The organism is Alteromonas sp. ABE4_545, assembly GCF_056161325.1.
The window spans coordinates 173015-217190 of record NZ_JBSWYY010000006.1 but is presented as its reverse complement, the minus strand read 5'-3'; the positions used below and the strand labels follow the sequence as shown (position 1 = coordinate 217190).

The following is a 44176-nucleotide window of genomic DNA, read 5'->3' as shown; positions in this document are numbered from 1 at the left end:
ACCATGTGATGAGACTCGTACTTCCATCTTCGTAGCATACAGGCCTCGGACTCATTCATCCACGGGTAAACCCGTGGTGTTCTGTCGCTTCGCGACCGGTCACATAAAAAAACGCGATGCCAACTAAGTCATCGCGTTTTCAAAATTACATGTTAATCATTCAACAGTTACAAATGCTCACGATAGACAAACTTCGCCAGTGGGTGCCCTTGTTTCTTTAAATCTCGAATGAAAAACTGAGCCACACGACTCGCCCCCTGAACAGTCAAATGCGTGTTGTCTGTTTTTCCATCGGGATGCTTTTCGTAAAGATCCGCAGGTACTTGTATAAAATACGGTTGTGCGGCGTCTTTGCCGAGTTCTTCAATATAATTGCACGTCATGGCCTGCATATCGAAATAAGCCACATTGGCTTCTTTAGCGACTTTTTCTGCCGCATCAGCATACGCTTGCAAATCTCGCTTTAAGTTGCCTTTGTCATCAAAGTTTCGACGACAAATGGAACTCGCTATCATGGGGATCCCACCTTTCGCTCGCACCTCGTCAATAAATTGATGCAAATACGCGGGATAATCTTTGTCTGGTGACGCATAGCGCGCTGGATCAGATTTTTTCTGATCGTTGTGACCAAACTGAATTAATACGTACTCGCCTTCTTTCAATGAAGTGATCAGCGACTGCCAACGCCCCTCATTGACGAAGCGACGGGTACTTCTCCCGTTTTTCGCATGATTAACCACTTCTAACTTAGGCAATAAAAACTCGGGCAACAACTGTCCCCAGCCCCGCTCAGGGTAAGACAAATTAGGCTTGTCAGACATGGTTGAATCGCCAACCAGATGTAACCTTGCTTCAGGTTTGTCTTGTGCCGCTTGAGCGCTAACGCTCAGCGACACTGCGACACACAACCCACTGATGAGCCGGGTGAATGAATGCATGAAAACTCCTTAATCAATATACTCAATGCGAAGATTGTCGAGTACCACGGTGCCACCGCTTTCGGTACGCAACTGAATGAAAGAATTGGCGGTTGCGAGCGGCCCTTCTACTTCCAGCGTGCCCAAAGTGAGTTCACCAATCAACACTTGGTGGAACTTAGAGCTCCCCCCTAAATGAGATTGGCTACTGCTGCTGGTATTGTTATCAACATAAATCTGGAAGTTGTTGTCGCCCGCAGGGTCATCAGTACTGATCACATCAACCACAACTTTGTAAGCACGGCTCAGATCAAATACCCCTTTTCCGGTTGTATCGGTATCACTGGTATCCACATCAGGTGACGCGTCGCCAATCGAAAAGCGCGCACTTGCCATCGTAATTTGGCCGTCGGCCACAGTGATACCACTGCCGCCGCCGGTTACGTTGTACAAGGGTGATGAAGCGCTTGCAGGCAGCGATTTATACGCCGCACTGAAAAACGTTGATGCATCACTTGCGCTGAAATCTTCACTGTAAGGCAGATCGGTGCTAGTTGGTTCTCCAGTATTACCCGAATCATCACTGCCGGCATCCACCTCAGGAATATCCAATCCACTCTGGTCGATTTTACCCACACCCGCATGGTTAATCACTTTCGCTTTTACCACACTCGCGTCATCAAGAGTAAATTCATAAGGCACTTCATAACTGCTGGTAGGTGTCGCTTCACTGCCTGCTGATACATCTGTGCCAGAGGGGGTAGTCCAAGTAACGCCTTCGCCAAATAAATTGCCGGATGTATTCCAGTAACCAATAACATCTGAGTAGAAAGAGACAATTGGGTTTTGCGTATTTTCAAATACGTTGTTTTGAATCTGTAGCTCAGCACCAATCCGCGAGTTAATCGCCGTTGAGTGAATGTCGTTAAAGTAGTTGTTATACAAGTGACCATAGCCATAACGGAACAAGGGTAAGCGCGACTCAATGCTCTCGAAACGGTTGTGATGGAAGGTGATAAAGCGGTCGGTATTATCAGCGGTATCATCTTCGGTATGGCCGTGTAACGACGCTTTCCAGTGATCGTGCAGATAGTTATACGAGATCGTGATATAACGCGCACCCGACTTACTGTCAATCAAGCCATCGTAATAGTCTTTGTCTACCGACATAGTGCTATACAACTCATTGTGATCTATCCAGATGCGCTCTGTAGTAGAACCATCGTCGTCACCTTCAATCGAAATTGCATCTTTGCCACCCGTTAATACGTGATGGATTTTCAGGTTCTGAATAATCACATTGTTTGCACGACGAATTGAGATACCGATACCATCGAACTCACCGCGGTCAGCCACACCGATAATCGATACATTGTCCATATCTTTTATCTCGATAGAGCGACCTGAGCCATCGTTGTTTTCATCAGTAATTACACCATCAACGTACACAGTCACAGGTGTATTGGTTGCTGCCGCATCATCCAATGCTTGTTGCAACGCAGCACCGGTGCTAACTGTAACGGTAGTACCACCAGCGCCGCCAGTTACGTCAAAGTTATAGCCAGCGAATCCTTTGTCGATCACTTCGTCTTGAATAACAGGGGCATCCAAAGCAACAGGAGACCAGCCTGCACCGTCATTAAAGCCAGCGAATACCGCATCACGAGAACTGTAAGCTGCTATTTCATCATCAGTGAGTATATAGCCCCCCACGCGACCGCTGAGATCCAACGCATTGCCGTCGAGATCCATGCTGCCATATTCACGCCAGCCTGCACCCGCTGTGGCTGGGTTTGGCGTAGGCGCTGGTTGACCGTTCACACCTTCACTCGCCCAACCTACAGTAGCAATGTGGGTGTCAAAGCGGTTGTTAATCAGCGTAATGTTGTCGAAGTAATTTGTGTTACCACCACTGCGCGCAATGTAAGTTGAATCGTCGAGTACATCATTACCCAAGGGGCCAGGGCCATGGGTAAAGCGACTGTTCAAGAAGACAAAGCCTGGGTCATCTTGATTCTGCACTCGTGCTTGCAGTACATAACCACCAGGGCTGTCTGTATCTGCACCGTACTTAGAATCGCCGATAGTACGAATTTCACTGTCTTCAAACAACGCCGCGGTTGCGTAACCCCAAATAAAGTCAACGTTACCCGCTACCAATGTGTTGTAGAACCAGCTGTAGCCTTTCAATAGCAGCGTATCTTGCTCACTGATGAAGTTCATATTATTCGCAGTCAAACGATAACTACTATTGAAGTAAATAGTTTCAGCTTGGTTAGAATCTACGTTATTGCGTTCATGGCTGTTCTTCAATGTGAAATTGTTGAACACGAGGTTATCGGCACCTTCAATCAAGAAAACACTGCGACCACCGCCAGGCGTTCCTGAACCCATCGGCTCACTTCCGCCTGTACCACCGTTATAAGACTCGTAGTTATCGTAATAAATCACGGTGTTATCACGATCTTCACCCTGAATGGTTAAGTTGTTTTTGTTGCGTAAGAACAATAGCTCGTTGTACATACCCGATTTAACAGTAATAGTCGCTGCGGTATCTTTACCAACACTTTCCATCACGTAGTTCAGCGCTCCCTGAACCGTACGGAAATCGGCGTTGCCATCGTCATCTACCGTAACTGCACTACCCGATGGCGCAATTTCTTTAGTGGTGAATGACCAACCGCTATTCGCGCCCATACCGGCAAATTCCACACCGTTTAAGGTTGCGCCTGTCACAACTGACTCGCCAATTGCCACATAATAGGTTTTGTCATAATCAAGAGCATTGTTATGAGGCTTGATGGTAAGTGTATTACCCTCGATGCTGAATGGACGATAGCTCACTCTGCGTACACGGTCTTGCCCCGTGTAGCCCAGTGCATCAACTTCACCGCCAAGCGCAATCACATCGGCAATGGTGTCGTTGCTCGCATCATAAATACGCACTTCACCGGCTTCGCCAAGAGAAGGCTCATTATCAAATGTAATGCTTAAACTCGCGTCGATGTAGCCGTTAGTGCTGTTCATCGCTGGCGTAAGTTTACCGGTTAAGTCTCCGTATTCTGAGCTAGGCATAACAAAGCCTTCAGCCACAGTCACATCAATGGTTTTAACCAAAGTGCTATCCGAACCTGAAGCAAAGTATACGGTTGCTGTGCCCTCGCCTACTGGCGTAACAACAACATTAGTACCATCAACATCAACGGTTACTACGGCGCTGTCTGAACTTGTTACGGTAAACGTATCGTCAGTGATGCCATCGTTTTGAATAGCAGTTACATAAACGTACAATGCATCGCTGGTAGTAGTGGTATCCCACGACGTTTCTTTGTAATCCAACGAAAGCTGAACAGGTTTCACCGTTGGGTCGCCCACTTTGAAATCGTCGATTTCAAAAGAGCGGTTGTTGGTGAACATACCAATTAGGCCTTTCGCGGTGTAGTTGGAATCTGTGGTCGATCCCATCTCTTCACCGTCGAGGTAAACGGTCAGTGTGTCTCCCACTAAGTCAAAGCGTACGCGATACCACACACCATCTTCAGTGCCATCTTTTTCACCCAGTAACAGTGGCGTTGAAGCCTGTACCGGACGAGCGATGGAGCCATCAGTGCTGATCGACACTTCAACGCGGGTACTACTGGATGAGTTTTGAAGGTTCAAACCACCACCGTACCAGTTTCCTTCGCTGTCATAACGCCCTAACAGATAAAGCTGTTTATTAGCGGTTGTGCTGTTTTGTCTCGGACGAATACGCGCTTCAATAAAGTAATCAGCGGTATCAGGGAGCGTTGCCATCACGTCTTCTTTCAACTTAAGAATTTCGCCACCTGCACTACCTGCGGTGTAACGCATAGCAATGTTGCCATCTACATCTAATGTGTCCCAGGTACCCACAGCACCTTCGGCATTATCAGGTTGAGCAATTAAATCCCAGTTAGACAAATCACCATTGGCAAAGTCATCACAGAAATACAAGCTGGGTTCATCGTCACAGCTGAAGGTCTGCGGCCCTAAATCTGCTTCGCCCACATAGTTAATTGACAGGTTATCAATCACAACCGTGCCACCGCTTTCGGTACGCAATTGTAGGAATGAGGAGTTAGTCGCAACCAATCCATCAACAGTGACACGCTGACCTACTGGCAACTCGTTGATCAAGGCACTGTAAAATTTAGAGCCAGAGCCGTGAATAGATTTACCACTGCTGCTGGTGTTGTTATCTACGTAAAGCTGGAAGTTATTATCACCATCTGGGTCATCTACGCTGATCACATCGAAGCTCACGGTATATGGACGCGTTAAGTCAAATACACCGGTTGTGGATGTGTCTTCGGCCGCAGTTTCCGTGTCAGGTGTGGTATTTCCCCAAGTAAACCGAGCACTTGCCATCGACAATTGGCCATCGGTAATGGTTAATCCACTGCCGCCGCCCGTTACGCTATACATAGCAACTGAATCACTACCGGGAATGGTTTTATAATCAGTGGTAAAGAATGCTTCAGACGTGGTTTCAAAATCTTCATTTGCAACGGTTGCTGCATCAAGATATTCAATACGCAGGTTATTAATAACAACCGTACCACCGCTTTCCGTACGTATTTGTAGGAAGGAGTTCTGAGTCGCTACCAAACCTTCCACTTCAAGTGTCGTGCCCGGCTCAAGGGTAGAAATTAACTCGTTGTAGAAACGCGAGTCACCACCGTGGATCGATTTGCTACTGCTACTACTGTTGTTGTCGACATAGATCTGAAATTTATTGTCCCCTTCAGGATCACTTGCAGACACAATGTCCATCACCACCTTATATGGGCGACTTAAATCTAATACCCCAGAGGTGGTGGTATCATCGGCAGTTGTTTCTACTCCAGGTTCGCTGTCACCAATAGTGAAGCGGCCGGAGTCAATTTGTAGACCAGTATCGATCACTAACACGCTACCACCTGTACGGGTGTACATTGGCAGGGTTTCGCCCGCCGCATTGGTTAGCGTATCGAAAGCTGTAGAGAAAATATCCTCTGTAACGCCCACATAATTATAAGTGAGAGGTAGATCTGTACGGGGGATCTCAGGCTGTTCTACTGGCTCTTCTGGTTCTTCCGGCTCTTCGGGGATCACCACATCAACGGCATCTGCCACTGTCTCAATACGCAAGTTATCGATAGTAATACGACCACTTGAGTCTGTGCGCAGTTGGAAGAAAGAATTTGTGACTTCAGGATTCAAAATGCGTGCATCAGGATCATCAGCAGCCAATCCTGTCACATCAGTACCCGGTACATAGGTGTAGGTAAAGCGCTGGCCTTGAGGGAAGTTCTCGTCATTCAACGACATGCCGATGAATTTAGACGCAGCACCTTGCACTGAATTACCTTGGCTAGCCGTGTTGTTATCAACATAAGCGTTGAATGAACCGGCACCGTTGTGGGAAATCACATCAAAGCTAATAGTGAAACCTTCACTAATGTTGTAGATACCAGTACCTACCGTATCGTTTGATGAAGTGTCTTTACCTGGATCTGTTGCCGCATTACCAATTGAGAAACGAGCGCCCTCAAGAGTAATTTGGCCTAACTCAGGGTCAAGCGCTGGGCTACCACCGGTTTTAAAGTACAGTGGCCCACTATCTGGGTCGTCACTTAGACGCTTATAACCAGAAGAGAAGAAAGTGGCTGTGTCGGTGTCAAACTCCTCCAACAACGCTGGCTCAATCATAGAGGCTAGTTCTTCCAACGCGGCGCGCTCTATTTCGGCTTGTTCTTCAGAGAACACTAATAGGTTGTCTTTAGCATCTTCGTTGGCATCACAACTTGCTACAGCCGTGGCTAAGGCATCTTCCCCGCCATCAACAGCACACAAGCTATAAACCTGGTTCACCGTATTGAATGAACGGGCAACAAAGAAAGTAGAGGTTTCTCCGCTGACTAATTTTAGTGCTCTGCGACCGAAGGCAAAGGAATAAGTCCCCGTTAACTCACCTTCCGCATCCGTGTAAGTAAAGCTTCCCGTTAACTGATTTTCGTCGTCTGGGGTAAAGTTAAACGTGGCAGTAGACGCGGTATCACCATCTAAATAGGTGTGATACACATTGCCGGTAAACAAACTCACATCCATAGCGTTAGTGAGTAAGGTGCCATATTCAGTTTCGAGGAAGTCGACAAAGTGGCTCACCGCCTCGTCAAATGGCTTAAGTGTCGCACTACCGCCAGCAGCAGGTAGCCAAGTTTCAACGTCGGCAGCAAAATCCGCCGCACTTTGACTGAAGAAAGCCTCAACGGTTTCACCATCAGCTAATAGCATTTCAGCTGCAGCAGCAGCATTGTCACTAATAGTGATACCGTTACTTGCATCACCGTCAGAATCTAGGGCTTGTAACAAGCGCAAGGTATTCGCTACTGACTGGTTAAAGGGATTGTCCGTACCGAACATATCCAATGGCGTTAAAATAGCCGATGCCGGTACGGCTGGAAACTCTAGATCACCGACGAAAAAAGTAATTTGATCGCCACGGAAATAGGAGAAGTCACCATCGGTTCCGGTGGCGCCATCTGGGAATGATTCAGAACGATATCCCAAACCAATAACAGGGCTATCGACAAAATAGCCAGTGAGCGCCGGATCGGGCGCTTCTTTTACGTTAATTGTTTGCTCAAAGCCACAACCTGTGACAATGACAGCGCTACCTAAAATGGCAGCAATACGATTGACAAGATTCATATTCACCCTCCTGGGATGAGCTTGTAGGGCAAACTGGCTTATGTTTCCCACACTGCTAACACTGGCCAGTTACACACCTTGTTTTCTTTCTTTTATTTGTAGTGAGTGCTTACGTAATTACAGGAACTTAATAGTCACACCTAGCTGATAGCTACGGCCGTATTTTTCTTTTTGGTAAAGAATGTTGCCGCCGCTGTACTCATTGCCAACAAAGTAGCGCAAGTCTTCTGCCTCGGTGATGTTGAGGGCATCAAAGTACATTTGAATATCGTCGGTAATGTCGTATTTGATTTTAAAGTCCACGCTTGTAAAGCCAGCTTGGTATTGATCCGCCCAGGTTTTACACTGCTTCACATTCGACAGCTCAACGCTATCTGGGCAGGCACCAATTTGCTCCAATACTTCAGAACGATAGTTACCAATTAAACGGGCAGAAAAGGTTTCGTTTTCCCAACCTACGGTGAGGTTAAAGGTTTCATCGGCTTGGTCTGGCAATGCAACTTTGTCTTGGCGAATCGAACCATCTAAGGTGGCTTCACTGTCGAGCAAGGTTAAGTTCGACTGCACAAACAAGCCGTTCTCGAAGTATTGGCTATAGCTCAATTCAATTCCGTAAACCACCGCCTTCTCACCGTTGAGGGTGATGTTGACTTCGTTAAGCACGAGGTCTTGAGGAATAACGAACTCTGTCACTTGGTTAACGGGCAATTTCACTGGCAAGTCAGCAAGAGACATAGTTACGCCATTAACATCAACAATGAATTTATCGATGTCTTTATAGAAGATCGCGGCTTCCATAAATAGATCTTCACTGGGGTACCAGCCAATTGATGCATCGTAGTTAATGGAAGTCATTGCAGTTAAGTTGGGGTTACCCACATCCAATGCGTTATCAGACGACAAGACATAATCTTGCAACTGACGAACCGACGCGCCACCTTGGTCGTCATCACAGTCATCACTGCCCGGTGGACACAACTCGATATCCGCATCGAAAATGCCATAAGCACGAGCCTGCTTAAACGATGGGCGCGTAAAGCTCGTCCAAATCGCTCCGCGAACGAGAATATCTTCTGTTGGCTCGTATTTAATATGCGCACTCGGGAAGAATTGAGAGTATTTAATCGACGCCTCTGGTAACGGAATGGCAATATCAAGCGCGCCTGCGCCTGCGCCGTTAAATTCAAAGTCGTCATTCTCCAACGACATGAAACCCGTTGAAGCAAAATCGGTTTCTACCCAACGTACACCCGTAATCAAGTTAGCATCGTAACCCAATGGGGTTTCAGCCATAATGTATAGCGCTTTTGTGTCTTCCGTTATGGTGTAGTCACCCTTAGTACTCTCAATAGACACTTCGCCATTTGTTGCGCTATCTACCGTTTGACGTGTAACGGCAACCATCTCGTTCACTGTCATGGTCGATTCAAACGGATATTGGAAGCTACTGTTTGCAGGAATACTACTTTCGTAATCCGCCAACGTAGAATTGACCACTGCAATACAGTCTGGATCGTCATTACAATCGTCTGCTGATGGGGCAAAACTCCAACGGTTCTTATCACGCTCGTGATCACGGGTAGTAAATAGGCCGCCAAATTTCACGTAATTCACTAGAGGAAGATAAAGGTCTTTCTTAATGTTAAACGCCGCACTTTTTAAGTCGTCGGTACGCACACCACCTTCAAGGAACAAGTTATCGAATTGCCAGTTATTGAGATCAGTCACATCACCTGAACCCGAGCTTCCGAAAATACTGTCATCAGGATCGTAGGTGAGACCTGCAATCTCTGCGGCTTCATCTGGTGTTAATACGCGCGCATCAATATTGTTTCGCGTGCCACGACCATAAACGATCAAATCACGCTCGCGGAACTGTACGCGGCGATCCGCTTGAGAATCTTCTTCTGATTTAGAGCGCGCGACTTCGTAATCAACCGTCCATGATTCACCAATCATGTTTCGGCCACCTAAGCTGTAGGTTAATTTAGTATTGGTACTTTCTTGAAGGAAGTGCTGATGAAATACGTCGATGTCACTTAAAATGAATTCTTTAGTGTCGTCGTTAACATAAACAATTTCACCACTACCAACTGAACCTGCGTCTTGGAAGTCATAAAACTCTCGTAAGGCTAAATCACCATCGGTGTATTTTGTGTAGGTACCTTTTACGTAGTAATAAGCGGTATCTGAGGGTTTATATTCAATGTTTAGTGCGCCCGCTGTACGTGTTCTGTCAGCAATTTCGCGACGATTCTCTAACTGTGATGGGCCTAAAATTTCGGGACCGGCAGCTATTTCCTCATCGGTTTTGCCCAAATCAGCCTGATAAAACTTCATTTCATTTGTGCTGTGGTGGCGAGTTTCATCCACCATGGTTTTTCTGTCTTCCCACGACAGCGCAAAGCCAATCCCGACCTTTTCGTCGAATAAGAACTTAGTGCCATCTAAGCTGATACGTGGTGAATGCTCTTCTCGCATTTCGTTGTACGCATCTTGCACCTTCATTTTTAAGGTGTCTTTACCACGGTCATAGGCTGAAATTGCATTAACGTTCACCGTACCGCCAATGGAGTTTAGGTTTTGATCTGGCGTGAGTGTTTTTAATACTTCAATCGTACCGAGCAAATCAGCAGGTAAGGCATCAAGGCCAACTTTACGGTCTTCGCCAGCACCCGCCATTTCCGAACCATTCATGTTCACCGATACGAAGCCTGGGCCTAGACCACGTACGGTAACAAACTTACCTTCGCCTTCGCTGCGCTGCAGTGTGACACCGGGTAAACGACGCAGTGATTCAGCGACATTTTGGTCAACAAAATTGCCTAAATCATCGGTGGCAATCACGGAGCTAAAGCCGTTTTTCATACGCTCTAAATCACGTGCTTTTAAATCTGCCTGCTTTACCCCTTTTACCTCAATAATCTCAAGGTCGTCTTGGGCATTTGTATCTGTGGGTTGTGTGTTCTGCCCAGCTTGTTGTGCTTGAGCGTCAGTGGTGGTTTGCGCGGTTTGTAGGGTTGACGACTCTTGTGCCATTACAGGCAAGGCCATCGCAACAGCAGCAACCAATGTGTTTATTTGAAAGCGTTTCATGCGGAGTTTCTCCTGGCTTTTTATTGTATCCCGAACCACTGATGCATCTTTATCACTGCTTTTATGCAAAGTGGTGAGCGACATTGACGCTTTTCTTACTCGTTCATTTCAATGCCACCGGTGGCAATAGTAGTCAGTTGCCCAAAAACTTGTCAATAAAAGGTAAACAAAATATGAAAAATATTAAATAGTGAATAATTTTATGAAATAGCAATAAAGCATAGTAAAAACATAATATTTGCGTTTACTTAGCCCAATTACGTTCAACAAACATACAGGGCACAAAGAAAGGCAATTAACATCTTGTGAACATTTTATTGAGGGTGCGAATAAGAGAATTCGCCAAGAGAAAAACCGGAAGGGAATGTGGGGCAAATCACGTCGATTTATAATGCCCCACTATTGGTCGTAAAACTAGAACTGACCGAGTTTATCCAGCCATTGTTCAATGTGAGATTGCTCCGGTAGCGCGACCGAAGGAAACGCCTTAAATTGCGCTTCATAGTCTGACCAAGAACTGATCACTTCTAACTCACTATCAATAATACCGTCTTTAATGTGAACAGTGCCTGTGGCAATTTCATGCAACAGACGAGCATCAACTGAATCTACAAACAGTCCGTTAGCATTTCGGTTTGCTCCCACCTCTCGTTGATTTATCGCAATATCATATGCTTGTTCGGCTGATAGGCGCGGTTGGCTGGGAACGATGTCGCCAATACCAAATGGCGTTGGATACAAACTGGACGCGAGTACTGCATTGTGCTCTTCTCGCGTTAATTTTTTATCATTCTTAATTTCTATACCAGCGAGGTTATCTTCAGACATCTCGCTCTTACCTGCCATAACATTATTCGCAATGTAAGCTTCGGTTGGTGGTAACTTTTCGTCACTCCATAACTGGAAAAACCGCATCGGCTTTGTTGACGGGCCGGGTTTGTAGTAATTCGCCACTAAATTAAACCGCCCACCTTCACCGCCGTAGCCGCTGTTATCACGCCAGTTATAAAAAACATTGTTGCGAATATCGGTTAGCTCATCAATTTGTTGATACGGAGCATTTAAGCGGTAACCATTCACTCTGGGGTTACGGCTGTGATGATGTGCCACTACGTTGTGAATAAAGCTGGCTTTACTCCCTCCCCAAATACCACCATAACCGTGACTGCCTTTGTGATGGCCGGCGTTATTTAAACTTTCGGTGATCATTGAGTATTGCAGCGTAAAGTTTTGATTGTTGTAAAAAGATGCCACTTCGTCATTGGCCCAGCTCAATGAACAGTGATCAATGATAATATTACTGCGGCGTCTGGCGGTTAGTGCATCGCCTTCACCTTGATCTTTACCGGGTCGAAAGTGCACGTAGCGAATAATGACGTTATCCGCTTCAATGTCGGTTTGTGCTCCTGCAACTACAATCCCTCCTGGAGAAGATTGTCCAGCAATAGTGAGATCACCCTGTTTTATTTCTAATGGTTTAGAAAGATGAATCACACCACTCACGCTAAAGACGATAATACGTGGGCCTTCTTGCTTTAAACCATGGCGTAGGGTACCCGGCTGAGGATCTTTTCCGTCATCTTCTAAACTATTGACGACGTAAATAGTACCGCCTCTACCACCTTGCGTATATTTACCAAAGCCTTGTGCACCGTCAAAAGCTAAAGGCACTTGAGATTCGGTTGCAGTGCAGGCGGCAACAAACACCAAAAGCACGAGGGTGGCGACTTTATTTATTTTATTTTTCACGCGTAATATCGTACTCATTGCGGTATTCCTAAGCTATTTTTCTGTGGTGATGGCTAAACACATCTTTTGGTACAATTGCACCTCGATATCCAAGCACAAAAGCAGCCGTTCTCGCGCCCAATTGCGCGGCATCGGCAGGCGACTGCCCAGCGAATCTCGCCGCTAAATAACCACCGTTAAAAGCATCGCCCGCGGCTGTTGTGTCGACGACATTATCCACTTGGAATGTGGGCACAATACAGTGATTACCTGGTGTCACCACTTGCACACCGTCGGCGCCATTTTTAAAGATAATTTCATTTACCCCTAATGCCTGAACATGGCTGATAATTTCGGCACTCGTTTTATGACCATATAAAACCGCATGATCATCACCGCCAGGAAATGCCATATCAGCAACAGCATATGCTTTATCTGTCCATTGTTTTGCGTGTTCTGCTGAGTCCCAAAGCAATGGGCGATAATTCGGGTCAAAAATAATTTCGGTACCTTTCGCTTTTAATTCGCTAATTAAAGCAAACAACTTTTCTTTGTCTTCGTCACTTAAGATCCCAAGCGAAATACCAGAAAAGAAAAAACTAGCGCAACCGTGTAAACATTCAACGCCACCACATTGGCTCAATAATGGTAAGGTTTCACGCGCAGCCGATTGACTGCGCCAATAAGTAAAACTGCGTTCTCCGGTGTGATCCGTCGCTACCATATAAAGCCCTAACGTACGACTTGATGACGTAAACACCAACTCAGTACCCAGACCTTCTTCTCGCATAAACTGTGTTAGCTTTTCACTGAGGTCGTCTTTGCCAACCGCAGTAAGATAACTCACCGTTTCAGTTTGATTTAAGCGATTAAGATAGATAGCGGTGTTAAAGGTATCACCGGCAAAAGTTTGCTGGTAAATGCCGGTTTCTCGCAATGCGAGTTCAACCATACATTCACCGAAGAACACACGTTTTTTCATGCTACTTTCTCTTCTTGCATGCGAGTAATAACACTCACTGCTTGTTCACATAACCGTTGAATAACTTCCCAATCCTTTGTCTTTACTGCACTCGCAGGGCTTAACCAACTCCCTCCTGCGGCAAAGACATTAGAAAGACTTAGGAAGTCCAATAAATTGTCGCCACTTACGCCACCTGTAGGGCAAAAGCGAACATCTTGAAAGACTGCGCCCATAGACTTCAGCATTGGTACTCCTCCCAGCTGTCCCGCTGGGAAAAACTTCATCTCGCGCACTCCTTTTTCCCATGCAGTGAGCACTTCAGAAGGGCCGCCTACGCCAGGAACAAAAGGCACACCGCTGTCGATCAATGCATCGAGTAACTTTGGTGTTGCTGCGGGTGTCACAATAAATTGCGCACCTGCCGCTACTGAACGAGCAATATGCTCTTGTGTCATTACCGTACCGACACCAACTTGCACATCAACCTCGTTGCGAATTGCTCGAATACAATCCAGCGCCTGAGGCGTACGCAACACAACTTCTACGCTTGTCACTCCGCCCCGCTGCATAGCTTTTGCGATCTGCACGGCTTCAGTAGGTTGATCCGATTGAATAATGGGCAACAGGGGTACGCCATTAAGGGCATGAGATAGCCCAGTCACAGTTTTGCTCATAAATAGTCCTTGAGAAGTTGCGCACCTTGGGTTTCCAAGTCTGCGAGTTGCACGTACGCCTGAGTCAGCGCTTTAACGAAAACAGGGTTGTCGGGAAGATCGCGCGCAAAAACATCGCTGATCGCCAAGAATCTATGCACATCCTCAGCTGAACCATCGCTTTGTTTCGCAACGTCAAGAAGCACAGATGCCATTGGGTCCACCAGTTCTGTACCAACACGCGCTTTGTAATTAAGAAAACGGAACCAAGCGGCTACACCTACACAGAGTTTACGAACAGACACACCTTGCTCAAGGTTGTCTCGTACTGTACCGAGTAATCTGAACGGCAATTTTTGAGAGCCATCCCATGCGATCTGAGCCAACATATGACGGATATGCGGGTTGTGATAACGCTTCAACACCGCTTGCATGTATGCTTCAATTTGCATTTCTGCTGGTGCGTTTAATGAAGGCACCACTTCTTCGGCCAACATACTCTCAACAAAGGCAGCGAGAGCGTCATCACTCACCCCTTCGTAAACTGTTTCGTGACCACACAAAATACCTAGATAAGCTAACGTAGAATGACTGCCATTCAGTAAGCGTAGTTTCGCTTTTTCATAGTTATTCACGTTAGAAGTTAAGGTTACCCCCACTTTATCCCATGCGGGACGCGGGCCTGTGAAATGATCTTCGATCACCCATTGAGTAAAAGCTTCACGCTGGATGGGCCAATTGTCAGTTACGCCCAACTGTTCAGACACTTGCGCTTTTAACGCGTCATCGGTGGCCGGAGTAATGCTGTCTACCATTGAACAAGGAAACGCCACTTCTCGACGGATTTGATTCGCTAAGTCAGGATCAATCTGAGTTGCAAATTCGCAAACCGCAGTAGCAAGCTTGTCGCCATTATCAGCCAAATTGTCACAGCTCATTACCGTGATTTCGCCAATCCCAGCAGCAAAACGCTGCCGCAAAACTTGTACGATCAAACCGATAGCGCTATTTGGTGAATCGAGATGTGCAAGGTCGTGTTGAATATCTGGGTGATTGACATCAAGACCACCTTGGGTGTTCAGGCAATAGCCCTTTTCAGTGATAGTCAAACTAATAATATGCGTGGTGGGTGCGGTCATGCGCGCGACAATGGCTTCGCGATCATCAGCAAGCACAAGTACTTCTTTAAGCGCACCAATCACTTGCGAACGACTGTCGTTATCGATAATCGCCAAGGTATATAAGTTGTCTTGCGTTGCGAGGTTTTCTTTTACCCCACGGCTACGCATCGACACACCGCAAATCCCCCAGTCACCACCAAACGGCATTGCGTCTTCAGTAAACACGGCTTGGTGAGCACGGTGAAATGCGCCTGGCCCTAAGTGCACAATGCCAATATTCTTCTCTGTGCGATCGTACTGTGGCGTGCCCACTGAATCAGGCAGTGAACCCAAGGTAGATTGGTTTAATTGCGACATTTGAATTCCTTAGTCGAAAGCACGCCGGCTGTGCTATTGCATTAACCGGCGAATAAAGTCTTAGCCCAGCTTGTAGGCTTGTTTAGCTAACTTGTATGTTAAGTCATAAGCGAGCTCATGGGCTTCGTCCATTTCCAAGCGATGCTGGGCTACCAGCTCGGCTAAGAAGCGGCAATCTATACGACGTGCAACATCGTGGCGCGCTGGGATAGACAAGAAAGCACGCGTATCGTCATTAAAACCAACTGTGTTGTAGAAACCTGCGGTTTCCGTAGTCTGATGACGGAAGCGCAACATGCCTTCAGGGCTGTCGTGGAACCACCACGCTGGCCCCAACTTCAAACACGGATAATGTCCCGCTAATGGCGCTAGCTCACGGGCATAAACGGTTTCATCAAGGGTAAATAAAATGATGTTTAAGCGCGGATCATTACCGAATTTATCCAGTAACGGCTTCATCGCATTGACATACTCGGTTTGGGAAGGCATATCTGCGCCTTTGTCACGACCGAAGCGCTCAAAAATCACAGGGTTGTGGTTGCGTGATGCTCCTGGGTGAATTTGCATAACCATGCCGTCTTCAACACTCATTCCGGCCAATTCTGTAAGCATTTGTGCGCGGAAAGTTTCTTGCTCAGCTTCGGTTGATTGACCACTGATACAACGAGCATAAAGAGATTCGCATTCGTCAGTGGTTAAATTAGCGGTTTGCGCTGTTGGGTGACCATGGTCAGTCGCTGTCGCGCCATATTGACGGAAATAAGCACGACGTTGCTTTAGTGCCGCCAAATACCCCTGCCACGTTGCAGTATTTTCACCCGTTATTTTGCCTAATTGTGTGATGTTCTCTACGAAGTCTTCGCGAGATGCATCGACAACATCATCAGGGCGGAACGTCGTAATGACGCGCTTGTCCCATCCAGTTCCAGCTATCGCTTTGTGATGTGGCAATTGATCTAATGCGCCTTCTGTGGTCGCGATCAATTCAATATTAAAACGATCCATTAACGCACGAGGCTTGTACGCTTCTGTAGCAAGGGCTTCGGTAATAGTATCGTAGTAATAGTCTGCCGACTGAGGCGTTAACGCAACATCGATTCCAAATACATTAGAAAACACAGAATCGAGCCACATACGCGACGGCGTTGCTCTGAATAAGTAATAATGGTCGGCAAACAGTTTCCAAATTTTGCGCGGGTCTTGTTCTACTTCTGCGCCGTCATAACGAGGAATACCCAACGACTCCAACGCCACACCTTGGCTGTAAAGCATCCGAAACACATAGTGATCAGGGCGAATAAATAACTCGGCTGCATTACCAAAGTTCTGGTTTTCATTAAACCAACTAGGATCGGTGTGCCCGTGCGGGCTAATAATAGGTAAATCTTTAATTTCGTTATAAAGTGAACGCGCCATATCTCTAACGGCAGGATCACTCGGGAACAGACGGTCAGGATGCAAGTTCAGCGCTTTACCAGTCGGTTTCATAATCTAAGCTCCAGCTTTTTCATCAGAGAGTAACGCCGCGTTTCCATATAGCGATTTCTCTGGTTTGGTTAATTTCGTTTCTGGTTTGATGGCCTGAGGCAATCGCCAGTAAATGATTAAAAAATTCTTTTGCACACTCTTCTGCGTCCATTCCTTCTAGAATGCGACCTGCATTAAAGTCGATCCAATGGGGTTTGCGCTCTGCCAAACCTGGATTCGACGCAATTTTCACTGTGGGAACGGGAAAGCCCAACGGCGTGCCTCGGCCAGTGGTGAATAGCACCATATGTGCACCACTTGCCGCCAACGCAGTAGAAGACACCGCGTCATTACCCGGCGCTTGTAACATCACCAAACCTTTCTGTGTAACAGGCTGCCCGTAGTCTAGTACCTGCTGAACAATCGCCTGCCCGCCTTTTTGAATTGCGCCTAGAGACTTTTCTTCCAACGTGGTTAAGCCACCAGCTTTGTTACCGGGCGAGGGGTTTTCATAGATGGGTTGGTTGTGAGCAATAAAATACTCTTTGAACTCTTGTACCAACGATACAATTTGCTCATAGGTGCGCTCGTCTTTTGCGCGGTTCATCAATATTTGCTCGGCGCCAAAGACTTCGGGTGTTTCAGTAAGTAATGCGGTACCACCAACTTCGGTGATCATGTCAGACATTCGTCCGACAAGCGGGTTAGCGGTAATACCGCTGAATGCGTCTGAGCCACCACACTTCATGCCGAGAACTAATTCGCTCGCTGGAATAGGCTCACGTTCATCTGTGGCGATCGCGGGTAACATTTCAGCCACCGCTTTAACCCCTTCTTCGACTTCGTCGCCCACTTGTTGTGAGTTGTAATATCGAATTCGTTCAGGGTCGATATCTCCTGCCGCTTTCAATAAGGCATCAAGTTGGTTGTTTTCACAGCCTAAACCAACGATCAGTACCGCTCCGGCGTTAGGATGCCCGGCCAGTGCGGCTAGAATCTTTTGCGTATCGTCGAGGTCGTCACCAAGCTGTGAGCATCCGAATGGATGAGTAAATGACAAAAAGGCATCAGCCTGCCCGAAATAACGCTGGCTACACAGTGAAGCAATACGCTCAGCTGTACGGTTTACACAGCCAACCGTGTTGATGATCCACACTTCGTTGCGGATCCCGACTTTGCCATTTTTACGGCGATATCCCATGAAAGTAGGCACTGCTTTTGCTGCTTTAGGAGGCGCGCTTACCGGTTCATATTGATATTCAATTTGCCCCGACAACTGCGTTTTCAAATTGTGACTATGGATATGCTGGCCTTGCTTTACCGCCTCAGTTAAACCACCGATAGCAAAGCCATACTTCACGATAGTTTCACCTTTATCCATGTCGTGAAGTGCCACCTTGTGGCCCGCTGGAATCGTGTCTAATGCTGTGAGATCCAAGCTTTCAATGTGCTCGCCAGCTGCGATTTCACGAGTCGCTACTGCGACATTATCAAGCGTGTGAATACGAATTAGTGCCTGCTGTGTCATACGTTCACCACCTGTTCAACCGAAAGTGGCTTACCCGCAAGGGTCACTTTGTCAAATACCAATCCATCAACAAATTCAACTGTACTGGGTTTATCAACTTGGTGGAAATGACAGTCTTTTAATACAAAATCCTGAACTGGTGCACGCTCGAACCCTCGTATCACCATCGCGTGTCGAGCTTGCTGAACATTGAGGTTTTCAATAACAACATTCTTAACCGTAGGATCGAACTGACCTGCATCGCCTTCTTCATAGTGGAAATTCACAACGATGGCGTCTTTCACTTGACCAACATCGACGTTGCGTACGCGAATATGGTCAACAACTCCACCACGCATAGAGTTTGTTTTGATACGGATTGCACGGTCGAGATTAGGGCTACTCATTCGACAATTTTCAAGGAAAATGTTGCGTGCACCGCCTGAGATCTCGCTGCCCATGACGAGCCCGCCATGACCATCTTTCATATCGCAATTACGAATCACGACATTTTCAACCGGCTTATTAATACGACGCCCATCGGCATTACGACCTGATTTAAGCGCAATACAGTCGTCGCCGGTATCAAACAAACAATCTTCAATCAAAACCCGATTACAAGATTCTGGGTCACACCCATCTGAATTAGGCCCGTGACTGCGACACTCGACACCGCGAATAGTTACGTCTTCACACAACACTGGGTTGAGTAACCAAAACGGTGAATTAATTATTGTAACGCCTTCAATAAGCACTTTTTGACAGCGATAAGGCTGCACAAAAGGCGGTCGTAAATAAGCCCCTTCTGCGTAAATCCGTTGCTCAGGTGGAACCCCGGCTTCGGCATCATCAAACAACTTGGTTCGACCGGGTTTTTGGGTAATTTCTACTGGGTCTTGACGCCAATGGGCGTCTTTGCGAGGCCCTTTCCACGGCCACCAGGTTTCATTGTCCGCTTGACCGTCAAGCGTACCACCGCCGGTAACCGCGATGTTTTCTTGTTCAAAGGCGTAGATCAAAGGCGAATAACCCATTAATTCAACACCTTCCCAACGTGTTAGCACTTCTGGCAAATAACGCGAAGGGTCGGTAACGAACGCGAGGGTTGCGTCTTTCTCTACATGTAGATTGACATTGGATTTGAGGTGTATAGGACCAGTTAAATAACGCCCAGCAGGCACTACCACTCGACCACCACCTTCACTGTGACACGCTTGAATCGCTTGCGCGATAGCGTTTGTATCATCGGTTTGCCCATCACCTTTGGCCTCAAAATCCTTCACGTTCCAGTCGCGATCAGGAAATTCAGGAACAGCAATTGAAGCAACGATCTTATTGGCTAGGGTCCAATCAGTGGAGTGCGATACAGCGCTGTCCTGCCTTGAACAACCTGGCAGAGCAGCGCCGACCGCCAGGGCCAGAACGCTTTTTAGTAGGGTACGTCGGTGCATGAAATCCGGCTCCTGTTTTACTTGTTACGCCATGTTTAGCGAAAAACGTTAATACTTTTTACATTTATGCCACCGGTGGCATTGTAGCTAAAATAAACACTTCCCGTCAAACATATCAGCGCAAATGGTACATTTTATTAACATGTAAACTTTTTGTTCAGAATTTATCTTGTAACTCTAAGCTAGCGAGAATAAAGGGGCCTGTTGCTTTAGGGTCGTTATCGCGCTTCTTCTCGTTAATATAGTAATCAAAACTACCGTCACGATAAGGGTTGCCGCCTAGTCCAGCCACAGCACATACTTGCGTAATTGAAATTTCACTTCCCTGTTGAACAATCAACTTGTCCAACAAACCTTGATAACCTTTCTCAGCGACAGCCTGGTATTTCTCGTCTAACACGCCTAAACGCACACCTTTAGCAAGCGCATAAACCAGCATACTGGAGGCTGAACCTTCGAGGTAGTTCCCCTCGCGGTTAGGTAAGTCTGCCACTTGATACCACAACCCAGACTTGTCTTGTACCTTGCTGACTGCTTCAGCGAAGTCGTTGAAATAGCCTTCCAACTCACCGCGTCGGGCGTGACCTTTAGGGAAGTATTCTAAAACATCGGCAAATGCCATCGCGTACCAACCTAATGAACGGCCCCAAAAGTGTGGTGATACACCGGTTTCTGGGTTAGACCACTGTTGTTGACGACTCTCGTCCCAGCCGTGATATAACAGCCCAGTTTTTTCGTCTTTTGCATGACGCTGCAAAATGGCAAATTGATTCGCGATATCATCAAATGTGTCACTGCTTTCACTAAACCAAACTGCGTATTGGGTGTAAAAAGGTGTACCCATGTACAGACCATCCAACCACATTTGGAATGGATAGATCTTCTTATGCCAAAATCCACCTTCACTGGTACGTGGTTGATCAGCTAGCTGTTTACGCATCACATGCATCGCTTTGATGTAACGTGGATCATGAGTGTGCTCGTACAAAAAGAACAATATCTTGCCCGCATTGATCATATCGATATTGTATTTGTCCAAGCGGTAGCCTTTGATTTCACCTCTTTCGTCGATCAAGGTATCGGCATAGTCTTTGATATAAGCAAAGATTTTGTCATCGGGTTGGCGCTCGTACACTTTCGACATAGCGAGTAACACCAAACCTTGGGTGTAATTCCATTTAGGTTTTTCGTAGCCCTCAATTTGCCACGCCTTTGGGTTCCGCGTTATTTCTGATTGCGTCATCTGCATGGCCCAATCCGTGTTGGCTAAAGCATTTGAACTCCAAATAACGCCAACTACAAGGCCTACTACATAGCCTCGAATTCGCTGGGAAAGCAATGTCATGATTCACTCCTGTTATGTGTGTAGGGTAACCTCATGGCACACTTCTCCCCGACCTACTTACCAGTTACTGGCGCGGTAGATTCACGAACAATGACATGAGGCTTTATTAAAAACTGATCGCTGACTAGTTCTGTTTTGGTATTCTTCTCAATTGCTTGGATAATTTTTTCAGCGGCAAGGTTAGCCATTGCACTAACTGGTCGCTGAATAGTCGTTAGTGACGGCATGATACGAGAGGCCAACAAGTTGTCATCAAACCCCGCCACGGAAAGCTGGCTTGGAACATCAATATTCATCGCTCGCGCAACGCGTAATATCGCAGCTGCCATCTCATCATTATTGGCAAATATTGCGGTGGGTCTTGGGGTTAAGTTCAGCAACTTTTGCGCCCCTTCCAAACCGCTTTCATAAGAGTTTTTGCCTTCTACAATACGAGTTTCATCGAGTGGCAAACCTTGCTTTACAAGGCTGTCTTTAAAACCTTGCAAACGCTCTATTGATGAGTGATAGCCTATTGGCCCTGTCAACATCGCAATATCTGTATGGCCCAAAGAGGTCAGGTAGGCTGTCATTTCCATTACCGCAGCGCGATCATCCGACACCACAATATTGGCATGGTCGTCAATGTCTACCGACGCCATACGAACATAAGCATGCCCTTCCTCGCTTAACGCTGCGGCTAAATGTTTCGCTTCAGATACAGGCGGTAATACAATCACCCCGTCAATGCGCGACCGGCTGATAAAACCTAGGCAATCTTGCACCATTGCTTCGTCTTTATATTGGCAAGGGTGAACAACAAGCTCGTACCCCTTACTAGAGCAAACCTGCAATACACCGCGCTGTACTTGGTCGATGTAGAGTGCATCGGGGTTATCGTAAATCAACCCAATCAAATACGAACGGCTCGACGCCAAACCTCGTGCTTGTTTATCAGGCGAAAACTTTAATCGGTCGATGACTTCCTGAATTTTTGCGCGGGTTTTTTCTCCCACGCTATTTGAGCCATTTAACACGCGTGATACCGTGCGTTTTGATACACCGGCTTCTCTGGCGACGTCATTTATTGTCGGTTTTTTATCGCTCATCGTCGTTACTCTGTCGGGCAAAACAGGCAAGTTAATGCACTAACTCTATCAACACAAGTTTCAAGCGCGCGATTCCTGCTTCATATGCAGTTGATACGCTTCTTTATAAATCGATACTGCCGCATCTTTTACAATATTAGCGACGTGGGGAACTTGCGATTTGGGGAACGAACTCGCTGGTGCGGTAATTCCCAATGCCGCAACCACAACGCCCCGATTATCTCTAACCGGCACCGCCAAACAACGCACGTCATCGTGATATTCACGATCGTCGGTGGCATAGCCTAGCCCAACTACACGCTGCAGTTCTTTGCGCAAAGAAGGGTAATCGGTAATAGTAAATTTTGTGCGTTTTTCCAGCGGCTCGTCCCCTAGAAGAAGCTCTAACTCGTCGTAATACAAAAACGCTAAAAATATTTTTCCCGTGGACGAACAGTGCATTTTAGCCCGCACACCGGGGCGACTAGCCACTCGCAACGGATTAGGGCTATCAAACACTTCAACAATAAGGGCAGTACCGTTATTCGGGACAGCCAAATGGGCCGTGAACCCGGTTTTTAACGCCAGGCGTTGTACGTATGGAATCGCTATTTGATGCAGGCGATCTGAGTTGATCATCTGCAACCCAAGATTCATCAAGCCAGCACCACAGTGATATTTCTTGCCACGCTTTTCGACCATCTGCTCAGCAACAAGTGTTCGCAATAGCCGAAACACGGTCGTTCGCGGTAAACCTAATGCTTCTTCTAGCTGAACCGACGTTAACCCACCATCATTTTCAGACAATAAACGAAAGGCAGAACAAGCATGTGCAACACTGGGAATATGGTAGCGATCCATACATCCTCCTACAGACCAAACAGAGCAGGTAGAGCTTCGCTAATCCAAGGTACATATGTCACTAACATCAGTACGATGAACATGGCGAAATACAACGGCAATAACGGCCGAATAATTTGTTCCAAGCGAATCTTAGCAACCGCACAGGTGACAAAAAGTACACTGCCAACAGGAGGTGAGCACAAGCCGATGGAAAGATTAAGTACTATCATGATGCCGAAATGTAGTGGGCTCATACCCAGCTCCATGGCTACCGGCAAAAAGATTGGCGTGAAAATTAACACCGCTGGTGTCATATCTAAAAATGCGCCAACAACAATTAAGACGAGGTTGATAAGAAGCAATATCATCAGTGGGTTATCACTCAATGACAGCAAAGATTCACTTAACGTTTGCGGAATATTTTCATACGCCAACAACCAAGACATTGCCGATGAGGTACCAATGAGTAACATAACAATGGCTGTGGTTTCTCCGGCCTTCAAAAATATGCTAGTGAGCTGACCCGGTTTGACTTCTCGATACACCACCATCGATAAAAACATCGAATAGATAACCGCAATGGCGCCGGCTTCAGTGGCCGTAAAAATACCACCAATAATTCCGCCTATAATCAGCACAATGAGGAACAAGCTAGGGAATGCGGCGACTAATTTTTCCATCACCACAGTAAAAGGTACTCGCGCCTCAACTGGATACTTTTCTTTTTTAGCATACCCAACACAAACCAGCATCAGTGCTAGCCCCACCAATAATCCAGGAAGATACCCAGCCATAAACAACGCCGCGATTGATACACCGCCACTTGCGACCGCGTAGATAATAAGAATATTACTCGGCGGAATGAGCATACCTGTGGTAGCTGCGGTTGCCGTTACTGCTGCGCTAAATTTGGGGTCGTAGCCTTTCTTTTTCATTTCAGGCAGCATAAAGCTACCAATTGCAGAACTCGCGGCAACAGAAGACCCCGAAATCGCACCAAAAAACATACAAGACAATACGTTTACCAAAGCAAGACCACCTGGCAATGAACCTATTAATGCCATTGCACATTCAATCAATCGTTTGGCTATGCCCCCCTGCCCCATCAGTAGCCCAGACAGAATAAAGAAAGGAATGGCTAACAATGCAAAGCTATCTAAGCCACCTGCGATACGCTGTGCAATAGTCGTAGCGGCAGGCTCTAAGCCCATATTCATCAGTAGCGTTGCAAGGGTTGCTAAACCAATACACACAGAAATAGGTACGTTGGCGATCAGAAGGACAAAAAACAAAACCAGTAAAACAATGGCGGTTAGTTCCATAACTTAGACTCCCAATCACGCCCAGCCAATAACGTTAAGTGATACAGTGCATAGAAAATAATAAGCGCACCCGACAAAGGAATAACCAGATATACATAACCCATATGCACACCCAGCGACGCTGAAATTTGCTCAAGCTCTAGCGTGATGTACACCAAATTGTGACCACCGTAGGCCAGTGTGACGCTCGCAAAGACAATCACTAATACCTCAACAAGCATCATCGCTATGCGCTTTTTAGGCAGTGACAATTTATTCAGTACGAGATTTAACCCCAAATGAGCATGTGTGCGATAAGCATACGCGGCACCTAAAAGGCCTATCCAAATGAGTAGGAATCGCGCCAATTCCTCAGTAAACGAGCTAGGATCTTTTAACAAATAACGAGATAACACCTGCCAACTCACTGCGAGTAAAATGCCACTCATGGCAGAAATCAGCATGAAAGATAAGGCTTTATCAACCCACTTAACCAAAGATTCCATCACTACATTTCCTTGATTTTGTTTAGTACGTTGCCCACTTCGGTGCCCTCTAAAGACGCGTGGAAAGGTGCAACAGCGTCGCGAAACGCTTGTTTGTCGGGATGAATCACCGTAACGCCATCAGCAATAACCGCTTCTAATGCGGCATCTGACGCTTCTTGCCACAGTGATTTTTGATATTCGATTGAGTCAGCCATGGCAAGCTTCACCCACGATTTCTGTTTCTCGTTTAACGAATTCCATACAGGCAGTGACATAAGGATCACGTCGGGTACTGAGGTATGTTCATCAAGACTGTAATAACGAGAAATTTCATAATGACGTGATAGGTAATAACTCGGCGGGTTATTTTCCGCTCCGTCAACAACACCTTGTTGTAAGGCGGTGTACAACTCTCCCCACGCGACTGGCGTTGCTGCGCCTCCTAGAGCCTGAACGGTTTTCACTGCCGTTGGGCTATTTAGTACGCGGATTTTCTTACCCACTAAATCTGCAGGTGTACGAACGGGAGCGTCGGTGGTGTAAAAACTACGACTCCCCGCATCGTAATATCCCAATCCTTTTAACCTCGCCGTTTGCACACCATCGAGCAATGACTGCCCCACGTCAGAATTCAGCACATTCCAAAAATGATCACGATCGCGAAACACGTAAGGCACGCTAAAGATTTTCATCGCTGGCACAAAGCCTTCCAATGGGCTAGCCGATACTTTTGTCATGGCCAAGCTACCAATTTGCAACAGCTCTACCATCTGACGCTCTGAACCTAGTTGTCCATTAGGGTAAATTTGAATGTCCATTTGGCCATCTGAGTAATAGCGCAGGCGTTCAGCCATATACACCATCGCTTTGTGTACGGTGTGCTTGGTATCTAGCCCATGCCCCAGCCTTAGTACAGTTTGCTCTCCTTTCTGGACGCAGCCACCAAGTAGCAAAACAAAGGCACTAACAAGCAAACTGACTTTGAAAAACTTCATCATTAACACCCTGTTACTTCAGCTCGTTAGGAGGGAATTTATCCATATCGTCATAGTCGAGGTTTTCCCCCGCCATGCCCCAGATAAACGCATAATTCGCGGTTCCCACACCACAGTGAATGGACCACGGAGGTGAAATCACAGCTTGTTCGTTTGCCACCCAGATATGACGAGTTTCGGTGGGTTCCCCCATAAAGTGGCAGACCGCTTGGTCTTCTGCTAAATCAAAATAGAAGTACACCTCGTTGCGGCGATCATGTTGATGCGCAGGCATTGTGTTCCATACGCTACCGGTAGCAAGTTTGGTTAAGCCCATTTGCAATTGGCAGGTTTCGACTACGGTGTTAATCAGCAGCTGATTAATATCTCGCTCGTTAGAGGTAGATTGGCTCCCTAGGTGCAAGACGTTGGCGTCGCCGTGACCGACTTTTTTATTTGGGAATGCACAATGTGCGGGCGCTGAATTGAGATAAAACTTCGCAGGATTGGTCGCATCGACGGAATGAAAACGCACTGTTTCTGTACCTTTTCCTAAGTATAGCGCTTCGGCCTTCGCTAAATCGAAACGATCGCCATCGGCTTCTATAAAGCCATCGCCGCCGACATTGATCACACCTAACTCACGACGCGCCAAGAATGTGGGCATTTTCAACGCATCAAGAGTTTCAAGTGTTAACGGTTTGGTCGTTGGTACCGCACTGCCTACCATAAAGCGTTCGTAATGAGTGTAGATCCAATAGAGCTTTCCGGGTTGCATGAGTTTGTCAGCGAGGAAAGCGTCACGTAACGCTTGAGTATCATAGCCCTTCGCTTCACCTTGCCCGATAGCGTAACGCGTCTCAAAGTTTTCCATGATCTTCTCCTAGCTCGCCAACCACCCACCGTCAACGGCGAGAATATGGCCATTGACATAATCACTTGCCGCACTTGCAAGAAATACGGCTGCGCCTTGCAAGTCTTCAGGGTCGCCCCATCTCCCAGCAGGAATACGGCAGGTTATGCTGTTGTAACGTTCGGGGTTGTCCTGAATCGCTTGTGTGTTATCTGTTTTGAAATAACCTGGAGCAATGGCGTTCACTTGTACATTTGATTTGCCCCATTCATTCGCCAACGCTTTTGTTACACCTACAACAGCGTGTTTACTCGCGGTATAAGCTGGCACTGTGAGACCGCCGCTGTATGACAGCATTGACGCAATGTTGATGATTTTTCCGCCACCGTTGGCAATCATTGATTTACCTAGCTGCTGGCAAAGTAGGAAAGTGGCATCTACATTTACCTGCATCACGTTTTGCCATTGGGCAAGGTCATAATCGACGGCAGGCTCTCGATAAATCGTACCGCCGTTATTAACCAAAATATCGATCTTGCCCCATGTTGCTAGTGCAGATTGAGCCAACTCAAATACCGCATCAGTGTTTGATAGATCCGCTGACAATTCCGTAGCCTCGCCACCAATTTCGGCAATTTTTTCAAGTGTGTCTGCGCAGCCGCCTTGACGAGAACTGGCGCAAATAACGGCCGCGCCCGCCTTTGCTAAACCAATCGCTATTGCCTGGCCTAAGCCTCGGCTTGCTCCTGTGACAAGCGCTTTTTTCCCAGATAAATTAAACATGTTGTGCCTGCTTCCTTCACTTGGTTCGATATTGGGCTGACAGCCTAGCAAGGGATTTCTTCGCAACAAGCGCTACCAAGAAAATGCTTCAAATATCAATTTATTTACTTCAAATATGAACAATTACTGAGTGATAGGCTACCAAAAAGCTATCTAAACCTCATTAACAAATTACACTTTGTTCACACTTGAAACACTTTTCATTAAATATTTTGCCACCGGTGGCAATTTGTCAACCTTTTTTTTATAATGGCCACTATTAGAACAACCCAGAATTGCATAGATTTGTCACTATGGGTGATACGGAATGGGTTTACACGCAAAATAAAAACCCACAACACACTGTTTTAAATAAGAATTAATACTACAAGGCGGAAATAGATGAACAGAAAACATGCACTTTCCATTTTATTAGCGCCATTATTAGTGCTTGCAGGTTGCGGTGAAGACAGTCAAGAATCGTCTTTTTCTATCACAATTAGCAATCCTAAAAGTGGTGCTAGAACAACACAATTGTTACAAATACCGCTAGATAAATATTCACAATCATTTAACGCTGCTGCCGCTAGCGACAATTCACTTGTCGAACTAATCGACACTGATTCAGACGGCAAAAACGACACTATTCTAGTAGCTGCAGCGTTAATGCCAGGCGAATCAAGAACCCTTGATTTGATGGAAGTAAAAACCTCAACTACTCCAGATTTGGCCCATGCAGAGCTGTCTGTAAGAACCGGAGGTGTGTGGGAAGGTAAAGCGTACAAAGCTGATCACTTTAGTTTTGAAGAAGTTTCAACTTTCACCTCACCAAAACAACTTACAGATCACTCTTATTTTCTGCGCTATGAAGGGCCGGGTTGGGAAAGCGACAAAATGGGTTATCGCTTATACCTTGATTGGCGTAATGCCATAGATGTGTTTGCCAAAACGGTGACTACTCCATCCTTACATTTGGCCGGACAAGACGGCTACGAAAGCTACCATCATATGCAAGATTGGGGATTAGACGTACTCAAAGCAGGGAAGTCGCTGGGTGTAGGAGCGCTAGGGCGTGAGGTTGATGGCAATGTATTACATTTTCAAAATGTTGAGAGCACCTCTTACACATTAAATTATAATCACAAGCTAAGCGCCTCTTTTAACGTGGATTATAAAGGTTGGAGCGACGGTACCGATGCGGTAGACGTACAAACCACTTACGACATTCACGCCGGAGACAGTGCGACTAAAATCACTGTTACGCCAGATGCGGTGATTGATAATTTAGTAACCGGTATTGTTGACCATGGTGTTGGACTTATTGAAGGAAAAGGTGAGCGCTGGGGATATATCGCGTCATGGGGCAAGCAAAGCCTTGCTAGCGAAGATGATGAATTGGGCTTAGCCCTGTTCTACCCTCTTGACCGAGCGGTTAGCACATACACCGGCGAACATGATCATTTAGTTAAATTTGCAGCCACTGATTCACCATTTAGCTATTACATTATGGCGGAGTGGCCTCAACACCCTGACGGCGTTAAAAGCGAAACAGCATTTAAAGCAAGGTTAGCCGATAAACTCGCGGAGTTGGATCACCCGATCACAGTGAAGTAAACCGATTATTGAGTAAAGGGTTTGCCAAGTCGTGTTGGCAAACCCTCATGTGTTTAACGAACCGGGCTAACAGGCGTCCATCCGTCGAAAATTTGCTCTTTTGTGTAAAGCATTCTGTCGTCGTCGCTTAACTGTGGACGCAAAGACGAGATCACAGCGCCAGGGCCAGTATTTCCGTATTCTTCAAACCGGGCGTCAGAAAGTGGATGAAACTGTTTTTTACCCCCCTCTTTTTTGGTTCCCCCCATACTCGCCCATCCAACATTAGCGATGTGTGCGTCTAAAAAGCTCTCGATAATCGTTGTTTTACCGATTGCATCGGGGTTGGCATACCGACCATCGGTAAATTGGGTGGTAGGGTGCCAAGGGCGGCCTAAAGGCACTGAGTTATCTGGTACGCCCGGCGTTCGTTCAAACTCACACTTGAGAAAAGTAAACCCCCAATCTTCTTGAATAAGTGTGCTCGGTGCTGTGACATATCCAGAATATTTATGTTCTGCGGCTCTAGGGCGAGAAATTATGCGGCTGTTTTCAATGACCACATTGCCATTACCAAAGATAAAATCGACATTACCCCATATTTCGCTATCGGTGATATACGACATGCCTCCTTGTGCATATAAGGTATCTTGAAAGCCCTTTAAATACACCGAGTCTAAAACGGTTTTGTTGGCAGATTCAGCTATTTTTAACGCGACCGCTTGAGAGCCAGACACCTTGGCGGGGTCGTTGTCATCACGGCCATCATTGGTGAGAAAGTCAAAACTGTTCTCTACCGTTAAATTAGCCAATGCAACGTTAGTTGCGTTAATTTCTACTGTTGCGGTACGAAAAGTTCCCCACGTTTCATCACTGCCTTCAGCCACCGCCTGACCTGCGTAACGGTCAAAAACTATTTTTGTTTTTTTTCCAACACCAATAATTTTGGTGTTGTCACGATTAATCACAACGCGCTCATAATATTCACCTGCCAATACCATCACAATCGGGGGCAAATTTTGTTCGGCCAAAGCGTCTAAAGCTTGATTTATTGAAGCATAAACGGGAAGTTGAGTGTCTATTGGTTGTTGGCTCACAATGGCTTGAAAAGTAACACGCGCATTTTTTTGCGCGGCTTGAACAACCATAGTTGACGTTGGCTCATGGCTACTGCACCCACAAAGCGCTAACACAATACATGTTGCCAACGTCACCCCTTTAAATTTCATCACTTACGTATCCTTTTGAGTTATGCGTGAAGTATTTTACTTTTCACTGAGCGCTGGTGCACGGTGAATAAATGGTACCATTAAAGCTTCTACTTGAGAGAGATAAGGCTCGAACAGCCAAAACGTGTGGCAAACTTGGCTAAAAACAAACTCCTGATAAACAACATCTTGTGCCTCCAATGCTTTTTTTACGGCTTCTTTTCCCGCAGTGAAACGCATTTGCCCACTACTGATCACCAACAACGGGGGGGAATGTTTATCAATATGAGACAACGCAGACGCTTCCCACCAAATTTCAGGTTTTGTGTCATAGTCTCCACCCAACCATAATGCTGCAGCAGATTGACTGCCTTTTTTATTTTCATTTTTGAGAGCCAATGGTGAGGTGAAATCGAGCACCCCATCTAGATCAATAACCGCATTAACCCTTACATCATCATTTAAATTTGTTGCAAAGAGTTTTGAAGACCCTGTCGTTCCTAACAACGCAGCCATTTGCCCTCCCGATGATCCACCACCAATACTCAACCTTTGTGGGTCGACTCCCCAAGCTGCGGCGTTCGCTTTCACCCACGTAATTGCTCGGGAGAGATCTTGTAACCCCACAGGATAAGACGCTTCTGCAGACAGCCTATATTCGGGCAACACCACCCCAATGCCTTGTTGTGCGAGTCGATTGGCCAGCGCGTAAAAATGACTTTTGTCTCCCGAACGCCACCCACCACCGTGGATGAGTAAAATCACAGGCGACATCACCTCTGCCTGAGCAACAGGTAAAAACACATCTGCATGCAACTCTCGCTTACCGTCTAGAAGGTAGCGCTGGTTAAACAGCACCTGCTGCCCCTCTACAAAGCGAATAGTTGGCAACGTTAAAGCCGGGTCATCTTGTTTGTATCGAGCAAAACGAGACGAAATGGTATAGCTATCATCAATAGGTATGGTGGCGTTGACTGACATCGCCGCTGCAAACAAAGCCAAAAGGCATAAACGCGCTATTTTGATTCCCATGGAAGCTCCTGAGTATGTATGCCTAAAGGAGAAAAACGCACATAGTCAAACGCAGTAAACTGACGTTTCAATGGGTCAATATCTTCACTGTCAGATACAGCGAAAAGCCCAATTTTTGCGCCAACCCAACGACCTCGTGTCGCCTTAAACTGCTCACCCACCACGACAAATGGCTTGTCGAGGTTTGTGCGATAACTGAATATGACCGTATTGCCCGGTTGATAGACTAAGCGAAGTTCAACTTGTGACTGTTCCATTATAGCCACTTTGTGACGACTTTCATCGCAGCCTATTCTCGCCCCTTTGCACTGACTAAACACCACACTTTTAACATCGTCTTGCGCTTCAATACCCACCCATGCGTAATCTTCACCAAAAACCAATAAGCCGCTTCTGCCGTTATTAAGAGCAGTAATATCAACAAGGGTGCGCACTTCAAACGTTTCCGCTGGCACCTTTTGCAACAATAGCGACGGTGTCATCCAAAGGTTATCGCCAGTACGATTCACTTGCGGCATTGTAAACAACTGAAGCTGTTGGTCGGATTGCTCAAGTCGATACAACTGCGGAGTTGGATTTGCATTCCATTGCCACTGTAGTCCCAAGGTTCCATCAAACTCATCGCTCGTTGGTTGGGGTAGTAAAGGCATCGGTTGACTGGTCTTTGGCTTTCGGTAATAAATAACCGGTTCCCCCGCTCCTGCTTGGAGCTTGCTTACACCAATCACAGGCCAATCATTTACCCATTCCATGGGCTGTAAGTGAACAATTCGGCCATAAGCTTTACGAGATTGAAAATGCACAAACCAGTCTTCGTTGTGTGAGGTATGAACCCATGCTCCTTGATGCGGGCCATTAATCATCGTATTCCCTTGATGCATTACTATCTTCTCTTCGTAGGGGCCAGAGATGTGTTTTGATCTAAAGACCGTTTGCCAGCCTTGCTCTACACCACCGGCAGGAGCAAAGATGTAATAAAACCCATTGCGTTGATAAAACTTAGGTCCTTCAATAGTCCTGTACCCAGGCAAAGCGTCTCCATTAACAACATTCACATATTCAGCCTCAACAGAAGAAGCATCCCATGCCATCTTTCTCAGGCTTAATACATTATTAAACCCAGCTCGACTTTTTGCCCATGCGTGAACCAGCCAAGCTTGGCCGTTGTCATCCCATAACGGTGCGGGGTCAATAATTCCCTTCCCCGGTAATATGAGCTTTGGCTCCGACCATGCTTCTCGCGGGTTTTGAGTGTGGATCACAAATATGCCTTGGTCTGGATCAGGATAGAAAATCCAGAATGTTCCTTCGTGATAACGCAATGTTGGCGCCCAAACACCATTGCCATGTTGTGGCACCGAGTAGCGATGATGAGGCACTTGTTGCGGTAATGCGTAGTTAATTAATTGCCAATTCACTAAGTCGGTCGAATAAAGGATTGGCAAGCCAGGAGCAGCGTTAAAGCTCGATGCAGTCATATAGAACTCATCGCCTACCGCTACAACATCGGGGTCAGAGTAATCAATATGCAAGATAGGGTTTTGGAAATAACCGTTCTGCAGGTCACTTTGCCAAAGTAACTTAGTACTATATTTAGGATAGGAAACCGAAGTTTCAGAGCAGCCACACAGCAATAAGACTGCCACGAGAATCTGTATACTGCCCCAACGCATTAACCTCATAGCCATCTACTCCATACTGTGCTTGCCACCGGTAGCAAATTAGTTTGCGACAATGTAAAAATCAAGAGCCTAAAGCGTATCACCAGCGTTAACAACATGATTAATTTGTGTTAATTCAAATATGAACAAAAGCGTATTTTCATCATTCGCCTTCGCTAATATCATAACACCATGGTTTTATTAGAAATAATTAATAAACCACTATCTAAAACCGTATTAAATACAGGTGATCTGGTTAAAATATGAGTGATTTTCCATTTGCCACCGGTAGCAATAAACCATAACCTGTAAATGAAATGTAAAAACAGTGCTAAGTTCTCTCCCGATTTTACACTGTCATTATCCGTTTCATTGCACACAACAATATACGACTTAGCTTCCCTACAGTTAAGTCGTGACACAACTGAAGAACGAATAGGACAAGGTTATGAGTTTTAACAGTTTCACGCGCAAAACACCTTTATGCATAGCTATTGGCGCTATTTTAATGGGCCAGAATGTGGTCGTTGCTCAAGAAGCAACGAGCGATGTAGAAGTGATTGAGGTTCGCGCGAGCAGCTTTGCCGACAGCTTATCTAAAGCATTGATGACAAAACGTGCAGCAGCAGGTTCAGTCGACACGATCCTTGCGGAAGATATTGCCGACTTCCCCGACCAAAACTTAGCAGAATCTTTGCAGCGTATACCTGGTGTTGCCATCACTCGTGAAGCGGGTGAAGGACGTGAAATTACTGTACGAGGCTTAAACTCTACATTCACTCGTGTTCAGCTCAACGGCATGCAAGCGCAATCACTCGCCGCAGGTACAGGCGGTGTGCGTACTAGTCGTGGTTTCGATTTTAACGTTTTTGCTTCGGAACTGTTTAATCAGCTCACGGTACATAAAACGACTTCAGCCGAGTTAGAAGAAGGCTCATTGGGTGCAACAGTTGGTCTGCGTACCGCACGCCCATTTGATTTCAGCGAAGACACCGTAGCTGTAAATATGCAAGCGGGTTATAACGACCAATCAGATGAAATCAAACCGCGCTTTTCGGGACTCGCTTCCTACACCAATGACGAAGACAGCTTTGGTTTTTTGGTGTCGGCGTCTTTCTCTCAACGTCTCGTCAGTAACCAAGGGGCTGACACTGGTCGCTGGGAAGACGACCCATTTCATAGCGATGCGAATGAAGCATTAGATCCTGACGCAGGTGGCACATGTTCAGCATGTACAACTGATGCTGACTTTGCTGCGGTCAGCAGCGCATGGCATCCTCGCTTCCCACGTTATGCTGATAAAACACATGAACAAGATCGTATGGGCCTAACGGCATCAATGCAGTTTATTCCAACAGACAACACATTGATTACGGTTGACGCTTTATATTCTAACATTGAAGCAACGCGTAACGAGCCTTTTATGGAAGCAATCTCTCTCGCGCGTACCGGTAGTACTGGTCTAAAACAGTCAGACATTCAGGCCTATCAAATTGATGGCAACAATACCATGTATGCGGCAACGATTGCCGATGTAGATGTGCGTTCAGAATACTTCATTTCTAATTGGGAATCAGAGTTCACCCAATTCAGCGTAAATATTGATCACGACTTCAACGAAAACCTAAAACTAGGCGTGCTACTCGGCACCTCTAAATCTGTTTTGGACAACCGTGAATCTACTGTGATTTATGAGCACTTCAGTGAGAATGACAGCCGCCGTCAAATTGACTACGCCGACGCGTCTTCTACTCTCACCTATGACTTTAGCGATATGCTTAACCCAACATTAGCATATAGCTTTGATACCGCTAATCCAGATAACTGGGAAGTGTCTGAATTCCGTGACCGTATTTATGATGCCGAGTCCAGTACAGATAATGCACGTGTAGATTTAACTTACTTTCTCAACGACGAAATTGTACTAAAAGGCGGTGCAACTTATAAAGAATATGGGTATGAAATTGCCGGTGTTCGCGCCGACGCGGCACTGTCTTCTGTTGATAGCAACGACGGTACCGAAGATGGTGTAGCCTGTGGTATTGGCTCTGAAGTAAGTAGCAGTGACGGCGAAGTCGTTACTTACGGCGGCCAAACTTTCTTTATGGCTAACACAGACACAATTGACAATTTCGTAGCAAGTGGATGCTGGCCATATAATGTGCGTGCTGGCGATACCCGTGCCGTGACCGAAGAGAGCACTGGCGCGTTTATTCAAGCCGACTTCAACTACATGATTGGCGACCGTGAACTTCGTGGTAACGCAGGTGTACGTTACGTTAAAACAGACCTAAGCTCTACGGGCTTAGTTAACGGCACTGAAGAAGTCACCGTGGAACATGATTACACAGACACACTCCCAGCAATGAATTTAGCATACTCAGTAACCGATGATGTGCTGTTACGCGCAAGCTGGGCAAAGGTGATGTCGCGACCTGACCTTGCCACACTGAACCCTGGCGGTAGTGTCTCTATTTTCGGCGACCCAGGCGTAAGCTACGGTAACCCCTTCATCGAGCCTTTCCGCGCTGATGCTTTTGATATGTCTGTAGAGTGGTATTTTGAAGAAGGTGCGTTATTGTCACTCGCCTATTTCCAAAAAGATATTGAGTCGTTCCCGACTTCAGAAACTTCGATGCTAAGCTGGGAAGAAACAGGCCTACCAGACAGTTTACTCGGTTCACAGTACGATGATTTGATTGACGAAGAGTTTGAAGTGAAGCGCACTGTGAATGGCGTTGGCGGAGATTTGGATGGTTTCGAGATCCAATACCAGCAGCTACTCACATTCTTACCTGGTCCTGAGTGGATGCAGAAATTCGGTATTCTAGCTAACGTCACCTTAGTCGACTCTGAAGTTACTTATGGCACAGACCGCAAAGGCCCGTTGGTGGGTCAGTCTGACGAATCAGCGAACTTCACCCTGTACTGGGAAGATGATGTATTTAGTGCTCGTATCTCTGCCGCGTATCGAGGTGACTACTACAGTAACCTAAGCTCGAGTGACGAGAGAAAGTGGCGCGTTGTTGATTCAGCAACTTATATCGATGCATCAGCAAGTTACAAGTTGAATGAAAACCTGAAAATCACTCTTGAGGGGATTAACCTGACTGATGAATCTGTAGCAGAATATATTGACCCATCTGCTATGCGAATCATTACGGAACAAAACACCGGTCGCCAAATCTTCCTAGGTGTAAGTTACAAAATGTAAGATTTGTAGCTCGCTTTTGTTTAAAACAACGTATCAAGCCCAGCCACGCTGGGCTTTTTTTCATTCCTATTTTAATAACCTTGCCCCTTTGCACTCTTGTTCGCATAATAAACCTATGCCGTCTCACGCATTGCAAGGAACCCAAGCCAGTGAGCTATATTCAAGACGACCCGGTTATTCAACGATTTCTATCACGTATGCCAGATGAAGTGGCTAACAGCTTTACTGAAGAACAACTCTCTCACATTCGCAATGCAATTGGCGCTAGGGAATGGGGTCGCCATAAACTCGATCTTCGAGGCACAATTAAAGTATTCAAGTGGCGTTATTACTATGTTGTTTTAGCCGGCCGAAACCGTCGTCAACTCTCTGACAAAGAAATGCGCTTGGCTGCTTTGATCAACGCGTGCTTGATTGCGGGCTTTATTACAATAGCGACCCTGTTTGGCCTACTACTGCTTTATCTCTTGAAGTCAGCCCTAGGGATAAACTTATTTGAAGGCTTTTCATTAGGGATTTGGGATTGGTTCAAGAAAACGTTTTAACTATGGCAAAAAATGGGAAGCGAGTGCTTCCCATTTAAACCAATTACCTAACGAGCTCAATTATGCCAGTGTTAGGGTTACGTCAACATTGCCACGCGTTGCATTTGAGTAAGGGCAAACCACATGTGCTTTCTCAACTAATGCTTGCGCCGCTTCTTTATCTAAGTCGCCCAAATCAACGGTTAGTTTCACCGCGATAGCAAAACCCGTTTCAATTGGGCCAATACCAACATCGCCCGTTACTTTAATATCATCTCCTAGCTTAATTTTGTCTGCCGCGGCAACATGTTTAAGCGCGCCAATAAAACAAGCCGCATAACCAGCAGCGAACATTTGCTCTGGGTTAGTTCCCTCTCCGCCTGGGCCACCAAGCCCTTTAGGTACAGACAACTTAGCATTCAAGTTACCATCACTAGACAATACCGAACCATCACGACCACCTGTAGCTGTAGCTGTGCCCGTATAAAGTACTTCACTTAATTTATGCATAAATGCTCCTTTCTGATCTACATATAGTTTGCATGCAAAATAAATTACCAAACCTGAACTTGCGGATCAAGTAATTTGTATGCAAAATATGGAGAGAGGTAAAAACCATGACAAAATCTTCACCAGCACTGAAATTAGACAATCAGCTCTGCCACCGCTTTTACACGGTATCGAATGCATTCACACGCGCATATCGCCCCTTGCTAAAAAGTTTCGATATTACTTATCCGCAATATGTAGTGATGATGGCCCTATGGGAAGCCGATAGAGTTACGGTTAATCAACTTGCCGAAAAAACCCACGTAGACATTGGCGCTTTGAGCTTAATTTTAAAAAAGCTGCAAAATAAATCGCTGCTGGTACTTGAGCCGAGTACAGAAGACAAACGCGTTAAATTTGTTGTGTTGACGCCCTCTGGGTTGGCGATGGCTCACGAAGCAGAAGCAATTCCCAAACAAATGCTGTGTAATTTAAAAAACCTTTCTCTGTCAGAGGCTGAAACACTGAGGGACTTAATTGATAAATTGAGTAATGGTTTGTCTGAATCACTCTGCAATGTAAATAATAGCACTCCAGAGTGAGTTGTTTTTTCATTAAGTTGTCATATGTAAACAGTAATATTGCTTTTGAGTGTACAAGTGTACGCTCAAAAGTTATACTCAAGATGTCCGACCTGTAAGTGTAGGAGAGAAGAATGCACGCAATGACAACAGAAAAACTCAAATCCTATCCCGCTAAAGCTTATTCTGCCGTTGAAGAGTGGCTAAACAGCTTGAGCCACGGTTTAGGCTTTGTTGCCGCCATTGTCGGGCTTGTATTCATGGTATTGCGCGCAGACGAAACAGTATCCATTACAGCTTCAGCCATTTATGGCGGTACATTAATATTTATGTTTCTGTGCTCAACGATTTATCACGCTGTTACACATCAAAAAGCAAAAGGGATACTAAAAATATTCGACCACAGCGCGATATATTTATTGATAGCGGGCACTTACACCCCCCTCACACTTGTAGCGATTGGCGGATGGTTAGGCACCGCAATGACAGCACTAATCTGGACTCTCGCCATAGCGGGCGTCACATTTAAATTAGTGGCAGGCCAACGCTTCCCTAAAGTGTCTGTGATGACCTATTTAATAATGGGCTGGATAGCGCTGGCTCTAGTCTACCCGCTGTATCAGGCAATTCCCGGCGCAGGGTTATGGCTAATCGTCGCTGGCGGCGTATGCTTTAGTGTTGGAGTATTGTTTTACGTAGCCAAGAAAGTTAAATACACCCACGCAATCTGGCATGTGTTTGTGATCGGTGGGTGTGCATGTCATTACTTCTCTATTTATTATTATGTGGTGTGACATTAGGCGATGCTAAGCTACTTATTTTTCGCTATTAATTTAAGAGCTGTCAGTTCGCCTTTAACATAATTTAGCTTGTATTTACTCCAAAATACCTTTTTGGAAAAGGGAATAAAATTCATTATCCTCTCTACAATTAGGTATTTAATCCACTTGATCCATAAATTGAACGCAGAAATATTTTTAGAGTGTAAATATTTAGCTAGAGTGACACCTTTCCCTAATCTAAATGCCCTTTCATAAATCCATTTAACAGATATATGGCTTTTCGGAACCCAATGATAAACTTCAAATTCATTACTGTTCCAACACTTATAGCCCTTTGAGTACATTCTTGTCGTAAAGTCGGTCTCGCTTCCCATTGGATAATCAGATGTTCCGTTTGGACCTATTCGCTCATCGAATACGTTTTGCTTATCCTCAAATACACAAGCTCGAACCACCATGTTTGGGCCCCAAACATAGCCAGGTTTACATTCTCCTTCTTGCGGATTCGTTTTTATTGCATATAAATGGCCAAGAGGCGCCCACTCCAATATCCAGTTATCCGGTTTAACCTCCCATTCTGGCTTAATGTTACCGCCAAATATGGAATAATCTGCATTACTATCAGCGACAGAACGAATCCGCGTTAACCAATCTTTATCAAAACGAACATCATCGTCAGTAAAAACAATTAAATCACCATCGAAATGAGAAATTGACTGATTCAATGCCACATTCTTCCCTGGTTTTGATTCCTTCAGTAACAATAGTGGGAGCTTGTGCCGATAAGAATCTAGTATCGAAGCTGTTGAATCTGTACTTCCGTTATCTATTACTACCAACTGCCAATCTTCTTCACTATCAAGACCTACAAACGCAGTCAGAGTGCGCTCTATACGTGCTTCACTATTTTTCGTCGAGAAGACTACTGTGATCATGTTATGCCTCCACATAGCTGTGGTAACTGTTCCCTAGTTTCTGATAATAATTTGATCAAGCTCTTGTTCAAAATTTCATTGTTAAAATCCACTTCACATTTCTGCCGTGCCAATTTCCTGATTTTATTTAATCTGTCAGGTGGCAAATTTGATATCTCCACCAATGCATCACATAACTCTTGCGGACTATTCTCTTCAACTAGAAAGCCGGAAACGGTATTTTCAATTAATTCGGGAATACCTGAATGAAAAGTAGAAAGAGTTAGAATCCCACTAGCCATTGCTTCCATCAGTGCAACAGGAATACCTTCCATATCTCCATCTGAAGCCCTAACACTTGGCAAAATAAACACATCAGCATATTGCAAAAACTCTTTTACTTTACCGTGCGATTGAGGCCCATGAAGCGTTATAAAGCTTTCAGCCCGAGAGCTCTTGATCAACGTCCTCGCTTCATCCAACAATTCCCCATCTCCGATAATATCAAATTGTATATTTACTTTTTTACTAGCAAGCACAACCGACTGAATGGAGTCTAAAATTGCTTTCTTTTCAGTTAACCTTCCAACTTGGATTACTTTTAACTTTTTATGAGTAAAAGACTCTATTTTTTCTTCAAATTCAAAATTACGAGGTTCAATTCCCATTCTGTGCACTTTTACTTGCGATGGTGAGGCCCCCATATCTAGTAGAAGATTTTTCCATTTTTCGCTTATTGGCAGTAGTAGTTCATCTTTTTCGAATAACTTTTTATAATGTGGCGTGTACTTTTTAATATAATCATACTTACTAAGTTCAAACGCATGAAATACGATTGCCAACTTACCTTGAATAATTCCAAGTTCTTTCATTTTCGACACATAATAGCCATTCGAACCGAAATGGCAGACAATCGCATTATAAGTTCCCAATGGGACATTTTGACTCAATTGTCTTAATAAGCGAACTTTCTGCCACCGCTCTAATAGTGGGTCACTCAATACATCCTTGACTTGTGAAATTTTAAATTTCATCAACAGCATAAATGCTGCTTTAATGAGTGAGAGCTTCTTTGTCAAAAAGCCCATAGAATAACTTTTCCCGATCTGCTTTACTCGTCCTATTAAATCATAATCATTTACTGTTGAGTGCATAATTCCTGCGGACTGGATATCATTAGTAACTATTTCTACTTCAACACCATTTTCAATTAAACCAACGATCTGATTAATTACAAAAGTCTCAGATAGTACAGGGAAACTATGGCTAAAAATGGCTATTTTCATTATATTCCTTCTTAACATCAACGATTAATAGGAGAACGCTTTCAATGTCTCTGAGCACTTCAATTTAATTAGTTCATAATTATCTTCATCAAAGAAATCCTTTACATTTTTAAAAGAAGTACCTTTGGGTTGAAATTGATGTTCTAATAATGGTGAAATATTTGATCTAACCTGAAATCCAAGGTCTCTCACGCTTTGCTCTATCACTTTTTTCTTTTGACTTTTAAAATCCTCATACCGAACGAGATAGATCGAATCGCTGTAGCTTTTATATAGTTTTGTACACATCTCAATTCTTGTACACAGCCGCTCTACGACTGAAATACCATCATCTTTTGTTCCATTTAAAAGGTACATCCAATGCTTAGTCGGGTTGCTTATGTGTTGTTCTTCTAGTTTACTTCCATTAAAGCTTCCATCGACACCGAGACGGTTAAATATAGACCTTACAATGTCATAAGGATTCCTCGCAACATAAACATATTTCTTATTAGGATAGAGTTCCATAACTTTATCAACGTGTAAGCTAAAATCTGGATCCTTTACCACTTCTTTGAAAAAAAGCTTTTTATTTTGATAAATATGTTTCTTAAATTCTAGGTAATCAGAAGCAAGGTTTCTTACAACATTAAAACCATCCCTATCTGTGTGGAAAATAGGGTCATTAGCAAAAGTCATATTAGCCGCCTTTGCTATTAGATTCCCTACTACTGTGGTTCCAGATTTCTGATGTCCTAAAACAACTATTTTAGTGTTTTTTTCCGCTAATACATTTGCTTTCAAAGCATCATATCTATTATAAAAATCAAACATCAAAACCCACTCTTCAACTTTAATTTTGGAGTAACCATATTGAACAATTCGAACACTGATTTATTTCTCATTATAACATTGATAACCAAATAAACTGGAGCCCCAAAAATAACTGAAAATAAAATTTCACTAAAGTCACTTTCAAATGAAAAATAATTCAAAGCCACTCTTAAAGAAAAAACCATAACTAACACCGAAATTGCCGGCTTCAACAATTGGTAAATTATGGTTGTCACATTAATATTGAGTACACTAGCAATCGTAATCCATGTAGTCAAAGCGGCTATAATTTTAGAAGTAGCATAAGCAATTAGAAGTCCATTCATACCAAATTGAACTCCGACTATTAGAAGGACTATCTGTAAGGGTTGTGTGAAAGTATTGATTTTCAATTGTAATTTGGCTTTATCTAACGCTAAGTAAAACGAACCGGTAATAGTGGCAACAGATATAATTGTTCCTATCACACTGAAAAAAATTAAATATGGTTCCATCAATAGCCATTTTTCTCCCAGTAGAAGCGATATTATTGGAGCAGCTAAAAGTCCTATTCCCCCCATAATTGGGAACGTTACGACAGATATAATACCTGTAGCTCTAACGTATATTTTTGCAATTCTCTCTTTTTCATTTTGTATTTTGCTTAATGTAGGGAACATAACGCTTGAAATCACAGTAGATATATTCTTGATTGGGAAAGCTGTGAGATCGAATGCTCGGGTATAAAAACCTAATTGAACGGCAGAGACATACTTTCCGATTATTACTCTGTCAGCTTGACTGGATAACTGCTGTAAAAGTTGAGTTAAAAACACGTTGGAGCTAAAGCCAATAAATTTTTTTAAACTGCGATAATTAACTCTCGTAATCGGAAGTTTAGCTTTTATCTGAAGCACAGTAGATACAATTAGAGCGGAGGTGTACTGTTGAGCGATCAAACTCCAAATACCGAATTCATGGTACGCTAGAATAATAGCGGTTGTGGCTCCCGTCAATTCGGCAATAAGAGTTATAAGTGAAACACTTTTGTGCTGAAGTTCTTTTAATAGGAGCGCACGAGGGACGCTACTTGCAGCGTTAACCAAAAAAATTGGGGCAATAACAACAATAAGTTGATTCAGCCTTTCTTCATTATAAAAATTAGCTATTGCTTCACTGGCGCCTATCAATATCAGCGCAAATAATAGCCCCAACAATATGTTGAAGCAAAAGCAAGTAAAAGATTCCTCCTTATTTACTTCAGATTTTTGAATTAGTGCAGAGCTTAAGCCAAAGTCAGAAAGAAGTTGAGAAAAAGAGACGAAGACCAAAACCAAGGCTAATAGGCCAAAGTCTTGTGGAGATAACATCCGAGCTAAAATTATGCCTAGCCCAAATTTCAAAACCTGAGATAATATCTGTACAGAACCTGTCCAAGCTATTGTCTTAAAAGTTTTTTTCGTAAGTGAATTTTCTTCCATTACAATTCATCTAACTGATAGTTTTCTATAGAGTAAAACTTTTTAAGCTGCAGATATACAACTATTAGACCTTAAGGCAAATAACTAAAATAATATGCCGTCAGTTTTTTTTACAACGACAAGTTAAACTAAATCAAAAAAAACAATAAACACTTAAAATACAATAACTTAAAAACATGGCACAATAGATGCTTTAATTTTTGCAGACAGGTTTCGTGCCAATTTAGTAATGAGGTAATCATGCGTAAATTTCTTCTAATATGTTTTTCTTGCTTATCGTTCGCTCAGATCAGCAATGCAGCGGTAATATCATACTCTTACACAGCGATTGATGGGTCTTTTGATTCGAATGCGAGCTTACTCGACTATATCGACAATGCAAGTGTTGTTAACTCATCTAATGTAAGCAGCTTTACCTTAGTAAATAGTCAGCAAAGCTCTGTCAATCACGTTTCAATCTCGCTAGATTTGTCTTCTTTGACCGATCTCACTATTTTTGCTGGATTGGATGCTTCGTATGGTGCAGAAATATATGTTAATGGGGTTCAAGTTTTTGACACAACAAGTGACCTTTGGTGGCGTCGTAACTGGGCAAATAATAACGTTGTTAGCAATTCAGATGATTATCTTGGTTCCATAACGATTGATGTTGTTTGGGCAGAACTCTGCTGCGGTGGCCAGAGCAGTCTAGCTTTTAGTTCTGGTGTATTAGGCGGAACTTTGACTGAACTTACCGTTGCTAACCTAGAGCTATTGGAATCAGCATCTGTACCTGACTCTACACCACCAGCCAGTACTCCACCTATGCTAATGATGTTCAGTATTGTTCTATGCGGATTATTGTTACGCAAAAAAAAGAGCAAGTTGAAATAATACTACTAAAGTCTACTAGTAAAGGAGCTTGATAGGGGCGCATCTATCAAGCTCCTTTTGTTATGGAGTAGAGTCGAAAACATTGACTTAAAAGCTTTGATAATTTGGTTTATCTTCAGAAGATCATCTATTTATATC

Annotated in this window: 32 protein-coding genes; 6 read left to right on the top strand and 26 right to left on the bottom strand. The window is 44.9% G+C overall.

Annotated elements, in window-relative coordinates:
- Positions 1 to 167: 167 nt before the first annotated feature.
- The 18 genes from ACXAH6_RS08535 to kduD all read right to left on the bottom strand — a co-directional run bounded on the left by ACXAH6_RS08535 (position 168) and on the right by kduD (position 27629).
- The gene (locus tag ACXAH6_RS08535) at positions 168 to 938 is read right to left on the bottom strand and encodes a rhamnogalacturonan acetylesterase (RefSeq protein WP_474876234.1); all 771 of its coding nucleotides are present in this window, start codon (positions 936 to 938) and stop codon (positions 168 to 170) included.
- 9 nt (positions 939 to 947) lie between these two features.
- On the bottom strand, positions 948 to 7631 hold the full coding sequence (locus ACXAH6_RS08530; protein WP_474876233.1) for a pectinesterase family protein: 6684 nt from the start codon (positions 7629 to 7631) through the stop codon (positions 948 to 950).
- A 117-nt stretch (positions 7632 to 7748) separates the two neighbouring features.
- Positions 7749 to 10727 (bottom strand): TonB-dependent receptor, encoded by a 2979-nt coding sequence (locus tag ACXAH6_RS08525; RefSeq protein WP_474876232.1) that lies wholly within the window; start codon positions 10725 to 10727, stop codon positions 7749 to 7751.
- Between the two features lie 414 nt (positions 10728 to 11141).
- Complete coding sequence (locus tag ACXAH6_RS08520; RefSeq protein ID WP_474876231.1) at positions 11142 to 12494, bottom strand: pectate lyase family protein; 1353 nt, start codon at positions 12492 to 12494, stop codon at positions 11142 to 11144.
- A gap of 10 nt (positions 12495 to 12504) precedes the next feature.
- Entirely contained in the window at positions 12505 to 13437 is a 933-nt protein-coding gene (locus ACXAH6_RS08515) for a sugar kinase (RefSeq protein ID WP_474876230.1), read from the bottom strand.
- Positions 13434 to 14093, bottom strand: a complete 660-nt coding sequence (locus ACXAH6_RS08510) for a bifunctional 4-hydroxy-2-oxoglutarate aldolase/2-dehydro-3-deoxy-phosphogluconate aldolase (protein ID WP_474876229.1) — start codon at positions 14091 to 14093, stop codon at positions 13434 to 13436. Before ACXAH6_RS08510 ends, ACXAH6_RS08515 begins: the two co-directional genes overlap by 4 nt.
- Positions 14090 to 15550, bottom strand: a complete 1461-nt coding sequence (locus ACXAH6_RS08505) for a mannitol dehydrogenase family protein (protein ID WP_474876228.1) — start codon at positions 15548 to 15550, stop codon at positions 14090 to 14092. Before ACXAH6_RS08505 ends, ACXAH6_RS08510 begins: the two co-directional genes overlap by 4 nt.
- Positions 15551 to 15610: 60 nt before the next feature.
- Entirely contained in the window at positions 15611 to 17038 is a 1428-nt protein-coding gene (uxaC, locus tag ACXAH6_RS08500) for a glucuronate isomerase (RefSeq protein ID WP_474876227.1), read from the bottom strand.
- Positions 17039 to 17060: 22 nt separating this feature from the next.
- The gene (locus ACXAH6_RS08495) at positions 17061 to 18545 is read right to left on the bottom strand and encodes a UxaA family hydrolase (protein WP_474876226.1); all 1485 of its coding nucleotides are present in this window, start codon (positions 18543 to 18545) and stop codon (positions 17061 to 17063) included.
- Positions 18542 to 19975, bottom strand: coding sequence for a glycoside hydrolase family 28 protein (locus ACXAH6_RS08490; RefSeq protein WP_474876225.1), 1434 nt, complete (start codon positions 19973 to 19975; stop codon positions 18542 to 18544). Before ACXAH6_RS08490 ends, ACXAH6_RS08495 begins: the two co-directional genes overlap by 4 nt.
- A gap of 157 nt (positions 19976 to 20132) precedes the next feature.
- Positions 20133 to 21320: a glycoside hydrolase family 88/105 protein gene (locus ACXAH6_RS08485; protein ID WP_474876224.1), complete on the bottom strand. Its 1188-nt coding sequence runs from the start codon at positions 21318 to 21320 to the stop codon at positions 20133 to 20135.
- Positions 21321 to 21373: 53 nt separating this feature from the next.
- Positions 21374 to 22408, bottom strand: a complete 1035-nt coding sequence (locus tag ACXAH6_RS08480) for a LacI family DNA-binding transcriptional regulator (RefSeq protein WP_474876223.1) — start codon at positions 22406 to 22408, stop codon at positions 21374 to 21376.
- 60 nt (positions 22409 to 22468) lie between these two features.
- Positions 22469 to 23248 carry an IclR family transcriptional regulator gene (locus ACXAH6_RS08475; RefSeq protein WP_474876222.1) on the bottom strand — a complete coding sequence of 260 codons (780 nt, stop codon included), beginning with the start codon at positions 23246 to 23248 and terminating at the stop codon, positions 22469 to 22471.
- Between the two features lie 8 nt (positions 23249 to 23256).
- Positions 23257 to 24552: a TRAP transporter large permease gene (locus ACXAH6_RS08470; RefSeq protein ID WP_474876221.1), complete on the bottom strand. Its 1296-nt coding sequence runs from the start codon at positions 24550 to 24552 to the stop codon at positions 23257 to 23259.
- On the bottom strand, positions 24543 to 25037 hold the full coding sequence (locus ACXAH6_RS08465) for a TRAP transporter small permease (RefSeq protein ID WP_474876242.1): 495 nt from the start codon (positions 25035 to 25037) through the stop codon (positions 24543 to 24545). The genes ACXAH6_RS08470 and ACXAH6_RS08465 overlap by 10 nt, the downstream gene beginning before the upstream one ends.
- 2 nt (positions 25038 to 25039) lie before the next feature.
- Entirely contained in the window at positions 25040 to 26017 is a 978-nt protein-coding gene (locus ACXAH6_RS08460; RefSeq protein WP_474876220.1) for a TRAP transporter substrate-binding protein, read from the bottom strand.
- A 10-nt stretch (positions 26018 to 26027) separates the two neighbouring features.
- Entirely contained in the window at positions 26028 to 26867 is an 840-nt protein-coding gene (gene kduI / locus ACXAH6_RS08455; protein WP_474876219.1) for a 5-dehydro-4-deoxy-D-glucuronate isomerase, read from the bottom strand.
- A 9-nt stretch (positions 26868 to 26876) separates the two neighbouring features.
- Complete coding sequence (gene kduD, locus ACXAH6_RS08450; RefSeq protein ID WP_474876218.1) at positions 26877 to 27629, bottom strand: 2-dehydro-3-deoxy-D-gluconate 5-dehydrogenase KduD; 753 nt, start codon at positions 27627 to 27629, stop codon at positions 26877 to 26879.
- A 381-nt stretch (positions 27630 to 28010) separates the two neighbouring features.
- Here kduD and ACXAH6_RS08445 point away from each other — a divergent pair, with 381 nt between their 5' ends.
- Positions 28011 to 29222 carry a DUF4861 family protein gene (locus ACXAH6_RS08445; RefSeq protein ID WP_474876217.1) on the top strand — a complete coding sequence of 404 codons (1212 nt, stop codon included), beginning with the start codon at positions 28011 to 28013 and terminating at the stop codon, positions 29220 to 29222.
- 53 nt (positions 29223 to 29275) lie between these two features.
- On the opposite strand, the gene ACXAH6_RS08440 is transcribed toward ACXAH6_RS08445, so the two are convergent.
- The 3 genes from ACXAH6_RS08440 to ACXAH6_RS08430 are packed head-to-tail and all read right to left on the bottom strand — an operon-like array spanning position 29276 to position 33123.
- Entirely contained in the window at positions 29276 to 30430 is a 1155-nt protein-coding gene (locus tag ACXAH6_RS08440) for a pectinesterase family protein (RefSeq protein WP_474876241.1), read from the bottom strand.
- Positions 30431 to 30466: 36 nt separating this feature from the next.
- Positions 30467 to 31441 (bottom strand): alpha/beta hydrolase fold domain-containing protein, encoded by a 975-nt coding sequence (locus ACXAH6_RS08435; RefSeq protein WP_474876216.1) that lies wholly within the window; start codon positions 31439 to 31441, stop codon positions 30467 to 30469.
- On the bottom strand, positions 31426 to 33123 hold the full coding sequence (locus ACXAH6_RS08430) for a glycoside hydrolase family 43 protein (RefSeq protein ID WP_474876215.1): 1698 nt from the start codon (positions 33121 to 33123) through the stop codon (positions 31426 to 31428). Before ACXAH6_RS08430 ends, ACXAH6_RS08435 begins: the two co-directional genes overlap by 16 nt.
- A gap of 427 nt (positions 33124 to 33550) precedes the next feature.
- On the opposite strand from ACXAH6_RS08430, the gene ACXAH6_RS08425 reads away from it, so the two are divergent.
- Together ACXAH6_RS08425 and ACXAH6_RS08420 are read left to right on the top strand one after the other, a co-directional pair.
- Positions 33551 to 36316 carry a TonB-dependent receptor gene (locus tag ACXAH6_RS08425; RefSeq protein ID WP_474876214.1) on the top strand — a complete coding sequence of 922 codons (2766 nt, stop codon included), beginning with the start codon at positions 33551 to 33553 and terminating at the stop codon, positions 36314 to 36316.
- Positions 36317 to 36465: 149 nt separating this feature from the next.
- Positions 36466 to 36861, top strand: a complete 396-nt coding sequence (locus ACXAH6_RS08420) for a 3-phosphoshikimate 1-carboxyvinyltransferase (protein WP_474876213.1) — start codon at positions 36466 to 36468, stop codon at positions 36859 to 36861.
- Between the two features lie 60 nt (positions 36862 to 36921).
- Here ACXAH6_RS08420 and ACXAH6_RS08415 read toward each other — a convergent pair whose 3' ends face one another.
- Positions 36922 to 37350 carry an organic hydroperoxide resistance protein gene (locus tag ACXAH6_RS08415; RefSeq protein ID WP_474876212.1) on the bottom strand — a complete coding sequence of 143 codons (429 nt, stop codon included), beginning with the start codon at positions 37348 to 37350 and terminating at the stop codon, positions 36922 to 36924.
- A 107-nt stretch (positions 37351 to 37457) separates the two neighbouring features.
- Here ACXAH6_RS08415 and ACXAH6_RS08410 point away from each other — a divergent pair, with 107 nt between their 5' ends.
- Positions 37458 to 37931 (top strand): MarR family winged helix-turn-helix transcriptional regulator, encoded by a 474-nt coding sequence (locus ACXAH6_RS08410; RefSeq protein WP_474876211.1) that lies wholly within the window; start codon positions 37458 to 37460, stop codon positions 37929 to 37931.
- Between the two features lie 122 nt (positions 37932 to 38053).
- A complete protein-coding gene (gene trhA, locus ACXAH6_RS08405; RefSeq protein ID WP_474876240.1) occupies positions 38054 to 38704 on the top strand; it encodes a PAQR family membrane homeostasis protein TrhA in 651 nt (216 codons plus the stop codon).
- Between the two features lie 17 nt (positions 38705 to 38721).
- Here the strand turns inward: trhA and ACXAH6_RS08400 are convergent, their stop codons facing one another.
- From ACXAH6_RS08400 to ACXAH6_RS08385, 4 genes are read right to left on the bottom strand one after another with little or no spacing between them, the layout of a single operon-like run.
- Positions 38722 to 39627, bottom strand: a complete 906-nt coding sequence (locus tag ACXAH6_RS08400; protein WP_474876210.1) for a glycosyltransferase family 2 protein — start codon at positions 39625 to 39627, stop codon at positions 38722 to 38724.
- Positions 39624 to 40892: a glycosyltransferase gene (locus ACXAH6_RS08395; protein ID WP_474876209.1), complete on the bottom strand. Its 1269-nt coding sequence runs from the start codon at positions 40890 to 40892 to the stop codon at positions 39624 to 39626. The genes ACXAH6_RS08400 and ACXAH6_RS08395 overlap by 4 nt, the downstream gene beginning before the upstream one ends.
- Before the next feature lie 24 nt (positions 40893 to 40916).
- Entirely contained in the window at positions 40917 to 41705 is a 789-nt protein-coding gene (locus ACXAH6_RS08390) for a sulfotransferase family protein (protein ID WP_474876208.1), read from the bottom strand.
- On the bottom strand, positions 41705 to 43165 hold the full coding sequence (locus ACXAH6_RS08385) for a lipopolysaccharide biosynthesis protein (protein ID WP_474876207.1): 1461 nt from the start codon (positions 43163 to 43165) through the stop codon (positions 41705 to 41707). Before ACXAH6_RS08385 ends, ACXAH6_RS08390 begins: the two co-directional genes overlap by 1 nt.
- Positions 43166 to 43405: 240 nt before the next feature.
- On the opposite strand from ACXAH6_RS08385, the gene ACXAH6_RS08380 reads away from it, so the two are divergent.
- Positions 43406 to 44038, top strand: a complete 633-nt coding sequence (locus ACXAH6_RS08380) for a hypothetical protein (RefSeq protein WP_474876206.1) — start codon at positions 43406 to 43408, stop codon at positions 44036 to 44038.
- The last annotated feature ends 138 nt before the right edge of the window (positions 44039 to 44176 follow it).

What these genes read in the sequence shown, in the direction of transcription:
- ACXAH6_RS08425 (WP_474876214.1), top strand. Translation starts at nt 33,551, where the DNA reads ATGAGTTTTAACAGTTTCACGCGCAAAACACCTTTATGCATAGCTATT.
- ACXAH6_RS08495 (WP_474876226.1), bottom strand. Translation starts at nt 18,545, where the DNA reads ATGACACAGCAGGCACTAATTCGTATTCACACGCTTGATAATGTCGCA.
- ACXAH6_RS08535 (WP_474876234.1), bottom strand. Translation starts at nt 938, where the DNA reads ATGCATTCATTCACCCGGCTCATCAGTGGGTTGTGTGTCGCAGTGTCG.
- ACXAH6_RS08490 (WP_474876225.1), bottom strand. Translation starts at nt 19,975, where the DNA reads ATGCACCGACGTACCCTACTAAAAAGCGTTCTGGCCCTGGCGGTCGGC.
- ACXAH6_RS08385 (WP_474876207.1), bottom strand. Translation starts at nt 43,165, where the DNA reads ATGGAAGAAAATTCACTTACGAAAAAAACTTTTAAGACAATAGCTTGG.
- ACXAH6_RS08430 (WP_474876215.1), bottom strand. Translation starts at nt 33,123, where the DNA reads ATGAGGTTAATGCGTTGGGGCAGTATACAGATTCTCGTGGCAGTCTTA.
- ACXAH6_RS08395 (WP_474876209.1), bottom strand. Translation starts at nt 40,892, where the DNA reads ATGAAAATAGCCATTTTTAGCCATAGTTTCCCTGTACTATCTGAGACT.
- ACXAH6_RS08520 (WP_474876231.1), bottom strand. Translation starts at nt 12,494, where the DNA reads ATGAGTACGATATTACGCGTGAAAAATAAAATAAATAAAGTCGCCACC.
- ACXAH6_RS08435 (WP_474876216.1), bottom strand. Translation starts at nt 31,441, where the DNA reads ATGGGAATCAAAATAGCGCGTTTATGCCTTTTGGCTTTGTTTGCAGCG.
- ACXAH6_RS08460 (WP_474876220.1), bottom strand. Translation starts at nt 26,017, where the DNA reads ATGATGAAGTTTTTCAAAGTCAGTTTGCTTGTTAGTGCCTTTGTTTTG.
- ACXAH6_RS08400 (WP_474876210.1), bottom strand. Translation starts at nt 39,627, where the DNA reads ATGATCACAGTAGTCTTCTCGACGAAAAATAGTGAAGCACGTATAGAG.
- ACXAH6_RS08525 (WP_474876232.1), bottom strand. Translation starts at nt 10,727, where the DNA reads ATGAAACGCTTTCAAATAAACACATTGGTTGCTGCTGTTGCGATGGCC.
- ACXAH6_RS08510 (WP_474876229.1), bottom strand. Translation starts at nt 14,093, where the DNA reads ATGAGCAAAACTGTGACTGGGCTATCTCATGCCCTTAATGGCGTACCC.
- ACXAH6_RS08390 (WP_474876208.1), bottom strand. Translation starts at nt 41,705, where the DNA reads ATGTTTGATTTTTATAATAGATATGATGCTTTGAAAGCAAATGTATTA.
- ACXAH6_RS08515 (WP_474876230.1), bottom strand. Translation starts at nt 13,437, where the DNA reads ATGAAAAAACGTGTGTTCTTCGGTGAATGTATGGTTGAACTCGCATTG.
- ACXAH6_RS08380 (WP_474876206.1), top strand. Translation starts at nt 43,406, where the DNA reads ATGCGTAAATTTCTTCTAATATGTTTTTCTTGCTTATCGTTCGCTCAG.
- kduI (WP_474876219.1), bottom strand. Translation starts at nt 26,867, where the DNA reads ATGGAAAACTTTGAGACGCGTTACGCTATCGGGCAAGGTGAAGCGAAG.
- trhA (WP_474876240.1), top strand. Translation starts at nt 38,054, where the DNA reads ATGACAACAGAAAAACTCAAATCCTATCCCGCTAAAGCTTATTCTGCC.
- ACXAH6_RS08415 (WP_474876212.1), bottom strand. Translation starts at nt 37,350, where the DNA reads ATGCATAAATTAAGTGAAGTACTTTATACGGGCACAGCTACAGCTACA.
- ACXAH6_RS08440 (WP_474876241.1), bottom strand. Translation starts at nt 30,430, where the DNA reads ATGAAATTTAAAGGGGTGACGTTGGCAACATGTATTGTGTTAGCGCTT.
- ACXAH6_RS08465 (WP_474876242.1), bottom strand. Translation starts at nt 25,037, where the DNA reads ATGGAATCTTTGGTTAAGTGGGTTGATAAAGCCTTATCTTTCATGCTG.
- ACXAH6_RS08410 (WP_474876211.1), top strand. Translation starts at nt 37,458, where the DNA reads ATGACAAAATCTTCACCAGCACTGAAATTAGACAATCAGCTCTGCCAC.
- uxaC (WP_474876227.1), bottom strand. Translation starts at nt 17,038, where the DNA reads ATGAAACCGACTGGTAAAGCGCTGAACTTGCATCCTGACCGTCTGTTC.
- ACXAH6_RS08505 (WP_474876228.1), bottom strand. Translation starts at nt 15,550, where the DNA reads ATGTCGCAATTAAACCAATCTACCTTGGGTTCACTGCCTGATTCAGTG.
- ACXAH6_RS08445 (WP_474876217.1), top strand. Translation starts at nt 28,011, where the DNA reads ATGAACAGAAAACATGCACTTTCCATTTTATTAGCGCCATTATTAGTG.
- ACXAH6_RS08470 (WP_474876221.1), bottom strand. Translation starts at nt 24,552, where the DNA reads ATGGAACTAACCGCCATTGTTTTACTGGTTTTGTTTTTTGTCCTTCTG.
- ACXAH6_RS08530 (WP_474876233.1), bottom strand. Translation starts at nt 7,631, where the DNA reads ATGAATCTTGTCAATCGTATTGCTGCCATTTTAGGTAGCGCTGTCATT.
- ACXAH6_RS08485 (WP_474876224.1), bottom strand. Translation starts at nt 21,320, where the DNA reads ATGACATTGCTTTCCCAGCGAATTCGAGGCTATGTAGTAGGCCTTGTA.
- ACXAH6_RS08475 (WP_474876222.1), bottom strand. Translation starts at nt 23,248, where the DNA reads ATGGATCGCTACCATATTCCCAGTGTTGCACATGCTTGTTCTGCCTTT.
- kduD (WP_474876218.1), bottom strand. Translation starts at nt 27,629, where the DNA reads ATGTTTAATTTATCTGGGAAAAAAGCGCTTGTCACAGGAGCAAGCCGA.
- ACXAH6_RS08480 (WP_474876223.1), bottom strand. Translation starts at nt 22,408, where the DNA reads ATGAGCGATAAAAAACCGACAATAAATGACGTCGCCAGAGAAGCCGGT.